We start from the raw sequence: 57,071 nt of genomic DNA on the forward strand, positions 1-57,071 counted from the left end.
TGCCCAGGGACATCGTGCTCGTCGACGAGCTGCCCCGCAACGCCACCGGGAAGATCCAGAAGCACGCGCTTCGCGCCAATGCCTGATCCCGGACAGATGCTAGAGCCAGCGGGGCGCCGTCGGGCTTTGCTGTTTGCTGGAGGTGATGCCATTGGTGGAGCGACCGGCGGCGAAGGCGGTGATGTCGGCAAGGGTGCCGGTGATGATTTCGGGATTGTCGGAGTCGAGGTCGCCGTGTTCGGTCACGGTCGAGGCGTCGGAGACTTTGAGGAGCAGGTCTTTGTCTTCGCCGCGGCTTTGCCAGGCTCCGGTGATCTCTTGGAGCAAACGCTTGAGGACGTCGTTGGGGATCTGGTCGAAGGTAGCACCGTTGTTCAAGTCCACGGCGTGGATCCAGATTTCGCGGGTGCGCATCCACACGGTTTCCGAAGCGGGGACCGATCGCCCCTGTGCGGTTTTGACCTGGTTTTTCCAGGCGTCCGGGGGAGTGGCGCGCCAGGCGGCGTCGAGCTGCGTGGCGGAGTCCTGATAGAGGTCCCGCAGTTCCTTGGGAGACAGGGCGCCGCCGTGCTCGATTTCCGCGTTGCGCGCGTCCCAGGATGAATACATGGGTGTTTCGATGCCGGTGTTGGCCCACTTCATCAGGCGGGTGATCGCGCGGGCGTTGTAACCGACGTGTGCGACGACGTGGGCACGGGTCCAGTCCGGCAGCAGCGAGGGCGCCTGGAGTGCGTCGTCGGGCAGTTCGCTGAGTTTGCGGTCGAAGAACTCCGTTCCGCGGCGCACGGTGAGCAGCGCTTCCTGCAGTGCGGGGTCCGTGGCCAAGTCATGACTCGCTGCCATTGGTGCTCCTTGCCGAGAGACGTTCCTCGGTTCCTTCGAAGTTGACGGCGAAGCCATTCGCACGTTGTTAGGGCGCCTCGCCATGGGGGTAGTCGTCGTCTTCGTCCGGGTTGATGGACAGGGCCTGCTCCTGCACGTCGGCTTCATTGGCTTCCCAGGACGCCGGGCGTTCCAGCGGGGTGTCGTCGGTATCCGAGTCGTCCTGCAGGGGCTCGTTTTGCCACTGCACGTCGGCTGCGTCCGCTTCCTTCGGGTCGTGCAAACCGCCATTGTCGGTAGTCATTTTGAACCTCCTGGTTGAGTTGCGTACGGTCCGGCTTCAGCTGATCGGGACGGGCTGTTTCCATGCTATCCGCCGGCGACTGACTGAATGATCAGCAGCTCCTGCCCGGGCGCGATGAGGGTAGCGGGGCCGTCCAGCCCGCGGATGTCTTCTCCGTCCACGTAGAGGTTTACGTACCGGCGGACGGCGCCCAGCTCGTTCCGCACCCGCCGCTCTAACACCGGATACTCTGCGGCGAGCCGGTCCAGCACCTGGGACACGGTGGCCCCGTCCTCCACCGGCACGCGCAGTTCGCGTTGGTCACCGGTCACCTTGGCCAGGAGACTGGGGACGACGACGGTGACCGCCAGGGTGGTCTCCTTCATTGGCTACCGGCCGCCGTCGTTGGTTGTGGCAGCGCGGACGCAGAGTACGTCCGGCAGATGCGAGGCCACTTCGACGAAGATCTCGCCCTCATCGGCGCTCGCGTAGACGGAGCCGCCGCGGGTACCGAAGTAGACGCCGGCCGGATCCGAGCCGTCCACCGCCGCGGCATCACGCAGCACCACGTTGAACTCGTTGTCCGGCAAACCGGTGTGCAGCCGGGTCCAGGAATTGCCGCCATCGCTGGTCCGATGGACGGCGAGCCGGCCGTCCGGCGGAATGCGTTCGCCGTCGGCCTTGATAGGAATGACCCAGGCGGTGCCGGACTTCCGCGGGTGCGTGAGCATGGCGAAGCCGAAGTCCGTGGGCAGGCCGTCCGCGATGGAAACCCAGGTGTCTGCGTTGTCGTCCGAGCGGTAGACGCCGTGGTGGTTCTGCGCGAACAGCGTGGTGGGGACCTCGGGATCCCGCGCGATTTTGTGCACGCACTGGCCGACTTCGGGATTAGGATCCGGCATGAAGTAGGCGCTGATGCCGTGGTTGCGCGCGGTCCAGCTGGTCCCTCCGTCCGTACTCCGGTAAACGCCGCCGGTGCTCATGGCGACATGGACCGTGTTTTCATCCGCCGGACTCGGTAGGACGGAGTGCGCAGCGGCCCCGCCGTAGCCGGCGCCCCACTGGTCCTTGTCAGGGTGCGCCCAGAGGCTGCGGTTGAGCTCGAAGTGCTCGCCGCCGTCGGTGGATTTCCACACCGAGATCGGTTCGCAGCCGGCCCAGACCACGCCGGGGCGGTCCTCGGCGTCCGGATAAAGCTGCCAGATCCGCTCCAGGGCGGCACCGTCCTCTTCGGCGAAGCGGATGGCGCCGTTTTCAGGCTCGGTCCAGGTCCCGCCCAGATCGTCCGAGTGGAAGACGGTGGGTCCCCAGTGCTCGGAGCGGGCACCGACGAGCAGCCGGGTGCGTCCGCCGCGCTGGTCGATCCCGATGCTCGGGATCTCATTCATCAAGAAGTGTGGTTCGGACAGCGACCAGTTGACCCGGTCTGTGCTGGTAGCCAGCCACAGGCCTTTTTTCGTACCGATCGCGAGAACTGTTGTACCGGCTGTAGCCATGGTCACTATTCGACCACCGCACGCGTAACGCCGCAATGGTTTTGCGGTGAACGGTTGGCCGGCAGGGCAGAATAGGGGCGGGCACTCGAGGGAACCAGGAGAAATGAGCGAACCAGCAGCAGAACAACACAGCTCGCGGCTGTGGTTGTGGGTCCTGATCGGCGCGGCCGTGCTGACGCAGACGGCGCTGAACCTGGCCCGGCCGGTGATCTCCTATAAGCTGCTGGCGCTCGGCGGGGACGCCGCGGTGATCGGTGTGATCACCGCCGTCTATGCCATCCTGCCCGTGGTCGCCGCACTCTGGCTGGGCAGGGTGAGCGACCGGGTGCAGTCGCTGCGCGGCATGGTGGTGCTCGGGGCCGTCGTGCTCTCCGTGGCAGCGCTGCTGCTGGCGGCGGCAGGAGACTTCCTCTGGATCGGCGTGGCCAGCGCGCTGCTGGGCATGGGCCACCTGGTCTTCACCATCGCGGGCCAATCGGCCATTGCGCGGTATGCCCCGCTGAGCCAGCTGGACAGTGGGTTCGGCTGGTTCACCGCGGCCTTTTCCCTGGGCCAGCTGATTGGGCCGCTGTTGGCGGGCCTGCTGTTGGGCAGCGGGCTGGAAACTACCGGGGATGCCCGGATGGCCTCAGTAAATACCGCACTGCTGCTGGCGGCCGGGATCGCGTTGGCAGGTGCGCCGGCCATGCTGGTCAGATCGCGCAGCAGTGGCCGGGCGGGACAACCAGCGCGGCCAACGGCGCTCCCGAAGGAAGGCGCACTGGTCATCCTGCGCACTCCCGGTGTCGCCTGGAACATGGCTGCTTCGCTGGCGCTGCTCTCCGCCATCGACATTCTGGTGGCCTTCCTGCCACTGGTGGCGGAGGAGCACGGCGTAGCGCCGGTATGGGTGGGCATCCTGCTGGCCGTGCGGGCCGGCGCCTCTATCATTTCCCGTGTCATTCTGGCCCAGCTCATCCAGAAGTGGACCCGCTACCAGTTGCTGATCGCCAGCCTGCTGGGCTCCGGCGCTGCCATCGCCGTCGCGCCGTTCTTCCTCGACGCCCTCTGGGTAGCGGGAACGGCCCTGTTTGTCGGTGGCTTCCTGCTGGGGCTCGGCCAGCCGCTGACCATGAGCCTGATTACCCAGGCGGTTTCCTCGCAGTCCCGCGGCGCTGCGCTCGCCATCAGGCTGCTCGGGAACCGTATCGGCCAAGTGGTCATCCCGCTGACGGGTGGCCTGGTCGCCGCCCCGCTGGGACCCGCAGCTGCCATCTGGCTGGTCTGCGGGCTGCTGGGGCTGGCGGCCGTCGCCAAATCGACGAGCAAGGGCTGAACCGGCTCTATTCCCGCCGGGCCGCCAGCTGCTCCCCGGCGTCGGCAATGTCCCCTACCCGGTGGACGCGCAGGGAGTTAGTGGACCCGGCCTGGCCCGGGGGCGAGCCGGCGGCAATCACTACCAGGTCATCGATGTCGGCCAGGTTCTGCTCGTAGAGCACCCGGTCCACCTGGGCCGTCATATGGTCGGTATGTTCGGCGAAGTCGACCAGCCGCGGCTGGATGCCCCACATCAGCGCCATCACGTTTAAGGTCGACTGCACCGGGGTGAAGGCAAACAGGGGTTTGTTCGGACGGAGCCGGGAGAGGCGGCGGGCCGAATCGCCGGACTGGGTGAAAACGCAGATGCATCTGGCGTCGAGCTGGTCCGCGATCTCCACGGCCGCACGGGTGATGGCGCCGCCGCGGGTTTTCGGTTTGCTGCCCAGCGGCGGAACGCGCTCCAGCCCGTGCTGTTCGGTAGATTCGATGATGCGCGCCATCGTCTCCACGGTCTCCACCGGGTACTTTCCCACGCTGGTCTCGCCGGAGAGCATTACCGCGTCCGCGCCGTCGAGCACGGCATTCGCGCAGTCGGACGCCTCGGCGCGGGTGGGCCGGGGATTTTCGATCATGGATTCCAGCACTTGCGTCGCCACAATCACCGGTTTCGCCGAACGGCGGGCCATCTCGATGGCGTTCTTCTGCACCACGGGCACGTCTTCGAGCGGCAACTCGACGCCCAGGTCCCCGCGGGCCACCATGATCGCGTCGAAGGCGGCGACGATTTCGGCCAGCGCCGCCACGGCCTGCGGCTTCTCGATCTTCGCGATCACGGGGGTGCGGCGACCCTCTTCGGCCATGATCTCGTGCACGCGCCGGATGTCCGCGGCATTGCGTACAAAGGACAGGGCAACCATGTCGACGCCGGTGCGCAGCGCCCAGCGCAGGTCGGCCTCGTCCTTGTCGCTGAGGGCCGGGACGTTCACCGCGACTCCCGGGAGGTTGATGCCCTTGTTGTTGGAGACGGCGCCGGGCACCGTGACCTCCGTGACCACGCGGGTGTCTTCCACCGCGACGGCGCGCAGGGCAACCTTGCCGTCGTCGATCAGCAACGTTTCGCCCACGGTGACATCCTGCGGCAGGCCCTTGTGCGTCGTCGAGCAGATCTCCGCGGTGCCGGCCACGTCCTCGGTGGTGATCGTGAACGTGTCTCCGACGCGGAGTTCGTGCGGGCCGGCGGCGAACCTGCCCAGCCGGATCTTCGGCCCCTGCAGGTCGGCGAAGATCGCGATCGGCTGATCCAGCTCCGCCGCGGCCTTGCGGATATTGTTGTACGTCTCCTCGTGCACTGCGTGTTCGCCGTGGCTCATATTCAAACGTGCGACGTCGACTCCCGCCCTCAGGAGCTGCACAGTACTTTCGTAGGTGGCAACGGCAGGGCCGAACGTGGCAATGATTTTTGCCTGTCTCATGATGTCTCCTCTAGCCCCGGCCGATGTACGGCATTCCGGAAGCGGTAATGGTGAGCTGGTTGATGTTCGCCTGGGCCGGCAGCGTGGCCATGAGCACCACCGCGCGGGCGGCTTCTTCGACGTCGAACGTCGGCTCGACGCGTCTGCTCCCGTCCGGTTGCAGGGCCCCGTCGCTGATGCCGGCGCCGTGCAGGAGGCCGGTGGAGGTGTTGCCGATATCGATCTGGCCGCAGCTGATGCCGTGCGGCCGGCCGTCTAGTTCGATGGACTTCGTCAACCCGGTCAAGGCGTGCTTGGTCGCCGCGTAAGCCACCGAACGTGGCCGCGGCGTGTGTGCGGAAATAGAACCATTGTTGATGATTCTGCCACCCTGGGGCCGCTGGGCCTTCATCTGTCGGAATGCCGCCGCGGCACACAGCATGGCACCGGTAAGGTTCACCGCTACCGTGTCGTTCCAGTCCGCCAGGCTGATCTCGTCTATACCGGCCGATGGGCCAAAGGTGCCCGCATTGTTGAAGAGCAGGTCGAGGCGGCCCCAGCGTTCACGCACGGTATTGAACAGCCGGCCGACCGCTTCCGGATCCGTGATGTCCGTCGGAACCACCAGCGCCGCCGGGTTGTCCTCGGCGGTCTCCGCGAGCAGTTCCGGACGCCGTCCGGCCAGTGCAACGGAAAAGCCGGCCGCGAGCAGTTGGCGCGCCACCGCGCGGCCAATGCCGGATCCGGCGCCGGTAACGACGGCGGTGCTCACCTGGGGCGCCGAAGCTTGGGATGTCATCTGCTCTCCTTACAGGGCGTGTTCGTCATAACGTTGACAGGGAACGCACCTACATCGTTCACTGTATCTTACATAACGGAATAAACATTCCGTCTTGTGGAAATAAAAATGAGACGGCAGGAGAACTCTGTCCTCAATGGAGAGGTAGCACATGACTGTTATTGATGAGACGCCGGCTATCCTGAGCGCGCTCGCCGACCAGTTCCCGGACCGCGATCCGGAAGAGACCGCGGAATGGTCCGAGTCGCTGGACCAGTTGATCAGCACCCAGGGCACCGAGCGCGCACAGTTCATCATGCGCTCGCTCCTGCAGCGGGCCGGGGCCCAGAGTGTCGGCGTGCCCATGGTGACCACCACGGACTACGTCAACACCATCCCCGCGGACCAGGAGCCGCACTACCCGGGCAATGAGGAAATCGAGCGGAAGTACCGGGCCTGGATGCGCTGGAATGCCGCCGTCATGGTCCACCGCGCACAGCGTCCGGAAATAGGCGTCGGCGGGCATATCTCCACCTATGCCGGCGCGGCCACGCTCTACGAGGTTGGCTTCAACCACTTCTTCCGCGGCAAGGACCACCCTGGCGGCGGCGACCAGGTCTTCTTCCAAGGACATGCCTCGCCCGGCATGTATGCGCGTGCCTTCATGGAAGGCCGCCTTACCGAGGAGGATCTGGACGGTTTCCGGCAGGAGAAGTCCAGGGCCGGCCATGCGCTCTCCTCTTATCCGCATCCGCGGCTGATGCCGCACTTCTGGGAATTCCCTACGGTGTCGATGGGCATCGGGCCGATGAACGCCATCTATCAGGCGCAGTCGAACCGCTACCTGCAGAACCGCGGCATCAAGGACACCTCGGACCAGCACGTCTGGGCCTTCCTGGGCGACGGCGAAATGGACGAACCGGAAAGCCGCGGCCTGCTGCAGCTCGCCGCCAACGAAAAGCTGGACAACCTCACGTTTGTGGTCAACTGCAACCTGCAGCGCCTGGACGGGCCGGTGCGTGGCAACGGCAAGATCATGCAGGAACTCGAGGCCTTCTTCCGCGGTGCGGGTTGGAACGTGGTCAAGGTGGTCTGGGGCCGCGAATGGGACGACCTGCTGGCCAAGGACACCGACGGCGCGCTCGTGGACATCATGAACGAGACACCCGACGGCGACTACCAGACGTACAAGGCCGAGTCCGGCGGTTTTGTCCGCGACCAGTTCTTCGGCAAGACCCCGCAGACCAAGGCCATGGTCGCGGACCTAAGCGACGCCGAGATCTGGAACCTCAAGCGCGGCGGCCACGATTACCATAAGGTCTACGCCGCCTATAAGGCTGCCACCGAGTTCAAGGGCAAACCCACGGTGGTCCTGGTCAAGACGGTCAAGGGCTACGGGCTCGGCTCGCACTTCGAGGGCCGCAATGCGACCCACCAGATGAAGAAGCTGACCTTGCAAAACCTGAAGGACTTCCGCGATTACCTGCGGATCCCGATCAGCGACGAGCAACTCGAGGCGGATCCCTACCGCCCGCCGTACTTCCACCCGGGCGCGGACGCACCGGAGATCCGGTACCTAATGGACCGCCGGGCTGCCTTGGGCGGTTCCGTGCCGGAGCGCCGCAGCAAGCACGCGGAGATCAAGCTCCCCGAGGCGAAGGCCTACGAGGTTGCCAAACGCGGCTCCGGCAAGCAGCAGGCAGCCACCACCATGGCGTTCGTCCGGCTGCTCAAGGACCTGATGCGGGACAAGGAATTCGGCAACCGCGTGGTTCCGGTTGTCCCGGATGAGTCGCGGACCTTCGGTATGGACGCATTCTTCCCGACGGCGAAGATCTACAACCCCGGCGGCCAGAACTACCTCTCCGTGGACCGCGATCTTGTCCTGGCCTACAAGGAGTCCCCGGCCGGGCAGCTGATCCACCCGGGCATCAACGAGGCCGGCGCAGTCGCGGCCTTCACCGCCGCCGGTACCGCCTATGCCACCCACGGCGAACCGCTGGTGCCGATCTACGTCTTCTACTCGATGTTCGGTTTCCAGCGCACGGGCGATGCCTTCTGGGCCGCCGCCGACCAGATGACGCGCGGCTTCATCATCGGCGCCACGGCAGGGCGGACGACGCTGACGGGGGAGGGGCTGCAGCACGCCGACGGCCATTCGCCGGTGCTCGCGGCGACCAATCCCGCCGTCGTTACCTATGACCCGGCCTTCGGCTACGAGATCGGCCACATCATGCGGGCCGGGCTGGAGCGCATGTACGGCGGCAACCACCCCGATCCGAACGTCATGTATTACCTCACGGTGTACAACGAGCCGATCGTCCAGCCGGCCGAGCCGGAAGGTCTGGACATCGACGGCGTCCTCGGCGGCATCTACAAGCTGAAGGCCGCGGAGGCCCAGGGGCCGAAGACCCAGCTGCTGGCATCCGGCGTCGCGGTTCCGTGGGCACTGGAAGCCCAGACCATCCTGGCTGAGGACTGGGGTGTCAGCGCCGATGTTTGGTCCGTAACCAGCTGGAACGAACTGCGCCGGGACGGACTGGCTGCCGAGAGGGAGATGTTCCTGAATCCGGGCTCGGTAGCGCGCAAGCCGTTTGTCGCGCAACAGCTCGAAGGTGCCGAAGGGCCGGTCGTTGCGGTCTCCGACTACATGTCGCAGGTGCCTGACCAGATCCGCCAGTACGTGCCGAACGACTTCGCCACCCTTGGTGCTGACGGCTTCGGGTTCTCGGATACGCGGGCCGCGGCACGCCGTTTCTTCAGCATCGACGCCCACTCCGTGGTGGTCCGCGCCCTGCAGCTGCTCGCTGCGCAGGGCAAGGTGCCCGCCGACGCTCCGGCTGAGGCCTTCCGCCGGTATCGGCTGGACGACGTCAACGCCGGGACTTCGGGCAGCGCCGGAGGCGACGCCTAAGAGTGTGAAGGGCGGTTAAAAGAGTGAGGGCGGATCCCGTGGGATCCGCCCTCACTCTTTGCTGTGCGAGCTCTTGCTGTACGCGTTGCTAGCCGCGTGTGGCGCGAGTCAACCGGCCCGGCAGGCTCCGAAGCGTATTGAGCAGACCGCCGTGTCCCTGCCGGGTGCGCGTCGGCGGGATGTAGAAATCCGGGTCCGAGCCGCCGGCTTCGTAGATATGGGCCGTGGCCGACTGTGCAGTCTGGGTTTCGGGGCTGGGTGTATTCATGCTGGTTCTCCAATTCCTTAGCTTTCTTAGCGCTGATTCCGAATAGCGGAAAAAGAATATTGCTATATGAAAATGCTAAGGGGGGCGTGAGGGGTGGTCAAGAGGTTGGGCGCATAAGTTTGAGGCAAGAGTCCGCATGCGGGCGCTTTGGTGCCCGTCAATGTCGTTGCCGCTGCGTCCAGGAAGGCTTCGGGGTCGCTCCGGCCGTTCCCGATTCTGACAAGGATGCCAGATCTGCCGTCAGAATCCTATGGTCAACGGTTTTCGCTGCGGCTTCTTGGGCAATCGGGATGAGGGCTGGGCTGCATGTCGTCGTCGTGGTTCTTGCTAGCCGGGAAAAATAAGTTTCCGGTACCCTTGACAGGTACCCTGTGACACCGCTTACACTCTTTATGAAAGAAAGATTCCACCATACAGAAACATCGAATCAAGTCGATTTCTATCGATGGTCAAGGGTGTTCAGCGTCTGAGGTGGATTAGATCTCTAGAAAGCTGACACCCGCCATGAATCTCGCCGTTTTTAATTCTGTCTCGGACAGCGCAGCCCTCGACGTGCTGCGCCCCTGCGTCGACATAACGCGCTGGGCCACCGAGATAATCCGTGCCCGTCCTTTCAACAGCCGCGCGGAGCTTCTGTCGTTCGCCAAGCAGGCGGCCCAGCCTTGGACGGAAGAAGAGATCGACGGCGCCCTGGCACACCACCCACGCATCGGCGAACGGGCCGCCGGCAGCAGCACCGAGGCGGATATGTCCCGCAAGGAACAATCCGGCGTCGCACAGTCCGCCGGAGTCCAGGACAGGCTCCGCTCAGGCAACCAGGCGTACGAGGAAAAGTTCGACAGGGTCTTCCTGATCCGTGCCGCCGGCCGCAGCGCCGAGGAAATTCTTAGCCAGCTTGAAAAGCGGCTGCGCAATTCGCCCGACGAGGAAATCGCCGTCGTCGCCGGCCAGCTGCGCGAAATCGCCATCCTCCGACTTGAAGGAGTCATCGAAGCATGAGCGTCAGCCACGTCACCACCCACATTCTCGACACCGGGACCGGGAGGCCTGCCTCCGGTGTCAAGGCCACACTGGAAGCCAAAACGGCAACCGGCTGGCAAGAAATCGCCACGGAGCATACGGACAATGACGGCCGTATCAAGAATCTTGGCCCCGAGGCGATCGAAGCAGGGATCTACCGGATCACGTTTGAAACCGGCCCCTACTTCGGGCAGAAGGGTACGGAAACCTTCTTCCCGTTCGTGGAGCTGACCTTCGAAGTGAAGGACACAGCAGAGCACTACCACGTACCACTTCTCATCAGCCCGTTTGCATACTCAACATACCGAGGGAGCTAATCATGACCGCCACCGTGGAATCCGCCACCGGCACCCGCATCGTCCTGGGCCAGAACCAGTACGGCAAGGCCGAAGTCCGACTGGTCAAAATCACCCGGGACACCGACCGCCACCAGATCCAGGACCTCAACGTCACCTCGCAGCTGCGCGGCGATTTCGAAGCGGCGCACACCGCCGGAGACAACGCCCACGTAGTCGCCACCGATACCCAGAAGAACACCGTGTACGCACTGGCCCGCGACGGCGTCGCCACCACGGAGGAGTTCCTGCTTCGTCTTGGCAAGCACTTCACGGAGAGCTTCGACTGGGTCACCGGCGGGCGCTGGTCCGCAGAGCAGTACTTCTGGGACCGCATCAACGACCACGACCACGCCTTCTCCCGGAACAAGAGCGAAGTCCGCACCGCCGTGCTCGAGATTTCCGGCAACAAGAAGACCGTCGTGGCCGGCATCGAGGAGCTGACCGTCCTGAAGTCCACGGGTTCGGAATTCCACGGTTTCCCGCGGGATCAGTACACCACGCTGCAGGAAACCAATGACCGGATCCTCGCCACCGATGTGACCGCGCGCTGGCGCTACAACACCCTCGACGTCGATTTCGACGCCGTCTACGCCAGCGTCCGCGCTCTGCTGCTCAAGGGGTTTGCGGAGACGCACTCACTGGCACTGCAGCAGAGCATGTACGAAATGGGCCGGCTCGTCCTCGAGGCGCACCCGGAGATCGACGAGATCAAGATGTCCCTGCCGAACAAGCACCACTTCCTGGTGGACCTGAGCCCGTTTGGCCAGGACAACCCCAACGAAGTGTTCTTCGCCGCGGACCGGCCGTACGGATTGATCGAAGCCACCATCCAGCGTGAGGGTTCCCCCGCCACGCATGAAGTCTGGGCCAATATCCCCGGATTCTGCTAGTCCACATGCCAGAGGCCGGGACGCACGCGCGCGTCCCGGCCTCTGCAGCCGACAAGGAGGTCAGCTGTGAATGCAGCAAAAACTACACGTAAGACTATAACCGGACAGCGGCCCGAGGACGAAAGGCTGCCCATCGGCAAGTCCTTTGCCTACGGTCTCCAGCACGTTTTGACCATGTATGGCGGTATCATCGCGGTGCCTCTGATTGTCGGCACTGCGGCCGGCATGAGCCAGGACGAAATCGCCCTGCTCATCGCCTCCTGCCTGTTTGTTGGCGGTGCGGCAACCATCCTGCAAAGCTACGGTGTCAAGTTCTTCGGATCGCAGTTACCGCTGGTGCAGGGTGTTTCCTTCGCCGGCGTTGCGACCATGACGGCCATTCTCAGCGGCGGCGGCGGCATCGAGATGGTGTTCGGATCCGTGCTGGTCGCGTCAGTGATTGGTCTGGTGATCGCTCCGTTCTTCGCCAAGGTCATCAAGTTCTTCCCGCCGGTAGTCACCGGCGTCATCATCACCACCATCGGCCTCACGCTCATGCCGGTGGCAGCGAACTGGGCCATGGGCGGCAACTCCCAGGCGGATGACTATGGCAGCCTGGCCAACATCGGGCTCGCCGCCGGAACGCTTGCCGCGGTGCTGCTGCTCAGCAAGCTCGGCAACGCGGCCATCTCCCGCCTGTCCATCCTCCTGGCGATTGTCGCCGGCACCGTCGTCGCGGCACTCCTGGGCATCGCCGACTTCTCCAACGTGGGCAACGGCGCCATCTTCGCCTTCCCGCAGCCCTTCGCTTTCGGCTGGCCGGTGTTCGACCTCGCAGCCATCATCTCGATGACCATCGTCATCCTCGTCACGATGACGGAAACGACGGCGGACATCCTCGCGGTCGGCGAAATCGCCAAGACCAAAGTCAACTCGCGGCGCATTGCGGACGGACTGCGGGCAGACATGCTCTCCAGTGCCCTGGCGCCGGTGTTCAACTCCTTCACGCAGACTGCTTTCGCCCAGAACGTCGGACTGGTGGCGATCACGGGAGTGAAGAGCCGTTTCGTGGTGACCGCGGGTGGCGTCATCATGCTGGTCCTGGGACTGTTGCCGATCCTCGGCCGCGTTGTCGCAGCCGTGCCGACGCCCGTCCTCGGAGGTGCCGGCATCGTCCTCTTCGGCACAGTGGCCGCCAGCGGCATTCGCACGCTGTCCAAGGTCGACTACAAAGACAACATGAACATGATCATCGTGGCCGTGTCGCTGGCCTTCGGCATGATCCCCGTGGTGTCCCCGACCTTCTACGACGAGTTCCCCACCTGGTTCGGCATCATCTTCCACTCCGGCATTAGCTCCGCCGCCATCATGGCCGTGCTGCTGAACCTGCTCTTCAACCACCTGAAGGCCGGAAACTCCGATCAGCAGTCCTCGCTGGTGGCCAGCCCGCCGCGCATGGTCCGCGAGGACGAGCTGCAGGCACTGCAGGACGGCGACTACTACCAGGGCGGCAAACTGATGGCCGCGGACGGCACCGAGATCCCAGTGGTCACCGCCCAGCAGTACCAGATCGTCAAGGAAAAGCTGGATAAAGGCGAGATCAACTGCCACGAGGACATCCGCAGGATCTGCGACGGCGAGGCCGCCAACGAACACTAGCAAACAGGCCTCTGGGCCGGTCCCGCTCCGCATCCCGCGGGCCGGGACCGGCCCGAAACGATCTCCTGGATCAGCAGACAGGACAACACTGAGCTGGCGGCATCGCCGTCGTTATTTGCGAACGCTCGGCGCCAGTACCTGTACCTGACAAGGAGCATCATGACTGCACGTACCTGGGTGAAGAACCCGCTGGCCATTTTTACCGCCAACAACGACGACGCAGCGGGCGGGCTGGTGGTCGAAGGCGGCGAAATCGTCGAACTCGTGGCCGCCGGCCAAACACCACGCGGACCCTGGACAACCGTGTGTGACGCCAGCAAACACGTGGTGCTTCCCGGCCTGGTCAACACCCACCACCACTTCTACCAAACGCTCACCCGGGCCTGGGCGCCGGTGGTCAACGCGCCGCTGTTCCCGTGGCTGATCAACCTGTATCCGGTCTGGGCCCGCCTGACTCCCCGCTACCTGGAGCTCGCCACCAAGGCGGCGCTGGCCGAACTGCTGCTGTCCGGCTGCACCACGGCGGCGGACCACCACTACCTCTTTCCGGCGGGTATGGAGGACTCGATCGACGTCCAGGTGCAGGTGGTGCGCGAGCTGGGGATGCGCGCCATGCTCACCCGTGGCTCTATGACCCTCGGCGAGGACGACGGCGGCCTGCCGCCCCAGCGCACCGTCCAGGCTCCCGAGGTGATCCTCGCCGACAGCGAAAGGCTGATCGGGCGCTACCACGAACGCGGGCCTGGCGCGCAGATCCAGATCGCGCTGGCACCTTGTTCACCGTTCTCCGTCACTCCGGAGATTATGAAAGACAGTGCCGCCCTCGCCGCACAGCATGACGTCCGGCTGCACACGCATCTGGCGGAAACCATCGACGAAGAGGACTTTTGCCTCGAACGGTTCGGCCTGCGGCCGCTGGACTACCTGGAAAGCGTGGACTGGCTGGCACCCCGAACGTGGCTGGGCCACGGCATCCACTTCAGCGATGCGGAAGTGGCGCAGCTCGGCGCCGCCGGGGTCGGCGTGGCGCATTGCCCCAGCTCCAACATGCGGCTGGCCTCCGGCATCTGCCGCGCCATCGAGCTGGAGGACGCCGGCGTCAATGTGGGGCTGGGGGTGGATGGATCGGCGTCGAACGATGGCTCCAACATGATTCTCGAGGCGAAGCAGGCCCTGTATCTGCAGCGGCTGCGCTACGGCGCCGAACTCGCGACGCCCGAGCGCGCGCTAGGCTGGGCCACCAAGGGCTCCGCGCAGGCGCTGGGCCGGACGGATATCGGCGAGATCGTCGTGGGGAAGCAGGCCGATCTGGCGTTCTTTAAACTGGATGAACTGCGGTTTTCGGGCAGCCACGACCCCCTCTCAGCATTGCTGCTGTGCGGCGCAGACAGGGCCGATCGGGTTATGGTCGGGGGCCAATGGCGCGTAGTGGATGGCCAAATCGAGGGGCTGGATCTTCAGGAACTGATCGCGGACCATTCCGCAGCCGCCCGGCAGCTGGTTGCCGGCTGAAGCTCCTGTCCGCGAGGACGAGTTCACGATTGTCACCGAGGACCTCCTCGGGTTCCAAACGAAGTTGACAGTCACGGGTCTTGCTTGGGACGCGCCGCTGGAAATTTCCAAGTTCGTACGGCAAGAATGGCAGGTATGAAATCTTCCCGTGTGCCTTCACGCCGTTCGCTCCTGACCGTTAGCGCCGCCGCAGGAACGGCTGGTGTCCTTGCCGGCTGCTCGCCCTTCCAGAATCTCGTTGGAGATACCAGCGGCGAACCGGCGGCCGTCAGCGTAGAAGGTACGCCGGTGCAGGTGGGCAAGCTCAGCGAGGTCCCGGTCGGCGGCTCCGCCAACCTGAACGTTGAAGGAAAGCCGATCCTGGTTCACCGCCCGGACGAGGAAACCGTCCTCGCCTACAGCGCCGAGTGCACCCACCAAGGCTGCAAGGTGGCGGCGACGGAAAGCGAGATCGCATGTCCATGCCACAACTCGACGTTCGCGCTGACGGATGGGGCAGTAACGGGAGGGCCCGCTCCCGCGCCGCTGCCTCGTTTTGCTGCCGCGATCGACGGCGAGTGGATCACCGTCGTCGTCTAGAGCGAACCCTTGGTCGTGGCCGAAGCTGGGGTGCCTCCGTCGCTTAGCCGATAAGCGAGACGCCGAGGCTGGCTAAGACGCCGAAGGCGACGCCCCAGAGGATGATCGAGACGATTTGCCACAAAATAACGGCATTCTTCGACGCTCCGAACGAGACCATCGCGGCCGAGGTGATCTGGCTTGGCAGAATGGTCTGGCCCAGCAGGCTCACGCCTGCGACGCCGTACTTGTCGAATTGTGCGCGCAGCTTCTGCCGGCGGGCAGAGGGCTCCTTGGGTGCCTTGCCGCTGACCACCTTCGAGCGCACGCTGTGGGCGCTGAGCACGAAGAGCAGCATGGAGATCACGTTGCCGACGATGGCGGCCGCGATCGCGACCACCGGGTTAATGCCGGCGAGCACGCCGATTACGGACCCGAAGTAGGATTCAATAAACGGAATCGCAGCCGCGAGTATCACACCCACCCACTGAAGCACGGTGGGAAGCGAGGCCGTGAAGTCTTGCAGTGCGTCGATCATGAAGGATTCCTCTCGTGGTGTTGCGAACGGGGGAGGGACGCATCTACGTCGCCCTCGTCGCGGGCGCTCAGGACTGATTACGAGCCTAGTGAAGACCGTCCGTAGCCGGATGCTTCCAGAGGATGATCTTCCGGCACCACTGGAGGAGACTGCAAGGCCCGGGACGCGCATGCACGCTTTACTGGTGCCGGTCGTGCGGCGGATCGAGTCATCGATCCGAGTTTTTCTTACATTGCAGAAGAATCCTCGAGGTCCTTGACCGATAAATGTCAGGCTTCAGCTTTGGATGGAGTGGCAACACGACAGGATGCGTCGGGCCGGCCGCAGGGATTGCGGCCGGCCCACCATACAGACACTCTTTTGGGAGTCAGTGTTTTGAGACCGCTACATCGTCGCGACGGGTGAGGTCCACATCCTTGGTTTCGGGCATGAGGAATGCTGTCAGGAGAGTTATTCCGGAAACGACCATGAGGTAGACCAGGAACAGGTTATGTTGTCCGCTTTGAGCCAGGAACGTATTGATATATGGTGCGGTACCGCCAAAAATAGCCGTCGCTAGGGACAGCGGACCGGCGACACCTGCTGCACGGACATTAGTGGGAAACACTTCAGCCCAGATCGCACCGTTGACGCCGAAGAGGCAGGCAAGTACGGCCAGCGCGATGATCATGGCTGCCAGCAAACGGCTGAAGCTTCCGTCGATCAGGCCGTCCAAGGGGAACGTCAAGAGGATGAACCCGACGCCGAACAGCACAACGAATAGGCGCCTGCCGAAGCGGTCCGACAGCCATCCGACGAAGGGAATGGCGATGAGGAAGATGACCTGGGCGATCAGGCTTGCCGTCAACGCGCTCGTGGGGTCCTGGCCGCGGTTTAGCTGGGCGAAGGTCGGTGTGAAGATCAACCAGGTGTAGAACATGATCGATCCGCCTGCGGACAGGCCGAAGACAACGGCCACTCCTCTCCAGTTCCGGACCAGGGCACGGAGCATCGGCTCCGTCCGCTTCTTGCCGCCGCTCGTCTTTTCGGAACGCAGTGGGCTCAGGTTGGCATCGGTGTCTGTGCCGGTTGCGGCGACGAACACGTCGGACTCCGCGATTTTGCGCCGCAGGTACAGGGCGTAGAGGCCCAGGATGCCGCCGATGCCGAAGGCTACGCGCCATCCCCATGCTGCGATCTGGGATTCATCGAGTACAGAGTTGATGATGAGTCCGGTGAAAGTGGCAAGGATCGTGCCCAGGACAACACTGACCCAGGAAGAACTGCCGTAAAGGGCACGCCGGTTCTTCGGTGCCCGTTCGACCAGATACGTGACCGATGTGCCCATCTCTCCGCCGTGCGCCAGGCCCTGGATCAGGCGAGCAGCCAGCAGGATCAATGAGGCGGCGATGCCGACAGTGTCGAAGGTGGGCGCGACGGCGATGACGAGGCTGCCCGCGGCGGTGATCATCATGGCCAGGGTCAGGCTTTTCTTCCGTCCGACCCGGTCCGCGTAAGCGCCGAAGAGGAACCCTCCCAGGGGCCGGGTGATGAAGCCGACGGCGAAGACCGCGAGAGTGGCCAGGAGCGCGGAGACCGGATCCTGTGACTGGAAGAACTGTGTGGAGAAGTACGAGGCAAAGATCGTGTAGATCGTCCAGTCGTACCATTCCAGGGTGTTGCCGAAGTTGACGGCGACCAAGTCGCGGAACCGCTTGGCAACGTCTGTGGCGGGAGGATTCACCGCTGGGATTTCTGCACGGGAGCTGTTCATTGTGGGGCCTTTCTGGGAGCTTCTTGTTGGGCTCGGCCTGTCCTGCCGCTATGCGCGGCCTTCAAGCCCGGACTGGGCGTATTCATCGGAACCGGGGACCCGCATCTCGAACGTGTCGGTGACTACGGTGTAATCGAAGTAGCCCATGCGGGCGATCGGCCGGATGGAGGGGATGTCGAGTTTGCCTTCGGAGGTGATCACGGAGTCCTGGATATGGATTTTCTCGACCTGGGCGAAGACGATGTCGACGGTTCCGACATCGGAATTACCGGTGAGGCGGTGGGTGCTCATGTACCGGCACTCGAATTTGACCGGGCTTTCTGCCACCATCGGGATCTTGTAGTTGTCGGCGTATTCGCGTGTGACGCCCATCAGGTCGAATTCGTTCTCCTCGGGAGGCAGTGCCATCGCGCTGATGTTGACGGCTTCGCGGAGATCGTATGTGGCCATGTTCCAGACGAACCACCCGGTCTGCTCCGCGTTGAGCACGGTGTCCTTGCGCCGGCCGTCCGGGTATTGGTTGGCCGAGAACATGACCATCGGCGGATCGAACGTGAGGTTCTGCCACTGGCTGTAGGGGGCAATGTTTTCCACGCCGTCCTTGCTGACGCTGGAGAGCCAGCCGATGGGCCGGGGCACCGTGCAGCTCTTAAAGGGCGAGTAGGGCAACGGGTTCGGGTCTGTTTGTGGCGAGTATTTCATTGCTGGTCGCTCCTTGTGTGAAGTGGCTCACGTACTCGCTATATTCAACCAATATATCGGTGGAATATCAATAGCTGACAGTATTCGTCTTATGATCGAGCAGTAGACAGGAAGGTGCGCGGGAGAATAATGGGCAAGTCAGAAGAGGTTTACGCGTCCCTGGTGCGCATGATCGAGAAGGGCGAACTCGAAGCGGGCGTCCTTGTATCAGAATCCGGGCTGATGGAACGGACAGGATTTGGAAGAACCCCTGTGCGGGAAGCAGTGCAGCGACTCGCACGGGACCACATGGTCCGCATCCATCCGAGCAAAGGGATTGAGATTCCGGCCATCTCCGTGGAGGATCAGCTAAAGCGCCTGGAGGTCCGGCGTGTCATGGAAGTTCTAGCCGTCACGCTGGCCTGCGAACGGAGCACCCGACAGGAAGCGGAAGTGATGTCCGCCCTGGCCATTACGTTGGATGGACACCACGACCTGGACGAATACTCGGAAACGGTGCGGCAGACACACGAGCTGATTACAGTTAGTGCCCGCAACGAGTATCTAGCCGAAGCCATGGCACCTCTGCAGGGGCTTTCCCGTCGGTTCTGGCTCACCCATGTCCTCGATGTACGGCACGAGATTGCTGTGGGCAGTGTTCACCATCGGCAGATACTTGAGGCAATCGCCGCAAGGGACATATCAAAGGCGAGAGAGTCCTCGATTGCCCTTAATGACTACCTTGTTGAGTTCGCCTTGTCTGTGATCAACAGCCGTGCACCTCGCCAAGCCGCGCGCACTGTCTAAAGGCCCTTCCTGCGGAAGTCCTGGCAGGAAGGCCATTGGCAGGATTGAGCCCGTCCACACTGACTGCACGTGCTCGGACCGCGTCCATACTCGGGAGTGGAGCAGGTCCTTGTGCGATGAGTTGGCAATGTTAGTCGTCAGGCTGGTGCTTTTAGACTGGAGGCGTTTTTCGATTGCGCCTGTAAAGGATCCTTGCTCGTCGTCGAACGCCAGAGGTCTGGCGCCCTGTCCAATGGGAGGGAAGGAGCTGCTGCGGCAGAGGCCTCGATGAGCCGCTGCCGCAGCAGGTGATTGCTGTTTGTATGGCTCGGATCAGGACGAACACGAACGAAGTCGGCAAGGGGTGGCACCCGCAGTTTATGTTCGGCTGGTCTTCAGCGATCTGGTGGCCGCGGGCTGCCGTTTCATCCAGCCGACGAGTAAGGCCAATCCTGCAAGCAGCAGTACGAGCATTACAGTGCCGAGGTTCAGGCCGAACCCATGGATAAAGACATACGCCAGGGGGCCGGCCGCAAAACAGTAGTAAGTAGTGATGATGATTGTTTTGCGTAGTAGATCTCCCTCCCGTCCGAGGAGGCCCACTGTGGCGGAGGCGGCGACGATATTGTGAATAGCGATCGGATTGCCGCCGGCACCTCCGACGGCTTGGGCTGCCACCACAGTCTCCGGGGGTACGCCGATGGTGCTGCCGGTGGAGAACTGGAACTGCGAGAAGGTCAGATTGGAAATGGTGTTGGAGCCGGCGATGAAGGCTCCCAGCGCACCGATCCACGGTGCTATTACGGGCCATGAGTTGCCGGTCAGTGCCGCTGCACCTTCTGCAAGGGTTACCGGCATGCTGGGCAGGCCCGAGTCGTTGAGGCCGGGGCCGGACTGAATCAGAATGCGTACCAGCGGCACGGCGAACAACAGGGCCACCGCTGTTCCTGCCAACTGTCCGCCGGATACCTTCCAGGTTTCGATGATCTGTCGTCCCTTGAATCGATGCAGCGCATAACCGGCGATCGAGGCAAGGATCAAGATGAACCCCGGCAGGTAAAAAGGCTGCACGGAAGTCGAAATCTCCGTTCCCAGGATGTTCTCGAATGGAATGGCCATGTTGGTCAGGAAGTTCTTCAACGGTTCAATAGTCCGGCTGCATACCAGCAGGACGGCCATCAGAACATAGGGAGCCCATGCGCGGACTACGCTCATCCGAGCGGAAGTATCTGTCGCCTCGGCCGGCTCAATGGTGCCCATCCACCGCTGAGACCAGCCGGATCGCGGGCCGAAGTCGAATGTTTCCTTCGGCATGAGAAATCCGCGGCTGGAGGTAAACATGACCAGCGTCAGTCCGATCACTCCACCGATGAGTGACGGAAACTCGGGGCCGAGGAAGCGGGCTACCAGCACGTAGGGGACGGTCATGGCCAGCGACGCGTACAGGGCAAACGGCCAGATCGCCAGACCATCGCGGAACCGTCGTTCCGGACCGAAGAAGCCGGTGAGCATGCACACGAGGAACAAGGGTATGAGCAGGCCGATGATGGCGTGGAGCAGTGCAACTTCGAATCCGATGGAAGCGACGAAATCAGGAAAGGTGACGCCGAGTACAGCCATGCGGTTCTCGACGGCGGGATCGCCTCCGAGTCCTCCACCGACGCCGATGATGATCGGCGTTCCGACGGCGCCAAAACTTACCGGCGTACTCTGGATGATCAGGCCCACCATCACAGCGGCCATAGCGGGGAAGCCAAGAGCCAGCAGCAGGGGCGCGACGACGGCGGCAGGGGTCCCGAAGCCGGAGGCGCCTTCAATGAAACTGCCGAAGAGCCAGCCAATAATGATCGCCTGAACACGCCTGTCCGCGGAGATGTTGTTGAACCCGGCGCGGATGGTGGCCATCGCCCCACCCACGGTCAGCGTGGCGAGCAGCAGCAATGCGCCGAACACGACGTACAGCAGCGTTGCCGCTGTGATCAGGCCTTCCAGCGAGGCTGCCAAGATTCCGGTGAAGTCCATTTTCCACACCAGCATTGCCACCAGCACAGCGGCGACATATCCCACCGGCATGGCGAACTTGGCGGGCCATCGAAAACCAGCCAGCAGGACGCCCACCACAAGGATGGGTGCCAGGGCCAGGAGGCTGAGAACTGCGAGATTATCCACAATTCGATCCTTTCTGGCCGATTCCGGCGGTGCGGGTCTGAAGGAGGCGGGGTTGCCGCCCGGCTGGAGTGTGCCTGATCATGCGGATCCTCTTCTGGGGGATATGTGGTTAGACCACAAACGTGATGCATGGCACAATACGGTATTGGTCGGACCACATCAAGTAGTGTTGGAATATGAGAGCACATGAGGTGGTCCTCGGCTGGGTGGAACACGAAATCGCGGAGGGGCGGATCCTGATCGGGCAGCGCCTGCCGGCGGAGCGGACCATCGCGGACCAGCTAAGGGTGTCCCGCACGTCCGTTCGGGAGGCCATCCGGGTGCTGGAGGCCATGGGGATGGTCCGCTCCGGAGTCGGGTCAGGGCCCGAGGCCGGAACGCTGCTCATCGCGGATCCATCGGCCCCGTTCACCGCGGCGATGCGGCTGCACTTCGCAACCTCGCATTTGCCTGTGGACGATATTGTCCAAACCCGGACGCTGCTGGAATCCTGGGCTGTCGAACACGCCGACTCGTCGTCGCCGTTCCTGAAATCGGCCGCCCTGCTGCTGGACGCCATGGACGAACCTGGCCTTGAAACCGAATGCTTTCTTCAGCTCGATGCGGAATTTCACGTCGCGCTGTCGCAGGCGGCGGGTAATGTGCTGATCAGCACCATGATGGGCGCCCTACGCGATTCCATCGAGCACTACACCTTGGACATGATCGGCAATCTGCCAGACTGGTCGGCGATGGCTATGCGGCTCCGCGCCGAACACCGTCAGATCTACGACGTAGTCCTGTCGGGCGACCCCGTAGAGGCGTCCGCGCTGGTTGCCGCACACATCGAGGGCTACTACCGGGAGGCGGGTTTCCCCTCCTATCAGAAGAGTGCTGCGGAGTTGGCCCGTCCTCGACCGTAATCAAACGGGCACCCAAGGCTTGTAGCCATGTGATCGCTGGCGGCCTTCGTGTCCCAGGGCCGGATAAAGTGCGCGGAGGGCCGGCCCTGCTGCATGGAAGCAAAGCAAGGCGTGACGGCCGCTCCGGGGAGGGTCTTCCTGGCGGTGGGATCGCGGCGTCTTCCTGCGCCCATGGCGGCCCCCCGGTATCTCGCTTGGCTGGCCAGTCGACCCGGCCCTCGTTGCTGGTGGCGCCCCTCCTCCGCCGATTTCTGAAACCTGTCAGCCCTGCCTGCCGCCGCCCGGCCTGTACAAGCGGGAGCTACCCAACAACGTCGGACGGCTTATCGCCTCACAACCGGCGACGGCACAGCGGGTGGGCGCAGGGAGTTGAGGTGGGGCCGATCACATGGTTTACTGTGGTTAGACCACACGATTGCCGGGGTGTCCCCCGACGAGAGGCTGCTATGAAAATTGCGTTATTCGCCACCTGCATCGTCGATGCGATGTACCCGGCCACGGCTAAGGCGACCGTTGCAATCCTGGAACGGCTGGGCCACGAGGTTGTTTTCCCTGGCGGGCAGGCCTGCTGCGGGCAGATGCACGTCAACAGCGGTTACTTCAAGGAAGCGGTCCCCGTGATCGCCAATCACGTGGCCGCTTTTGAATCCGACGATTACGACGTCGCCGTCGCGCCGTCAGGTTCCTGTGTCGCCTCGGTCAAGCACCAGCATCCGATGATTGCCCGCTCTTGCGGAGACCGGGCGCTGGAAAAGCGAGCGGCCGCGGTCGGGGCGAAGACCTATGAACTGTCAGAACTGCTTGTGGACGTCCTCGGGATCACCGACGCCGGCTCTCAGCTCGGCTCTTGGTTCCCGCACCGGGTCACCTACCACCCCAGCTGCCACGGCATGCGCCTACTTCGTCTGGGGGACCGGCAGCAGCGGCTGCTCAACACCGTACGCGGCATCGATCTGATCCCGTTGCCGGAGCCGGACCAGTGCTGCGGCTTCGGCGGCACCTTCTCGATGAAGAATGCCGACGTCTCCTCGGCGATGCTTGAGGACAAGGCAGCGAACATTACCGCCACCGGCGCATCACTGTGCTCAGGCGGGGACGCCTCCTGCCTGATGCACATCGGCGGAGGCCTGTCCCGGCAGGGCAGCAGCATCCGAACCCTGCATTTTGCCGAGATCCTCGCCAGCACCGAACAGCACCCGGCACAGATTGCCGGCGAGGTGCAGCTGCTAAGCGGAAAGGCCGCACAATGAGCCAAACCTTCCTCGGCATGCCCTTGCTGCCCGTCTTCGGCACGGGAAACCTGCATGCCTCCGAGTCCTTCCCGAAGGCGGCGCACCGCGAGCTTGGCAACGCCCAGCTACGCGCCAACCTCGGCCATGCCACACACACCATCCGCGACAAGCGGCTCCAGGTGGTCTCCGAACTGCCGGACTGGGAGCAGCTGCGCGACGCAGGATCCGCCATCAAGGAATCCGTGATGGCGCGGCTGCCCGAACTCCTCGAACAGTTCGAGAAAAACTTCACTGCTCGCGGCGGTGTCATCCACTGGGCCCGCGACGCAGACGAGGCAAACGAAATCGTCGCCGGGCTGATCCGGGAGACCGGCGAAACCGAAGCCGTCAAGGTCAAGTCCATGGCGACGCAGGAAATCGGGCTCAACGAGTACCTTGAAGAACAGGGAATAACGGCCCTCGAAACCGACCTTGCCGAGCTCATTGTCCAACTGGACCACGACAAGCCGAGCCACATCCTTGTCCCGGCGATCCACAAGAACCGCAGCCAGGTCCGCGACATCTTCCTGCGTGAAATGCCCGGGGCCGACCCCGCTTTGACCGATGACCCGGCCAAGCTGGCCGCGGCGGCCCGCACACATCTGCGGCGCAAGTTCCTCACCGCCAAGGTCGCCGTCTCAGGCGCCAACTTCGCGTTGGCCGACTCCGGCACCCTCGCCGTCGTCGAATCCGAAGGCAACGGGCGTATGTGTCTGACCTTGCCCGAATCTTTGATCACCGTCATGGGCATCGAAAAACTCCTGCCCACCTGGCAGGACCTGGAGGTGTTCATGCAGCTGTTGCCGCGCTCCTCCACCGGGGAACGGATGAACCCCTACACCTCGCTCTGGACCGGCGTCACCGAAGGCGACGGGCCGCAGAACATGCACCTGGTACTGCTGGACAACGGCCGCAGCGCAGCCCTGGCCGACGAAATGGGGCGGTCGGCGCTGCACTGCATCCGCTGCAGCGCGTGCATGAACGTCTGCCCGGTCTACGAGCGGACCGGTGGACATGCCTACGGCTCCACCTATCCCGGGCCGATCGGTGCGATCCTCTCACCGCTGATGACCGGCATCCAGGCCGAAGAGAACAACTCACTGCCCTACGCGTCGTCGTTGTGCGGGGCCTGTTATGACGCGTGCCCGGTCAAAATCAACATCCCGGACATCCTGGTGCACCTGCGCGGCGTGGACGTGGACAGCAAGCGCGGGAAGAAAAAAATACCCACTCAGATGGACGCGGGCATGAAGGCCGCCTCCTGGGCGCTGTCCTCGGGTAAACGGCTGGGCCTGCTCGAAAAGGGTTTGCCTCTGGGGCGCCTGGCCGCCGGCCCCGATAAGAAAATCACCAAGCTGCCTGGCATCGCCGCCGGCTGGACCCAAAGCCGGGACATCCCGGCGCCCCCGCCGCAGTCTTTCCGCACCTGGTGGGCGAAGGAACATCGGGGACCGGACGCCGATGGCGGCCCCATGCCATCACACAATAAGGGAGACCAGCCGTGAGCGCACGTGACGAAATCCTCGGCCGGGTCCGGGCCGCCCTGAAAGACAGCCCGCAGGTGCCGCAGGTTCCCCGCGGATACCGTGCAACTTCCGGGCTGGACGAAAAGGCACTGATCGAACTGCTGGTGGACCGCCTGGTCGACTACAAGGCACAGGTGGCCGTAGTGGACGCGGCCGAGGTGCCGACACGGATTGCAGCACTCCTTGTCGGTGCGCAGAGCTACGTGGTGCCCGCCGGGCTCGACTCAGGCTGGCTCGCCGGAGTCGAATACGAGCCCGCCGACGGCCGGCGCCACCTAGATTCTGCCGCCACGCCGCTGACCGTTGCGGAACTCGACGGCATTGACGCCGTCGTGACCGGCAGCGCGGTCGCCGTCGCCGAAACCGGGACCATCATCCTGGACGGTAGTCCCAGCCAGGGCCGCCGCGCCATCAGCCTCGTCCCGGATCATCACATCTGTGTTGTGAAAGCCACAGACATCGCCGGAATCCTGCCTGAGGCGCTGCGTCGGATCGACGGCACCCGGCCGCTGACCATGATCAGCGGCCCGAGCGCGACCAGCGACATCGAACTCGAACGCGTCGAGGGAGTACACGGCCCTCGGAAGCTCGACGTCATCATCGCACGTTAGACCCGGGCGGCGAATAGGCGCAGAGCGTGGTGCCGCGCACGTAAACGGTGCGGCCACCCCGTCTCCCACCCCTCGCCGCCGCTGAACGAAAGGAACGCTCATGACCGCCTACCGCCATAACGCCTGGCAGAACCTCATCGGCGTCCCTGTGCAGGTCCGGAATAACGGCAGGACCGTCCGCGAAGGACTCGTCGACGACGTCATGCCTGATTCGTCTGCACTCTGGATCGCCGCCGACGGGTTCTCGAGCCGGATACTCATCGAAGCTTCAGGAGAATACGAGGTGTGGGTGGAACCCAGGCAGTTGGAGGGCAAGCATGCTTACCGCCTGACATCGTCCGCTCTGCACCCCGGGGATGGACGCCCGCGGAGCCAGGACGATACCCGGCCGCCGCACCGATACCGGACCGGGACCGTTTCGGTGGAGAATGCGTCATGACCAATGACAATCTTCGGCCTGTGTACTTCCTCTCGGACAGCACCGGCATCACCGCGGAAACGCTTGGCAATACCTTGCTAACGCAGTTCCCTGCGAACAATTTTGATCGCATCACAATCCCCTTCATCACCACGGACGAACAGGCGCGGTCCGCTGTCAGGATCATCGACGGCCACGCTGCCACGGGCCTGCAGCCGATCGTCTTTTCCACCGCAGTCAGCAACGATATCCGCCAGATCCTGGCGACGTGCAAGGGAATCATCGTGGACCTCATCGGGGCCCATGTCGGACAACTGGAGCACGCCCTCGGCACCCGCGTCAGCGGGGAACCCGGCCGGGCGCACGGCCTCGGAAACGCCGCGCGCTACCAATCCCGCATGGCCGCAGTCGAATACGCCATGGAACACGACGACGGTCAGAGCCTGCGCGCCCTCGAAAAGGCCCAAGTTATCTTGGTGTCCCCGTCCCGCTGCGGCAAAACGCCTACCACCATGTATCTGGCACTCCAACACGGCATCTTCGCCGCGAACTTCCCGCTGGTGGACGAAGACTTTGAACGGGAAGGATTCCCCAAACCGCTGCTGCCTTTCGTGTCGAAGTGTTTCGGCCTCACCACCAATCCCCTGCGCCTCAGCCAGGTCCGCACTGAACGCCGCCGCGGCTCCCCCTACGCATCGCTGCGCCAATGCGGCTTCGAGCTGCGCAGCGCGGAGCGGCTGTACGAGTCGCACGGGATTCCGTACCTTAATTCGGCCAGCGTCTCGATCGAAGAAATGGCAGCCACCATCCTGCAAAAGATGAACCTCAAACACTAGAAAAAAAGCTTCACAAAAGCTATGTGATGCACATCATGTGGAAAGCGCTTCGAAGACCTGTCACTTTGGACAGAACTTGTCCACTAGCCGGCCACAGCCGCGGGCGGGCCGCGCCCCTGCCCGCCACCCTCGCAAAGGAATAGCAATTATGACGACAGACATCCTCTGGTTCTCGGAACTCGGACTCAAGGACCTGGACCGGGTGGGCGGCAAGAACGCCTCCCTGGGGGAGATGGTGCAGAACCTGACCTCGGCCGGTGTCAAGGTGCCCGACGGCTTCGCCACGACGGCGGACGCTTACCGCCGCTTCTTGGCCGATTCGGGCCTGGACCAGCAGATCACCGCCCGGCTGGCCGGCTTGGATACCGATGACGTCAAGGCCTTGGCCGCCGCCGGCCAGGAGATTCGGCACCTGATGCGTGAGACGCCGTTCCTACCGGGCTTCGAAGAGCAGATCCGCAACTCCTATCAACAGCTGGTCGAGAAGCAAGGAGGCTCCGAGGACCTGTCCTGGGCCGTGCGTTCCAGCGCGACCGCGGAAGATCTTCCCGATGCCTCGTTCGCCGGGCAGCAGGAGACCTTCCTGAACGTCCGCGGCATCGAGAACATCCTGCAGGCCGTCAAGGATGTCTTCGCATCCCTCTACAACGACCGAGCCATCGCCTACCGCGTGCACCACAAGTTTGAGCACGCCGAGGTGGCACTGTCGGCGGGTATCCAGCGCATGGTGCGCTCCGACGTCGGTGCCTCCGGCGTCATGTTTACCATGGACACCGAATCGGGCTTCCACGACGCCGTCTTCGTCACCTCCTCCTACGGACTGGGCGAAGCCGTCGTCCAGGGCGCCGTGAACCCGGACGAGTTCTACGTCTACAAGCCCGCACTGCAGGCCGGCCGTCCCGCCATCCTCAAACGCGGACTGGGCGAGAAGGCCCTGCAGATGACCTACACCGCCAGCCGTGAAGTCGGCCGCACCATCGACTTTGTTCCGGTGGAGGCGTCGCAGCGGAGCCGGTTCAGCCTCACTGACGACGACGTCGAGCAACTCGCCCGGCACGCCGTCGCCATCGAGAACCACTACGGCCGCCCCATGGACATCGAATGGGGCAAGGACGGGATCGACGGAGGCTTGTACATCCTGCAGGCCCGTCCGGAGACCGTGCAGTCCCGTCGGGCCCCCGGCAGCCAGAGCCGCTTCCGCCTCAATGGGACCGGCCCGATTCTGGTCGAAGGCCGCGCCATTGGCCAGCGGATCGGTTCCGGCAGTGTCCGCATCCTCACCGCGATCGACCAGATGGCATCGTTCCAGAGCGGTGACGTCCTCGTTGCCGACATGACCGACCCGGACTGGGAGCCGATCATGAAGCGCGCCTCCGCCATCGTCACCAACCGTGGTGGACGCACCTGCCACGCGGCCATCATCGCCCGCGAACTGGGTATTCCCGCTGTCGTCGGAACAGGGGCCGCTACAGAAGCTTTGTCCGACGGAATCGACGTCACCGTGTCCTGCGCCGATGGTGAGACCGGCGTGATTTACGGTGGCCTGCTGGACTTCAGCGTCGAAGAAACCGGGATCGCCCAGCTGCCCGAAGCCCCGGTGAAGGTCATGATGAATGTCGGCACCCCGGAGCAGGCGTTCACCTTCGCGCAGCTGCCGAACCACGGTGTGGGCCTTGCCCGGTTGGAGTTCATCATCAACCGCCAGATCGGCATCCACCCCAAGGCCCTGCTGAACCTGGATGACCAGCCGGAGGACGTGGCCGCGGAAATACGGAGGCGGATCGCCGCGTACGACAGCCCGCGCGACTACTACATCAAACGCCTCGCCGAAGGCGTGTCCACCATCGCCGCGGCCTTCGCACCGGAGCCGGTGATTGTGCGAATGTCCGACTTCAAGTCCAACGAGTACGCCAACCTGCTTGGCGGACCCGCCTACGAGCCGCACGAAGAGAACCCGATGACCGGCTTCCGCGGCGCTTCACGGTACCTCGAACCGACCTTCCGGGACTGCTTCGACCTCGAGTGCGAGGCCCTGTCCTTCGTCCGCAACGAGATGGGACTGACCAACGTCAAGCTCATGATCCCGTTCGTAAGGACCCTCGACGAGGCCCGCGGCGTCACCGACCTGCTGGCGGAGAACGGCCTCACCCGCGGCGAAAACGGCCTCGAGATCATCATGATGTGCGAGCTACCCTCAAACGCGCTGCTCGCCGACGAATTCCTCGACTACTTCGACGGATTCTCCATCGGCTCCAATGACATGACCCAGCTGACCCTCGGGCTGGACCGGGATTCGGCCATCGTCGCAGGCAGCTTCGACGAGCGCGACGCCGCCGTGAAGAAGCTCCTAACCATGGCCATCAACGCGTGCAAGGAGCGTGGTAAATATGTCGGCATCTGCGGCCAAGGTCCCAGCGACCACCCGGACTTCGCCGAGTGGCTGGTCAGGAAAGGCATCGATTCCGTCTCACTGAACCCCGACACCGTAGTGGACACCTGGCTCCAGCTTGCCGACGCCGTCGACGCCGAGATCAGTGCCGCCGCCGGCGAACTGTCCGCACCGCGCTGAGGGCAAAGGCGGAAAGGTCAGGGGTGCGGTGAGAGTTCGTATCGGCTAAATGAGACGAACAAGAATCAGATGTGCTGATCCACGATGATCGGGTTGCCGTCCGGATCCAGCACAATGAAGCTCGCCGGTCCGGTCGTCTCCTCATCGGCCTCCGAAACGAATTGCGTGCCCTGGGCTTTCAGCTGCCGTTGGAGATCGCGCACATCGGTGTATGAGTCGAGTGCCTGCGCGTCCTGATTCCAGCCCGGATTGAAGGTCAGTGCATTTTTCTCGAACATTCCCTGAAAGAGCCCGACGACGGCCTCGCCGTTCTTCAGAATCAGCCAGTTCTGCGTGATGTCGCCCCCGTGTTTGCTGAACCCGAGCTTTTCGTAGAACGCAGCCGAGGTCTCGATGTCCTTGACCGTGAGGCTTATCGAGAAGGCGCCAAGTTGCATGTGTTGCTCCGATCTGGGGAATGAGGAATTCTTCCGATGATAGTCACGGCCAGCGCATGTGCAGCGTCAACACGACTGAGAGGCGCCGGACTGCATGATCGTGATTCAGCCGGCCCGATCCCGGCCCTGTTTCCGGGCATAGGGCCGGGCTGCCCGCACGCGGTCGCCGCATCGGGTGGAGCACCAGTACCGGCGTGCGTGGGTGCGCAAGAGGAATCGATTGCAGGGCGTTGCTTCGCAGCGGGCGATCAGTCCCGCTTGATCTCCAGTCAGCAATGAGGCGGCATCCTCGGCGATTTGGGCCATCGCGTGTTCGACGAGTTGCGTCACTGGGTGCTGTTGAGCCCGGTGCAGTCCCGCCTGTGGGTCATGCCGTAGTAGCGGTGCGCTCGGCACCTTCGTGAGGGCTTGATTGACACCCTCCAGAGCCCGCAGTTCTGGCACGCTGCTGTCTGCGCGGGCTGCGAAGATTGCACGCAAGTTACCTCGCAAGGTGGTGAGCTGGTTCTGGCAGTGCGCTAGTAAAGCGGTTTCCTCTGGAACCAGATTATGGCTGATGAGCCATTGGGTGGCGTTCTCCGGGCTGTCTAGTTTCCGTGACGCCCCTGTCGCGTAGCACCACGCTGAATAACTATTGCTTTCGCGAGGACTTGGAGAAGACCCTGCGATCCAGGCGCCACCTTCCGGAACCGCCCTTTCGTCCCTTCGGTGCGGGTCAATGCCTGGACCGGTGTTGGGCAAACCGGACCTGGACCAGTGGCACGCCAATCGCGTCGCCGCCTCAGCCCCAAAAGCGGAATGCCCTGACGTACCGTTTCTGGCGTTCCCACCAGACTTCAGTGCGGGAAGCTCTTCTCAGGCCTTGCCTGTCACTGCTCCGGTATCGGAACCCGCGCTGCAGGAAGGCTGGGAACGAAGGTGCCTAGCCTTCGCAGTCGGTGCAATAAGCATGGCTGCCCTGCTGCCTGGCGACCTGGGAGCGGTGCCGGACCAGGAAGCATGAGTAGCACGTGAATTCGTCGTCGGCCTGCGGGATGACCTGAACGTTGAGCTCTTCGGCGATGAACTCGCCGCCGGGAACACCGGCTCCGTCCAGGCCGTCGGCCTCGTCCAGTTCCATGGTGACACTGCGGGCGCCCGGTGCATTTGCGGACTGCACTGCCTCCAAGGACTTCTCTTGGGACTCTTTGACGTCGGCACGGACCTCGTCGTAATCGGTTGCCACTTAACTGGTTCTCTTTTCTCGAAGGGATGAATGCGGTACAACGTACAGCACCCCGCGAGTATTCCACAGTCGACGGCCGGGCAAAGCACGGGCTAGGGGCAGCACGGTGAAGCGCTGAAGCCGACTACTTGACTCCAGCGCCGCTTCCATCGACGCGGCTGCTGTCATGACGTAGTGAGCACGAGGTGCGAATTGACCCAGACCGTCCCGAATTGGCTGTGCACGCATTCAGCGCTGGAACGCCGGAAAAACGGGGGAGTGGACAGTGAAACGCAAAACGTTACATACCGAATGTTGACCAGGTCACACTGGTGCCATAGCGTTCGGTGTTGCACTGATATATCACCGCGCCGCAGGAAGTAGATATGCCACAACCGTCCCCCACCCAAGCCCACTTGGCCACCGTCGAGAAGACAAGCGTTTTTCGCGTCCTCACATACGCCGGTGCCATTGTCGCGTTCCTCATCGGCTCCGGATTCGCTACCGGCCAGGAAATCCTCCAGTACTTCACCTCTTACGGATACTGGGGTATCTTCGGGACCGGCATCCTGGTCCTGGTCCTCATGACGTATGTGGCGATTGAGTTCTTCACCGTCGGCCAGGCAAAGAAGTTCGAGCGGCCCTCGTTGATCTTCCACTACTACTGCGGCAAGCATCTGGGAACGTTCTTTGACTTCTTCTCGATCCTCTTCGTGTTCCTGAGCTTCACGGTGATGGTCGCCGGCGCCGGCGCCGTCTTCGAAGAGCACTACGGCCTGTCCAAGTACATCGGAGGCATCGGGCTGGCCCTAGCGGTTGGCATCAGCGTGTGGTTCGGCCTGAAGAGCTTGGTCGACGTCATCGGCAAGATCGGCCCCCTGATTGTCGTCATCGCGATCGCGCTCGGCATCGTGGGAATCGTGCAGAATCCGGGCGGGATCGCTGAGGGCAATGCACTGTTGCCCGGACTGGAGCTGACCCAAGCCTCGACGAACTGGTTTATGTCCGGCTTGTCCTATGTCGGCTTCTGCATGCTGTGGCTGGCTGCCTTCCTCACCGCGCTGGGCAAGACGGCGCGCAGCCGCAGGGAAGCCGCGGCGGGCGGCCTGGTCGGGGCGGTCGCCTTCTCGGTTGCCTGCATCATTGTCGGGCTGGGGTTGCTCGCGAACATCACCCGGGTCGGCGGCACGGAAATTCCGATGCTCGTTCTGGCCAGCGATGTTGGCCCGCTGCTCGCCTCCGGGATTTCGGTCATGATTCTTGCCGGCATCTATACGACGGCGGTCCCGTTGTTGTGGACGGTTTCATCGCGCTTCTTCGCCGACAAGACGCTCCGCTTCAAGTACCTGACTATCGCTCTTGCAGCAGTCGGGACAGTGATCGGCCTGATCCTGCCGTTCTCCCAGATGGTCAATATCGTGTACGTGATCAACGGCTACGTCGGCATCCTGCTGCTGGTCCTGATGCTGGTCAAGACAGGTACGAGGCTGATCAGCCGCCGGTCGATCTAACCGTCGCTACCTTGAGAGTTATGGCAGGGTGATGATCCGCCCGATCGAGGCGTGGGCAGGTTCAGCCTTCGCAGTCTGCGCAGTAGGCCACGGTGCCCTGCTGCCGGGCGATTTGTGAGCGGTGGCGGACGAGGAAACATGAGTAGCAGGTGAATTCGTCGTCGGCCTGCGGGATGACCTGAACGTTGAGTTCCTCGGTGATAAACTCCCCGCCTGGAACACCGGCTCCGTCCAGGCCGTCGGCCTCGTCCAGTTCCATGGTGACACTGCGAGCGCCCGGTGCATTTGCGGATTGCAGCGCCCCGAGGGACTTTTCCTGGGACTCTTTGACGTCAGGACGGACCTCGTCGTAATCGGTTGCCACTTAACTGGTTCTCTTTTCTTTCAGAGTTGGATGACGGCCGTACAACGTACAGCACCCCGCTTCTATTCCACAGTCAAAGGCCGTGATTTTTAGGCGGGCCGACCACGCCGAACTCACCTAGGTATCCGACGGCGGTTTCGGTGCCCACCAGCGTGGTGGGCGCAATCGGCCAGCGACGGGACTCGCATGCGGGAGGGGCACCCAAACAGCAGAGCTTATCGTGACGGTTTGAGTACCAATGCGGAGCCGCCCCCGCGCCTTACTGGCTCAGCGGCGGCGACCATGCTTCCGTCGGGCATGAACTCGATTGCGGTGGCCGCGCCGATCTCTGCCGCGGAGGTGAACGCGTCCCCGGCCGGCGTGAGCTTATGGCCGTAGGGTTTCAGCTGGTTTCCATAGGCGTCGATGAACGCCGGTTCGGCGGTGACGCTTGCGGCGTTTCGTTGCGACGCCCGCGGTGCCGCGATCGCTTCCGGTATGTCCATGCCGAGATCCACACGGTTCATGATCGTCTGCAGGACAGTCGTGATGATGGTGGAGCCGCCCGGTGATCCGAGTGCGAGGAAAGGCTCACCGTCCTCGAGGATGATGGTCGGCGACATTGAGGAGCGGGGCCGTTTCCCGGGCTCGATGCGGTTTGGGTCGGCGGGGTCATACACGGTGGAAAAGTCGGTTAGCTCGTTGTTGAGCAGGAATCCGCGGTCGGGCACCACGATGCCGGATCCGCCGGTCTGCTCGATCGTGAGCGTGTACTCGACCACGTTTCCCCACTTGTCTGCGACCGTCAGGTTGGTTGTCGAGATGTTCTCGGTGTCCTTCTCGTCGGCCGGGGCCGCAGCGGCAGCCGGGCACACGCCGTCGTACTCGGATACATCCCCGGGTGCGACGGGTTTCTCGGCTGCCTGCAGCGGATCGATCCGGCAGGCGCGTTCCTTGCCGAACAGGGGGTCCGTGAGGGCGGCGGTAGGGACGTCGACAAAGGCCGGGTCGCCGAGGTACTTGCCGCGGTCGGCGAAGGCAAGTGCGCTTGCCTCGAGGTAGTGGTGCAGGGCGCCGGGAACGGTCATCTCGGAAAGGTTGACCGTGTCCAGGATGTTCAGCGCTTCGCCGACGGTGGTGCCGCCGCTGCTCGAGGGCGCCATGCCGTAAACGTCCAGGCCGCGGTATTCCACGTGCGCAGGATCCTGGTCCAGGGCCTCGTATGCGGCCAGGTCCGCCGTCGTCATGTGGCCAACCGGGACGGGCAGAGCAGTTTCCTCGGTCTTTGGCGGATCCTGAACCGTGGCCGCAATTTCCTCCGCAAGCGGCCCATCGTAAAAGGCGTCCGTGCCATGTTTGGCGAGGAGCAGGTATGTTTTGGCTAGGTCGTGGTTCTTGAAGGTACTGCCGACGGCGGGTGCGTCGCCGTCGGGGAGGAAGAGGCTGCTCGTCGAGGTGAACGCCTCGAAGCGGATCTTGTTGTCAAGGGTCTGCTGGCGGAATGTTTCATCGACCTCGAAGCCGCGGCTGGCGACCTTGATGGCTGGCTTGAGCGCTTCACGGAGGCTCACGGTTCCCCAGCGGTCGAGAGCACGCTCCCAGGTCGCCGGCGTGCCGGGTACGCCCACGGAAACGCCGCTGGTGACGAGCTCCGGCGTGAAGGGGTAGGGCTCGCCGGTCTCCGGGTCGATGAAGGCGTCGTGCGGCATCGCCTCGGGTGCAGTCTCGCGGCCGTCGATTGAGCTGACCTCGCCGGTTTCCGCGTCGTAGAACATGAAGTAACCGCCACCGCCGATCCCGGCGCTGTACGGTTCAGTCACGCCGAGGGTCGCCGCTGCGGCTACGGCGGCGTCCACGGCATTGCCGCCCTTGCGGAGGACTCTAATCGCTGCGGCGGAAGCCTCCGGGTCGACGGTGCTGACTGCGCCGCCGTAACCCCTGGCGGTCGCGGTCTTGACGGGCTCGGTCGGGTCGGCGAATGCGGGGCTGGCAACGGCGCCGCTGGTTACGCTCATAACCAGGGCCGCCGTCAAGGCAGCGAACCGACGTCTCAGATGTGCCATGGTCACTCCGAATCGAGGTGATAGGAGTTGTCGATGGACGCCACGCTACTCCCTGCGGTCCGGCCACTCAATACTGCAGTGCCTCCCGAGGGCGGAGACCGCGGACTTTTGCGCTGAGCTCCGTCGCACCTTAAGATCCATGCCATCAAACGTGACACAGCCTGCGAAGCCCGTAGCCGTAATTCCCTTAGAACAGCGGCCAGGGCACCGCCGACATCTCACCGCTGCGAGCCGGAAACCGCCCTGCCACGCGCAACCGGGCGCAGCGCGCGGCGAGCGATACGATTTCTTCGGCGCTGAGCAGGTCCGCCAGGGTTCGGCCCAGCCCACCGTGCAGTCCTTCGCTGACACGATCGATGCCGTCGCGTTCCTCGGCGGTCAGAGCGTCTCCCAGCCACCCCCACAGCACCGTGCGCAGCTTGTGGTCACGGTGAAAGGTGAGCCCATGGTCCACGCCGTGCCGGTGTCCGTCCGTCATGGCAAGAATGTGGTCGCCTTTGCGGTCGGCGTTGTTGACGACGATGTCGAACACCGCCATGCGTCTGAGCGCTGGCGAGTCTTCGTGAACGAGGGCGAGCATCCGTCCGTTCTCATCTCGTCCCTCGAGAACGTGTTTCCAGCCCGTCTCCGGCATGTGGTCCGTCGCGACCAGGTTCACGGCGCTTTGGGCGGGGTCCTGCTCCTGCCAGAGCTGCACCATTCCTTCGCCCATCGGACCATCGCGCAGCCAGGTGTGCGGCACGACGTCCCAGCCGAAGGCCTGCGAGATCAGGTAGGCGGCCACCTCCCGGTGAGCCAGAGTGCCGTGGGGAAAATCCCACAGCGGACTTTCGCCTGCTATCGGCTTATAGACGACCACCACGTCGCCGATATTGCCCAGAAATGTAGCGTTTGAAGCCGTCGTGATGCGGCCGGTGAGCGTCAGCTCGGCGGTCACCAGGTCCGGCGCTGGCATCAGACCTCGGGGAGGGTGCAGATGTGCCCGTCGGCGTCTATGGGGTAACCGCAGAGCGAGCACGTCGGACGCCCGGCGCCCACGATCTCACGGGTGCGCCTGGCGAATGCGCGGGCGGTGCCGACCGGCATTCGCACCAGCAGCATTTCGGGCTCGTTAGCGCCGTCCTCATCAAGCGGTTCGTCGTTGTCATCAACATCGACATCGGTGATGGGGTGGGCCTCTATTACGACCTGCGCCGTGGTTGGGTCCCAACCTAAGCTCATGGTGCCGGTGCGGAACTGCTCCTGAACGGCCTCGAGCTGGTCATTGTCGACAAGTTCAATGGGAGTACTCGTGGGAACGCTGAAGGGGTTGCCCTCGAGAGTGATGAGCTGATCGAGGATCTCGTCGATTTTCTCGGCGAGCTGCGCTGACTGCTGCTTCTCGAGGGCGATGCTGACGATCTGCTTGCCAGTGCGTACCTGCAGGTAGAACGTGCGCGCCCCGGGAAGGCCGATGGTGCCGACGACGACGCGGTCAGGCCAGGCAAACTCATGAACAGTTGTAGGCATGGGACTATTTTAGGCTCATCCGGTTCGTGGAGCCGTGTGCCCTGCGCCACCGCCCACCGGTGCGTCGTCGGAATTGACGCTGTTGGTCAGCCACGACAGATCCCCGGCGTCGGTATTGGTTGCGTAGACGGTCGGCCGACTGGCCCCGTAGCGCACGATCGATACGGAGGCCGGGCCCACATTGATGCGCTGGAACAGGTCAAGGTGCATGCCTAGCGCGTCGGCGAGGATTGACTTGATGATGTCACCGTGGCTCACCGCCACCCACACGGTCCCTGGCCCGTACTCGGCTTCGAAGGCTGCATCGTGGCGTCGAATCGCTGCCACCGACCGGGCCTGCATCGCGGCCATGGATTCACCGCCGGGAAAGATGACGGCGGACGGTTGCGACTGCACAACCGGCCACAAATCCTCGGTCGCGAGATCACTGAGCGTGCGGCCCTGCCACTGGCCGTAATCGCACTCGGTGAGATCGAGATCGACCGGCGCGTACGTCGTGCCAGCCTGACGATCGAGGATGAGCTGGGCGGTCTGCTGACAACGCTCAAGAGGGCTCGACACCACCCCGACTACGGGCACCGCGGCGAGCCGGTCTCCGGTCCGCGCCGCTTGGTCGCGCCCGATCTGGTCCAGGCTGACGCCGACGGCCCGACCGGCCAGCAGTCCAGTGGCATTGGCTGTGGTGCGGCCGTGCCGCACGAGAATAACTGTCGCCATCCACCCAGCCTAACCACCCGCTCGATGGCGGTGTGAACCGTACCGGGTCGCGCGTCGAACAGGCAGATAAAGCACTGGCGGAACCCCTCAAGCACGCCGACGCGCTCAAAGCCGCCCAGACGGACTCGGCACGCATTGACCAACTCATGTCCTGTACCTGCTCCGCGTCGGGACGAGGGCCTCGTGAGTTCGGATATCGCCAATGGGGGACTGGCTCCCGACGCCGAAGTTCGCAGCTCGTGCAGATGCGGCTACGTCCCAGGGGCGCGTGTCTAAAGACTTCAGGCGGCGGCCGCGCTTAGGGGCAAGCTATGGATAGGGACCAGACCTGCGGGCTGGAAGGGCAGGCTTCGATCAACGAGCTGCTCGGCGTTACCCATATTCAGATGACGCTGCGGGCCGGGGGAATTCCGACTTCTGTCCTGACGCTGCGCATATCTCGTGCCAGTTACTGCCGTCATATGCGCCGTTATCAGCGTTGCGTTATATGCAAGGCGGCCGTGCTTCGCGATGGCCGCGTCGTTCCGACCGTCCTATGCGGTCAGAAGGAAAAGCTGCAACCGAAGCTCCGAATGCCGGAGCCACCCCGAGCTGGTTGTCGGGCGTAGTGAGCTCCTCAAGGAGTTCGAGACGCTTCTCCGCCGGCTTGCTCGTTGGCCGAATCGACCAATCGATGATTGTCACCGGATTGCGGGGTGTTGGGAAAACTGTTTTGCTCGGTGAGTTCCGGCAGATCGCGGACGATTTCAAATGGAAAGTCCTTGAGCTGGAAGCCAGCAAGCGCGTTGATAACCACTTTCGTCAGACGCTGTACTCCAAACTCAAGGCCTCGCTGTTCCAGGTGTATCCACGGGCGCGGTGGGGCGAGCGGGCTATGAACGCTGCACAGGTCCTGCAAACATTCAGTCTCACAGTTGACCCGACGACCGGTGCCCACACCCTTTCCCTGGACGTCGAACCTGCCGAGGGACTGGCACCAGTAACGCGCTGGTAACGCGCATAGCGGTTTGCTATGCGGGGCGCCGTCTAACAGGCAAGTGGCGCGCGCCGCCCGGCCCGGGGTGATGACGGAGGAAGGAAAGCCATTATGCTGATTGGCTCGGATCGAACGCGGCCGCCGGGTAGAAACCCGGTGCCCGCACCTGGGCAGCCGGACAAGGCGGGCCAAGGGGGTTCCCGGCGGGTAATCGGTGTGGACGTCGCCAGGGGGCTGGCCTTGGTCGGAATAATCATCGTCAATGTTTTTCCTCCGTCGGCCGGCGGCACTGCCACCGCGGAGTGGGCTGTCCTCGCAGGCCGGCCCGCGGCTCTCTTCGCGTTGATCGCGGGGATCTCCATCGCGCTGCTTACCGGCGGCAGGCGGACACCGGCAGGCCGTGCGATGACTGCGAACCGGGCCGGCCTGGCGCTGCGGGCGCTGTTGATCACCTCGATCGGCCTGCTGCTCGGCCCCACGGATACCACCGTCGCGATCATCCTGCCCTACTACGGGATCCTCTTCCTGCTGGCTGTCCCACTTCTGGGCCTGGGCCGGCGGACACTGCTGGGCCTGTCCGTTGTCTTCGCGGTCCTAGGGCCCGTGGCGATGCAACTGGTGCGTGCGAGCTGGCCGGATATGCCGCAAATCCAGGACGAATACTCGTTCTCTCTTGCCGCCGCCCAGCCCGGCGTCTTCCTCACCGACATGCTGCTCACCGGGTTTTATCCCGCCCTGCCATGGGTGGCGTACATCTGTGTGGGCATCGCGGTCGGACGCATGGACCTCACCTCCCGGAAGGTCGCGGCCGTCCTCCTGGCGGCCGGATCTGCTCTGGCCGCGTTCATGTGGCTGCTGTCGATGGTGCTGTTGGGCCCGGGCGGGGGCCTTAACCGGATCGTTGCCGCCACACCCCTGCTCAGCAGGGAGGAGATCAACTCCATCCTGATCTTCGGAGGCAATGTAGATACCTCCGCTGAGACGCTGCCGGCCACGACCGGGTGGTGGCTGGCCATCCTCTCTCCTTACACCTCCACGCCCGTCACTATCCTGCACACGCTCGGAATCGCGCTGGCCGCCCTGGGCGCCGTGCTGCTGCTCGTGCCGCTGCTGGGTGGTACCGCTGGCCCCCTGGCTGCAATGGGCTCGATGACGCTGACCCTCTATTCGGCCCACGTGATCGTCCTGGCTACCGAGATCCTGGACGAGAGCCGTCCCGTAATGTCCATCACCATCCAATGCATCGTGTTCCTGCTCGCCGCAGTACTGTGGCGCAACGCCATCGGGAAGGGCCCGCTCGAAAGCGTCGTAGCCGTTTCCACCGCCTGGCTCCGGACCCTGGTCCTCAACCGGGGGCGCCCCACCCGCCAGCCGGCGGATTAAGGCGATGCTGCGGCATGAAGGCCCGGGAGCGGAGCTGCGTCGGGCGAACGAAGTCCTTAAGAGGGATCAGCCGGTGGTCACCTGTACGTCGATGAGGACCGGGCCGTTGGCCTTCAGCGCTTTTTGGTACGCCTCCTCGAACTCCTCGCGGGTGCTCGTCCGCTGTGCGGGCACACCGTAGCCCTCGGCGATGGAGACAAAGTCGATGCCGCCGAGTTCCAAGCCCGGTATGTCCGGCGTGCCCATCCGCTGGGCGAAGCCGGCGAGGGCGCCGTAGCTGGAGTTGTTAACGATGACGAACACGGTCCGCGTATTCTGCTTTGCCGCGGTGTAGAGCGCGGTGATGCCGTAATTCGCGGAGCCGTCGCCTACGGTCGCCACGATCGTCTTCTCCGGGTCGCCGAGGGACATGCCGACCGCCACCGGCAGGCCGAATCCCAGACCGCCCGAGGCGGGGAAATGGTACATGCCCGGCCGGTCGATGGCGATACGCTCAAGGTAATCCAGGTCCAGGGTGGTGGTCTCGTTGACGTAGGCGACGGTGTCGTTCACGTGGGCATTCAACACCTCGAGAACTTCCGTGCCGGTCATGCCTTCCGGGGAGGTCCTAGCCGCAGGAAGCTCACGCGAGCCGGGCTCGCCGCGGCGCGTGCCCCGGTCGATTACGCCGTCGGCCAACGCCTTCGTGGCGCCCGCCACATCCGCGACGAAGGACCGACCGAACGGCGCGCGGGTCGCCTCGCGGGGGTCCTGGGTGATCTGCACAACGCGGATCCCGGCCTCGAGGTAGTTGCTCGGCTCCCAGCGGTGGTACCGGAAGACGGCAGCGCCGAGGACGAGGACGACGTCATGTCCGGCCAGACGGTCACGCACGGATTTAATGCCCGGAACGATGACACCCTCGAAGTTCGGGTGGGTGGTCGGGAAGGGACCCCGCGAGGGGGATGGGGCGACGTATACGGAGGCATCGGTCTTTTCCGCTAGGGACACCACGGCATCAAAGAGCGTGTGATCCTCAACGGCGGCGGCGTCCACTTGGGGGCCCACGACGAGCGCCAGCTTCTTCGCGCCGTCGACGGTGGCGATGAGTTCCTGTGCCATGTCGTCGGTGAGGCTGCCGGCGATGACCACCGAGCGCTCGGTGAGCAGGGCATCGTCGTCGAGGGCGGGTTCGGCCCAGTCATCAAGCGGGACGGAGACATAGACGGGCCCGCACGGCTGGGTAGAGGCTTCAAACACGGCCTGGGCGAGGGTCCGCGGCACGTCGGCAGCCGCGAGCGGCTCATGCGAGTACTTGACCAGCGGGGTCGGCAGGACTGAAGCATCCACGCTGGCCAGCATCGACTCTTGGCCGACGGTCCGCCGGACCTGCTGTCCGGCGAGGATGACCATCGGAATGTGGCCGTAGCAGGCGTTGGTCAGGGCGCCCATGGCGTTGCCCGACCCGGAGGCGGCATGCAGGTTGACCAGGGCAGGCCTGCCGGTGGCGCGGGCGTAGCCCTCGGCCATGCCAACGACGACCTGCTCGTGCAGTCCAAGAATGAAGTTGAAGCTCTCATCGAGGCCGGCGAGGAATGGAATCTCGTTGGATCCGGGGTTGCCGAAGATAGTGGTCACCCCCTGCGCGCGAAATATGTCCAGACTCGTCTCTAGAACCGTCTTGGTAGTAGCCACTCGTCAGCCTTCCTCAGATTTTCGTTATTCCGATGGTAGCTTCGGGACTGGCTTGGGCACGGGCAGTGGCGCCGCATCGAGGGGAAGCCACTCCCATTTATCGCCCGCCGGGCTCGAGCTCAGGAATGCACCGAGCCCGGCAATAAGCCTTGCCTGTCCGCGGTGTGGACTTGATGACCCGTACAGTGCTACTCCACGAGCTTGCCGGCTACAGAGTCGTCAGCGTCGGCCTCGGCTAGCGAGCGAAAGGAGTCCGGTGCGGGGGCCAGAGCCTCGAAGCTGACTCCTTCAGCTGGCGACCAGACGAAGTTGCCCTGCAGCGCCGGATCCTGCTGCGGGAAGTCCGCACGGTTGTGGCAGCCGCGCGTCTCACGCCGTTCCAGTGCGCATTCGAGCGTTGCGCGGGCCGCGAGGAGCGAGCCCAGCAGATCGTAGGCGTGGGCCAGGTCGTCAAACCCGGCGATGTCAGGGTGCGCGGTGACGTGCTGCGCGCGCTCTTCGAGGGCGGCCAGTTCGCGTAGGCCCTCCTGCAGTCCCTGCTCGGTGCGCACGACGCCGGCGTGCTCGGTCATCACGTTGCGCACTTCGCGCTGCAGGCGCCGCGCCGACTCGGTTCCGCGTTCACTGAGCAGGGACTGCATCTCGGTGCGGGCCAGACCCACGGCAGAGGGATCCCGGCGGACAGTTGTCCGGGAGGTGACGTACTCGGCGGCGTGCTCTCCGGTGATTCGCCCGTAGACGAGCAGCTCTATCAGCGAGTTCCCGCCCAGACGGTTGGCGCCATGCAGGCCTGAGGAAGCTTCACCGATCGCGTACAGCCCGTCCACGCCCGTACCGTGATCCTCCGGGGCTACCCAAACCCCGCCCATGGAGTAGTGGGCGGTCGGAGCGATCTCCATTTTCGTTGTGGTGATATCGAGCATTTGCAGGTCGATCAGGGTGCGGTAGACGCGCGGCAGCTTCTGCAGGATGACTTCCCGGGGCAGGTGGGAGACGTCCAGGTAAACGCCTCCTTTCCCGGTTCCCCGGCCCGCGGTGATCTCGGTGTATCCGGCCAGGGCAACCCGGTCACGGGTGGAAAGTTCCATGCGCTCGGGGTCGTAGCGCTCCATGTATCGCTCACCCAGTGCATTGGTGAGGATGCCGCCTTCTCCGCGCGCTGCCTCGGAAACGAGGGTGCCGGCGGCGTCGTCGGGTTCCAGCAGTCCGGAGGGGTGGAACTGGACCAGCTCGGCGTCCCGGATCCGGGCACCGGCCAGAGCGGCCAGGCGGAAGGAGTCCCCGGTGTTCTCGTCACGTCGGGAGGAGGTATGGCGCCAGATGCGTGTGTGCCCGCCGGCTGCCAGGATCACCGCATCGGCATGGATCTGCACGGGTGTGCCGTCCACAATGTCGAATCCGTAGGCGCCGAAGACCGTGCCGTCGGTCACCAGGAGGCGGGTGATGTAGATGCTGTCGATGATCTGCACATCCAGCTCGGCCGCGCGGCGCATCAGGGTGCGTTGGATTTCCAAACCAGTGTAGTCACCGGCGTAAGCGGTGCGGCGGTACTTATGAGCGCCGAAGAAGCGCTGTGAAATCCGCCCGTCCTCTTCCCGGGCGAAGGGCATACCCCATTTCTCCAGATCCCCGATTCCGTCGGCGGCGTTGCGCGCCACGGTCTCGACGATGGCCGGGTCAGCCAGGAAATAGGACTCGCGCAAGGTGTCGGCGGCGTGCTGCTGCCAGCTGTCCTCGGGGTCCATCGTGCCCAGGGCGGCGTTGATGCCGCCAGCTGCCAAGGTGGTGTGAGCATCGTGCTTGCGCCGCTTGCCCACCGCCAATACCTGGACCCCGCGCTGGGCCAGTTCGATCGAAGCCCGTAGTCCGGCACCACCGGTACCGATGACGAGGACGGAGGTGGACATCAGTCGTTCAGTGGAATGCTGTGTGCTCATATCGACCATGCTAGGAAGCCGGGTATGATGAGTCCAATGCATTGTTTTACTCATTGTGATGCACAAAGGCTATAATGAAACTCGAGCAATTATCTTCCTTCGAGGCCGTGGCGCGGATGGGCCACTTCACTCGGGCTGCCGAGGAGCTCTTCCTCGCCCAACCCTCACTGAGCCGGCAAATCGCTGCTCTGGAGGCTGACCTAGGCACTAAGCTCTTCCGTCGTGGACCGGCGGGGGTGACGCTGACCGACGCAGGGGAGGTGCTGTTGCCCATCGCCCGGCGGATGCTCGCCGACGCGCGGTTTGCCCGCGAGCAGATGGACGAGCTGGCCGGCCTCCGCCGCGGTCATGTCCGGCTCGGTGCTCCGCCGACTCTCTGCGTTTCACTGGTCTCCGATGTACTCGCAGCTTTCCGGGCCGCACACCCTGGAGTGGACCTGCACATCACCGAGGCAGGCTCGCGCTCACTGGTGGACGCCCTGAACGAGAACGCACTGGACCTGGCCCTGATGGTCACCCGTGGCACGGAACCGTCCGTGCCGGGCACCGAACTGATCCCCCTGCTTTCCGAGGAACTGGTGGTGATCTCAGCCGCAGGCTCACCGCTGCCACAACAGGCGCGGGAGCAACAGGGCGGAAACCGGACCCCGACCGAGATCACACTGGCGGAACTGGCGCAGATCCCGCAGGTCGCGTTCAACCGCAGCTACGACCTGCGCCTGGCCACCGACGCCGCATTCTCCGCCAGCGGACTTACCCCGACGATCGCCGTCGAAGGCGCAGAAATGGACGCCGTACTCCGGTTCGCAGAGAGGGGGCTGGGAGTGGCCGTCGTCCCGGCTATGGTGGTCATCGACCGCCCCGGGCTGCACAGCACGCGACTGGTAAGCCCCCAACTGACCCGAACCGTCAACTTGGCCCGGCGCACCGACGTCGAACCCTCAGCTGCGGCCGCCGCCATGCAGCGGTTCGTCTTCGATACCGTGGACCGGCTCACCGCTCCCGGCACGGATCTCGCGCGCCTGGTGACGGCCGTACCGCGAAACCGGTAAGGGCCGCCGAGCCAGGAGATGCTTACCGGGCCAGCAGCAGATCCGCGCCGACGGCGGGCACGCGGCCTGCGTCCTTCAGCGCCAGGTAAATCCGGTCCCGCGTTAACGGCAGCGAGGTGAAGCGGATGCCGGTGGCCGCCCGGAGGGCATTGGCGAGGGCCGGCGCCACCGGGTTGAAGGGGCTTTCGCTCATGGACTTGGCGCCGAGCGGGCCGAGCTTGTCGGAGGTGCGGGCGAAGTACACTTCGCTACGGGGTACGTCCGCGAAGGCGGGGATATGGTACTGGCGCAGGATATCGGTGGTGACCGCGCCGCCGTCGTCAATCCGGACTTCTTCGTAGAGCGCGGCTCCGAGTGCCTGCGCGATTCCGCCTTCGATCTGACCACGGCACTGGCGGGGATTGACGACGACGCCGGCGTCCGCGGCCTGCACGCTCTGCAGGATGGCCAGCTCGCCGGTAGCGGAGTTCACGGCCACGCGGAAACCCTGCACGTTGAACGCGACCGACCGCGGAGTGCCGCCCCAGCGGCCCTCGGCCTGCAGCGACACGGAACGTTCCGCGGCGGCTTCGGCCAGCTGCGCGAAGGTCAGCAGCTGCCCGGCGCAGTCCACGCCGTCCGCGACAGGCACACAGTCCTCGGCCGGCACGCCGCTCAGCTCGGCGGCGAAGGAACGCACCAGTCCGGCGAGCTCCTGTGCCGCGGCCAGCGTCGCCTTGCCCGCCACCACCGTGCCCGTGGAACCGAAGGCACCCGAATCGTGCTCGGTCAGCCGCGTGTCCGACTGGCGGACCCGCACGGCAGCAGGGGAGGCGCCGAGGGCCTGCGCGGCGAGCTGGGCGTGCACCGTGGTGGTGCCGTTGCCGAATTCCGCCGTGCCCACGTCCAGCCGGTAGCCGTCCGCGGTCAGGGCGATGATGCTGTGCGCGTAGTGCCCGCGCGGTGGCACAGTGTCGATCATCGACAGTGCGGTACCTTCGCCGACCAGCCACTCAGGTCCCAGGTCTTCGCCGCCGGCGCCGCGCTCGCGGCCCCGGTCCAGCGCGCCGCGGACCAGGTCCACGCACTGGTCCAGACCGTAGCTGCCGAAGAGCACGTCCGCTTCCGGTTCGCTGTGCAGGGACAGCATGTCGTCGCCGTGGCGGATCATGTTGCGCCGCTTGAACTCCAGCGGGTCCACGCCCAGCTGGACGGCGAGCTCGTCCAGTGCGGACTCCACCGCGAAGATCATCTGGCTCAAGCCGTAGCCGCGGAACGCACCGGAGGGAACCGTGTTGGTGTAGACGGTGCGGGCGTCCACCTTCTTCGCCGTGCAGCGGTAGACCGCGATCGACTCGCCGCAGCCGTGGAACATTACGCCGGGGGCGTGGTTCCCGTAGGCCCCGGTGTTGACGGTGGCGTCCATTGCAAGCGCGGTGAGCGTGCCGTCCCTGCGGGCGCCGGCCCGGACCCGGATGGTGAACGGGTGCCGGGTAGTGGTGGCGGTGAACTGCTCGGTCCGGGTCAGCTCCAGCTGCACCGGCCGGCCCAGCTTCAGCGCCGCCAGCGCCACGATGTCCTCCGTGAGCATCTCCTGCTTGCCGCCGAAGCCGCCGCCCACCCTGCCGGCCACCACGCGGACCTTTTCCTGCGGCAGCGCGAAAACCCGGGCGAGCGTGCGCCTGACCAGGAACGGGACCTGCGTGGAGGAACGCACGGCCAGGCTGCCGTCGGCCTCGGTCCAGGCGATGGCGCTGTGCGTCTCCAGCGCCACATGCTGCACGCGCTGGGTCACGTACGTCTCTTCATGTACGACGTCGGCGTTGTCCAGCGCCGCGGCAACGTCACCGATTTCGGTGTGTACTTCGGCGACGATGTTCCGCTCCGGAACGGCAATGCGGGAATCTTCCGGCTTGTCGGCGTGCAGCAGCGGCGCGCCGGGTTCCATCGCGGCCTCGGGCTCGAAGACTGCGGGCAGCACCTCGTAATCGACCTCCAGTGCACGGACTCCGGCTTCGGCCGCGGCCACAGTTTCGGCCACGACGGCGGCCACCCGCTGGCCCTTGAAGCGAACGACGTCGTCGAGCACCCGGGTATCGTCCGGGTCATCCGTGTACAGCTCGTGCTGCGCGGTGGAGAACAGCTGGGCCGGCGCATCCTTATGCGTGAAGACAGCGACGACGCCGGGGACCGCCAGCGCCGCGCGGGTATCGATCGCCCGGATGCGGGCATGGGCATGCGGCGAACGGGCCAGCTTCAGGTGCAGCAGGCCGGGGAACTCGTCGGCGGGTACGTCCAAGGTGTAGCGGGCGGTGCCGGTGACAACGAGGGGAGCTGCCGGGGCGGGGGTGTCCGCGCCGACCGCTGCCGGTGCAGGTGTGGCCGCCGTGCCGTCGTTGCCCAGCACGGCGTCTTCGATGGCGCGGTAGCCGGTGCAACGGCAGAGGTTGCCCTTCAGATTCCGCGGCAGGTTCCGCTTCTGTTCGTCGCTGAACGTTGCCGCGGTCATGATCATGCCGGCGGTGCAGAAACCGCACTGGAAGCCCTGGGCCTTGAGGAACTGCTGCTGCATCGGGTGCAGGTCTTCCCCGGCCACGTCCGGCAGCCCCTCGATGGTGGTGATGGAGCGGCCCTCGGCGCGCACGGCGGGGTAAATGCAGCTGTGCACCGGGACGCCGTCGACATGTACGGTGCAGGCGCCGCAGTCGCCGCCGTCGCATCCCTTTTTCACGCCCTGCATGCCCTCTTCGCGCAGGAAGGTGCGCAGGCACTGGCCCGGCCGCGGGCTGTTGGCGTGCGTTTCCCCATTGATGTCCATTGCCATGTCAGGCACTCCTTCCCATGAGCAGCTCAGCGCGGATTTCCTCGGCCAGCCGGTAGGTCATATCCCGGCGCCATTGCGGCAGGCCGTGGATGTCGTCGTGGTACAGCTCCGGGGCGATGGCAGCATTCAGTGCGGCCTTCAATTCCCCGCGATCAGGGTGTTCGGCGGCGTCGAAGCGCAGTTGCACCGGCCGCTTGGTGGATGCGGTGACGGTCAGCACCAGGGTTTCGTCGGGATCCAGCCGGCCGATCAGCAGGACGCCGGAGCGGCCCAGATTGCTCAGTGACAGGCGGCGGAAGGCCGTTCTGGCTGCCAGCGCGCTCGCCGGCAGCCGGATGCTGCGCAGCAGTTCGCCCGGCAGCAGCGCGTTGGTCGCGTCGCCCGTGACCAGTTCGGCGACCGGCAGCTCGCGGTGGGAGCCGTGCGGCCCGAGGATGCTGGCGGTGCCGTCCAGCCCTGCGCACAATGAGGTCATCGGTCCGGCCGGCAGCGAGGTGCAGATGTTGCCGCCCACCGTGGACATGTTCCAGATCTTGAAGGAAGCCACGAAGGAATCACAGCAGGGACGCACCAGATCCAGCGCCGGCCACTTGTCCACCAGCCTGTCGGCGCCGTCGGTTCCGATTGTGCCGGCGTGGACCGGTGAGTCCGGCAGTTCGTAGAGGGTAGCTACGAGACAGGTGGCAGCCAGTTCGATTCCGTCGTCGTTGACAGTGATCGGTTCCCAACCTGCCGAGCCAAGGTCCAGCAGCCGGCGCAAGGTGGAGCTGCCGTAGGAAAACAGCACGGTTCCGCCGGCGAGCCAGGCATCTCCTTCGCGCCAGTCGCCTGGATCCGTGGTGGGAACCACGGCCTCGATAGTGTTCATGTCCATGGAGGGACTCCTAGATAAATACGTAACGTTAGGGTCTGCCGCTGAGCGCGAAAGAGGCGCTGTGCGCAGAACCGATGGTTTCCGGAACGCGTTCGTGCGCGGATCCGAGGGTGTGGATGAGGGCATCGCTGCTGACGGGCAGGTTGCTGTGGATCGGCCCGTTGCGCCGGGACAGGGGGAGTCCCGTGGCAGCCGGGTTGCGCGAGGCAATGATGTGGGCGGTGATCGACACTGCCACCTCGGCGGGGGTGACGGCCTGCAGGTCCAGGCCGATCGGCGAATGCAGCCGGGCCAGTGCCTGCGATGCCACGCCCTCCGCCAGCAGGGCCTGCACCCGCTGGGCATGGCTGCGCTGCGAACCCATGGCACCCAGGTAGGCCAGGTCCAGTTCCAGTGCCGTGCGCAGCAGCGGGATGTCGAACTTGGCATCGTGCGTGAGGACGCAGACCACAGTCCGGGCGTCGATCCGGCCGGCAGCGGCCTCGCCGGCCAGATACCGGTGCGGCCAGTCGCAGACCACTTCGTCTGCTGCCCGGAACCGCCGCTGCTGGGTAAAGGCCGGCCGGGCATCGCACAGCGTCACCCGGTAGCCGAGCAGCTTCGCGGCCGGCAGCAGGGCCTCGCTGAAATTGTTGGCGCCGAAGACCAGCAGCCGCGGTGGCGGCAGCCGGGTCTCCACGAGCAGCGCCGGCGGTTGGTCCCCGCACTCCGCTTCCGAGGGCGACAGCCGCAGTAGGCCGCTGACCCCCTGCCGGAGCAACCCCGCGAGCTGCACGCCCGCGGACCGGGCCGCGGAGGTAGATCCGGTCAGGGACTCCAGCTCGTCCGCATGGTCTCCGGGCAGGAAATGCTGCGGGTCGGGCACGAGAACCGCGCCGCTGCCGCCGGCATCGATGCACCGCACCACGGCCAGCGGCTCCTGGGGCCCGGACGCCGCCAGCCGGGTGAGCGCGGCACCCAGCCGCGCCCCGCCGTCGTCGTTAGTTGTTGCTTTTACCGGCTGGAGGCGGACGTCCAGCTCGCCGCCGCAGGTCAACCCGACGGCGAACGCGTCCTCGGGGCGGTAGCCGAAATGCTCCGTCCGCGGCCGCTGGTCCGCAATGGTGTCCAGCGCCGCAGCCACAATGGCGCCCTCTACGCATCCGCCGGAGAGCGAGCCGAGCACGCTGCCGCTGCAGGAGACCAGCATGGAGGTGCCTACCGGGCAGGGAACGGAACCGCTGGCGGCAATGACGGTGGCCACGGCGTAGTTGTCCCCGGCCGCATCCAGCCAGGCGCCGAGCTCTGCACCGAGATTCAGCATTGGTTTGTCCTTTCATTCCGCGGCCGGTGCCGGAGCCTGCCGGCACCGGCCGCAGCGGTTATCCGCCGAGCATCTCGCTGATCGGGCCGCGGGCGAAGTACACCAGGAACCCCGCCGCCACCAGCCACATCAGCGGATGGATTTTCTTCGCCCGCCCGCTGGCCGAGTTCACCAGGACCCAGACAATGAAGCCCACGCCGATGCCGTTTGCAATGGAGTAGGTCAGCGGCATGGTGATCATGGTCAGGAAGGCGGGCATGCCCACGGAGAACTTCTTGAAGTTGATCTCGCGGATCTGCGCGCTCATCAACGTACCGACGACGACGAGGGCAGAGGCTGCCACTTCGATCGGCACCACGCTGGTGAGCGGCGTGAGGAACATGGCGCCGAGGAACAGCACGCCGGTGACCACCGAGGCCAGCCCGGTGCGGGCGCCCTCGCCGATGCCGGCGGCGGAATCGACGTAGACGGTGTTGGAGGAACCGGAGGTAGCGCCGCCGGCTACCGCGCCGATGCCTTCAACGATGAACGCGGACTTCAGCCGCGGGAAAGTGCCGTCCTTGTGCGCCAGCCCGGCACTCTTGGCCAGTCCGGTCATGGTGCCCATCGCGTCGAAGAAGTTGGTAAAGACCAGCGTGAAGACCAGCATGGTGGCGGCCAGGCCCCCGATCCGGGCGAAGGAGCCGAAGATATCGAACTCTCCCACCAGGGTCAGGTCCGGTACCGCGAAGATCTGGCCGGCGAGCACCGGGGTGTTCAGATGCCAGCCGCCCGGATTGGTTTCGGAGGCCGGCCCCAGCTGCAGGGTGGCTTCGAGGATCGCGGCCAGGACCGTGGTGGCGACGATGCCGATCAGGATGCCGCCCTGGACCTTGCGGGCCACGAGGATGCCGATGATCAGCAGCCCGGCTACGAAGACCAGCGTCGGCACCGAGGTGATGGAACCGTTGTCGCCCAACTGGACGGGCGGACCGCCCTCGGTAGCGCGGACAAAGCCGGAGTCCACAAAGCCGATGAAGGTGATGAACAGGCCGATGCCCACCGTGATGGCGGCCTTCAGATCCTTAGGGATGGCGCGGAAGATCGCGGTCCGGGCGCCGGTCATGCCGAAGATGACGATCAGGACGCCGTTGATCACCACCAGGCCCATGGCTTCGGGCCAGGTCACGTCCTGGATGACGGCGACGGCGAGGAAGGAGTTGATGCCGAGCCCCGCGGCGAGGCCGAAGGGCAGGTTGGCGATCAGGCCGAAGAGGATGGTCATCACTCCGGCGGTCAGCCCGGTCACGGCGCCGACCTGTGCGGCCGGCAGCCAGTTTCCGGCGACGTCCACCGGAGCGGAATCGGGTCCGAAACCGCCAAGGATCAGGGGGTTGAGGATCACGATGTAGGCCATCGTGAAGAAGGTGACCAGACCGCCGCGGAATTCGCGTCCCAAGCTGGAGCCGCGTGCGGTGATCTGGAAGTAGCGGTCGATAAGTCCGCGGGGTTGCAGGCCGGCCGGGGGAGTGCCCGGTGTGCCGGGAGCGCCCTGCTGGACATTGTCTGTGCGGGGACGGGTTCTGGGCTGGATTATGGCCATGATGGCACTGCCTCAGTAATCGATCCGGGTCGCCAGACTGTTCCATATATTGAAGGGTTCGAGATGCCCCGTGTTCCCTGGTTCTCCGGTGTCGCGGACCACGGGCATCAGGCGGCGCTCCACCGGAGTGTCGAAGTAGTCGTAGAAGACTGCGTCATCAAACCCCGCGCGGGCGGCATCGTGACGGTCCGCGGCAAACACCACGCGGTCGATCCGTGCCCAGAGCGAGGAGGCCAGACACATCGGGCAGGGTTCGCAGCTGGAGTAGAGCACGGCCCCGCTCAGGTCGAACGTGCCCAGGCTCTGGCAGGCGGCGCGGATGGCCGTGACTTCGGCGTGCGCGGTGGGATCATTATTGGCGGTGACGCGGTTGGCGCCCTCGAAAATCCGCTCGTCCGCGGCAACCACGATGGCGCCGAAGGGCCCGCCGGCATTGCGGACATTGTTGGAGGCGATTTCGACGGCCTTGGCCAGATATTGGCTGGTGGAGATGGTGGTGGTATTCATGGTGGCGACTCCCTGTGATCGGGAAGCAGGCCACGGCATGGCACCAGACGGCGCGGGCGGCGACCTCAGCTTCGACGATTGCTGTTTAGGTTAGTAGCGCCCGGTAGATAGCTCCCGTAGATGGGAGCCCGCCTTTGGCAAGAAAAACTCTAACAGCTGGAAGTGACTGAGACCACACCTTTTGTGGAATTTCTTTTTTGGGATGTGAAAAAACGTTGGAAACCTAGCTCGTTGCGGCCGCGTTCAGTTGTGCCGAGATCTGCTCCGCGGCGCTCCGCAGGAGCGGGACGGCCCGCTTGGCAAAGGCGTCATCAACCCGCGAAACGGGTCCCGAAACCGAGATGGCCATGGGGGTCGGAGCATCCGGTACGGCCATCGCGAAGCAGCGCACGCCGATTTCCTGCTCCTGCTCATCAATGGAGTAGCCGCGCTCGCGGATGTTCTTCAGCTCCAGCATGAGGTCGGAGATGTTGCCAATGCTCATCTCCGTGGGAGTCGGCATGCCGGCGCGCGTCACGATGTCGCGGACGGCGTCATCTTCCAACTGGGCGAGAATCGCCTTGCCGACGCCGGTGTCATGGGTATGGGCGCGGCGGCCGACTTCAGTGAACATGCGCATGGAGTGCGGTGACGGAACCTGGGCGATGTAGACCACCATCTCGGAGTCCAATACCGCCATATTCGCTGATTCGCCCAGAGTCTCGACCAGGTTCTTCAGGTGCGGACGGGCCAAGGAGCCGAGTTGCTTGTTGGCCACTTCGCCGAGGCGGATCAGCCGCGGGCCCAGCGAGTACCGCCGGTTGGCGAGTTGCCGGACGTAGCCCAGCGAAACCAGGGTGCGCAGCAACCGGTGAATGGTGGGCAGGGGCAGCGAGGTGAACGACGACAGCTCACTCAGCGTGACCTCTCCGCCGGCGTTGGTGATGAGCTCGAGAAGCTCGAAAGCCCTCTCGACTGACTGGACGCCTCCGCTGGCTTTCTCTGCCATGGGAACTCACTCTCACATTGCTTGAAAATATCCACTTCGTGGAACTGCTCTCTCAAACATACCGCAAAATCACGGACAATTTCCGCCTGCTGAAAGAAAATGTGGTCGAGGTGGTTGTAATTCCGCTAGTTAGATAATAATATCCATAATACGGAAACTGACCGAGGCCGGTCCGGCCCCAGAACAGAGGAGAATCAATGGCGACTCCCAGCCCCGGGTACTCGATAACCCTGCGTGTGGAAACCCCTGCAAGCTTTACCGCTACCAGCGAGCTCGCAGCCGCTGTTGCTGCCGCCGGTGCAGCTATCACGGCACTTGACGTGACCGAAAGCCACCACGACAGCATGGTCGTGGACATCAGCTGCAACACCGTTGACGCCGCCCACGGCGAGCGGGTCAGTGCTGCGCTGGATGAGCTCGACGGCGTGCAGGTCCGCAAGGTCAGCGACCGCACCTTCCTCATGCATCTCGGCGGCAAGCTGGAAGTTGTCCCCAAGGTTCCCCTGCGCAACCGTGACGACCTGTCCCGCGCCTATACTCCCGGCGTCGCACGTGTTTGCATGGCCATCGCCGAGAATCCGGACGATGCGCGCCGCCTGACGGTCAAGCGCAATACGATCGCTGTGGTGACCGACGGCTCCGCTGTACTGGGCCTGGGCAACATCGGTCCCGCCGCCGCGCTGCCGGTGATGGAGGGCAAGGCCGCCTTGTTCAAGCAGTTCGCCGACGTCGACGCCTGGCCGGTCTGCCTGGACACCCAGGACACCGAGGAAATCATCATGATCGTGAAGGCCCTTGCGCCGGTCTACGGCGGCGTGAACCTGGAAGACATTGCCGCTCCGCGCTGCTTCGAGATCGAGCAGCGACTGCGCGATGAACTCGACATTCCGGTCTTTCACGATGACCAGCACGGTACCGCGATCGTCACGCTGGCCGCACTGCAGAACGCGCTGAAGGTAGTGAACAAGAAGATCGAGGACGTGAAGATTGTGGTGGCCGGCGTCGGCGCCGCGGGCAACGCGATCATCCAGCTGCTGAAGGCGCAGGGCGCACTGAACATCATTGCCTGCGGCCGCAACGGTGCCATCAGCGGTACCGAGACCTACACCGATGCACACCGTACCTGGCTGGCCGAGAACACGAACCCGGACAACTTCACCGGAACCTTGCACGATGCCGTGGCCGGCGCCGACGTCTTCATCGGCGTCAGCGGGCCGAACGTGCTGGGCGAGGAGCAGGTGGCCACGATGGCCAACGACGCCATTATTTTCGCGATGGCCAATCCCGATCCCGAGGTGGACCCGGTGATCGCCGCGAAGTATGCCGCCGTCGTGGCTACCGGACGCAGCGATTTCCCCAACCAGATCAACAACGTGCTGGCCTTCCCCGGGTTCTTCCGCGGTTTGCTCGATGCCGGTGTCGCGGACATTACGCCCGAGATGCTGGTGGCCGCGGCCCACGCCATCGCGGACCGGGTGTCCGCCGAAGAGCTCAACGCCAGCTTCATCATTCCCAGTGTTTTCGATCCCCACGTGGCATCCGACGTCGCCGCAGCTGTAGCGTCGGCCGCAATGGCCAAGTAAAGGAAGGCAACATCATGACTCTCACCGTGACAAACAATGCACCAGCAGCCGGAGCCGAAAGGATCCTGACGGCCGAAGCCCTGGGGTTCGTGGAAAAGCTGCACCAGAAGTTCGCCGTCACCCGCGACAGCCTGCTGGCGGACCGCGTGTCCAACCGGCAGAAGGCCGCGGCTTCCGGCGGGCTGGACTTCCTGCCCGAAACCAAGCACGTCCGCGAGGGCGACTGGAAGGTCGCCCCGGCGCCGGCGAAGCTGCAGGACCGCCGGGTGGAAATGACCGGACCGGCCTCGCCGGCGAAGATGGCCATCAACGCGCTGAACTCCGGCGCCAAGGTCTGGCTGGCCGACCTGGAGGATGCCTCCACGCCCACCTGGCCCAACGTCATCGACGCGCTGGCGAACCTGACCGCCGCAGCACACGGTGAGCTGGCGTTCACCTCGCCAGAAGGCAAGGAGTACCGGCTGCGCACCGACGCGCCGCTGGCCACCGTGGTCATGCGCCCGCGCGGCTGGCACCTGCCGGAAAAGAACATCCAGATCGACGGGCAGCCGGCTGTGGGTGCGCTGGTGGATTTCGGCCTGCACTTCTTCCACAACGCCGAGTACCTCTTTGAGCGCGGCGACGGACCGTTCTATTACCTGCCGAAGACCGAGAGCTACCTCGAGGCCCGGCTCTGGAACGATATCTTCTCCTTCGCCGAGGCCGAGCTGGGCCTGCCGCAGGGTTCCGTCCGCGCCACGGTGCTGATCGAAACCATCCCGGCCGCCTTCCAGATGGACGAGATCCTGTACGAACTGCGCGAGCACGCCTCCGGCCTGAACGCCGGTCGCTGGGACTACTTGTTCAGCATCATCAAGTACTTCCGCGAGGCCGGCGAAAGCTTTGTCATGCCGGACCGCGCCTCCGTGGCGATGACGGCGCCCTTCATGCGTGCCTACACCGAGCTGCTGGTCAAGACCTGCCACCGCCGCGGCGCCTTCGCCATGGGCGGGATGGCGGCAGTCATTCCGAACCGCAAGGAACCCGAAGTCACCGAACAGGCCTTCGCCAAGGTCCGGGCCGACAAGACCCGCGAAGCGAACGATGGTTTCGACGGCTCCTGGGTGGCCCACCCGGACCTGGTTCCGGTCTGCCGCGAGATCTTCGACTCGGTCTTGGGCGACAAGCCCAACCAGATTGACCGCCTCCGCGACGAGGTTGAGGTCACCGCGGCCCAGCTGCTGGATGTGTCTTCCGCCCAGGGCAAAGTCACCGAGGCCGGCCTGCGGCTGAACCTCTACGTGGCCGTTGCCTACACCGCCGTCTGGATCTCCGGCAACGGCGCCGTGGCCATCCACAACCTGATGGAGGATGCCGCCACCGCCGAGATTTCCCGCACCCAGGTCTGGCAGCAGCTGCACAACCAGGTCACGCTGGCCGACACCGGCAACACCGTCACGCGCGAGCTGGTGGAGCGCATCCTCACCGAGGAAACCGAGAAACTGCGCGGTGAAATCAACGACGCCGACAAGTTCGCCAAGTACTACGAGCCGGCCAGCAAGCTGATCGCGGATCTGACCATCGGCGGCGGGGACTTCGTGGAGTTCCTGACGCTCCCGGCGTACGAGCTGGTTTCCTGATGGCGGCCAAGCTCGCCCTCTCCGGCGCTGTCGCCGCCAGGATCGACGCGGACCTGCGCGCCACCGACGAGTTGCTGTCCTCGGCCTATCCGGGCGAGGGCGGCGGACGGCAGCCGGTCCATACGGTCTACGTCCCGGCCGACTCGTTCACCCTTGACCTGGCCGCGCGCTGGGGCGGGGACGCACTGGCCGCGGTGAAAGAACACGGCGGCCTGGAGCAGCTGGCCACCTCCCTCGGCCTGGGGGAGAGCGCCCAGCTGGCCGAGCTGGTCCGCCGCAAGCTCGAAAGCGAGCCGATCGAGGACCTGCGGCTGGACTTCGAGGACGGCTACGGCAACCGCCCGGATGAGGAAGAGGACGCCGACGCGCTGAAGGCCGGTGCCCTCGTGGCCCAGGCAGTGGCCGCCGGCACCGCCCCGCCGTTCATCGGCATCCGGTTCAAGTGCTTCGAAGGGCCCACCCGCGCCCGCGGCCTGCGCACGTTGGACCGGTTCATCGGTGCCCTCGTGGAGGAATGCGGAGAGCGCGGCCTGCCGCAGGGGCTGGTGCTGACGCTGCCCAAGGTCAGCACGGTAGCCCAGGTGCAGGCGATGGTCTTCGCCTGCGAGCAGCTGGAGCAGGCGCACAACCTGACCGCGGGACGGCTGCGCTTCGAGGTCCAGATGGAAACCCCGCAGCTGATCCTCGCCGCGGATGGCACGATGCCGGTGGCGCAGGTGATCCACGCCGGCGCCGGCCGGGTCAGCTCGCTGCACTACGGCACCTACGACTACAGCGCGTCCCTTGGTATCGCGGCCGCCTACCAGTCCATGGAGCACCCGGCCGCGGACTACGCCAAGGCCGTCATGCAAGTGGCCGTGGCCGGCACCGGCGTGCACCTCTCGGACGGATCCACCAACATCCTGCCGCTTGGCGACGCGGAGAATGTGGCGAAGGCCTGGGCGCTGCACGCACGCCTGGTCCGCCGGCACCTGGAACGCGGCATCTACCAGGGCTGGGACCTGCACTCGGCCCAGCTGCCCACCCGCTTCCTGGCCACCTACGCGTTCTACCGTGACGGCTTCGAGGCTGCCGCGGTGCGGCTGAAGAACTATGTCCACGGCATCGACAGCGCCATTATGGATGAACCGGCAACGGCCCGCGCCCTGGCCCGCTTCCTCCACCGAGGGCTGGTCTGCGGCGCCGTCGAAAGCAATGAGTTCGAGCGGCAGGCCGAGGTGTCCGTTGCCCAGCTCGAGGCCATCGCCCATCCCCAATCCGCTTCCACCAGCGAGGAAACCCATGACTAAGCAGACAAGCTACTTCGCCAACCCGGCCGGTCACCCGCCGCAGACGGACCTGCTGACCGACCGCGCCATCGTCACCGAGGCCTACACGGTGATCCCGCGTGGCGTCATGCGCGACATTGTCACCAGTGTGCTGCCCGACTGGGACGACACCCGCGTCTGGATCCTCAACCGCCCGGTCGCCGGCGGCGCCACCACCTTCGCGCAGTACCTGATGGAGGTTGCTCCGGGCGGCGGTTCGGCCAAGCCCGAGGCGCAGAGCACGGTGGAGGGCTTCATCTTCGTCGTCGACGGCGAACTCAGCGTCACCATCGAAGGCGAAAACCGCGTCCTGGCCCCGGGCGGCTTTGCCTACGCGCCGGCCGGTTCCCAGTGGCAGGTGAAGAACGACGG

52 protein-coding genes (2 of these 52 only partly in view) are annotated in these 57,071 nt (G+C 64.6%); 25 read left to right on the plus strand and 27 right to left on the minus strand.

Annotated features, from left to right (window positions below; translation table 11 throughout):
* Positions 1-86: the end of a long-chain-fatty-acid--CoA ligase gene (locus tag HGO92_RS13110; RefSeq protein ID WP_169995483.1), read on the plus strand. 1,420 nt of this gene lie to the left of the window's left edge; the window shows 86 of its 1,506 coding nt (coding positions 1,421-1,506); the start codon falls outside the window, past its left edge; the stop codon is at positions 84-86.
* A 13-nt stretch (positions 87-99) separates the two neighbouring features.
* Here HGO92_RS13110 and HGO92_RS13115 read toward each other — a convergent pair whose 3' ends face one another.
* The 4 genes from HGO92_RS13115 to HGO92_RS13130 all read right to left on the minus strand — a co-directional run bounded on the left by HGO92_RS13115 (position 100) and on the right by HGO92_RS13130 (position 2,610).
* On the minus strand, positions 100-843 hold the full coding sequence (locus HGO92_RS13115) for a maleylpyruvate isomerase family mycothiol-dependent enzyme (RefSeq protein WP_169995485.1): 744 nt from the start codon (positions 841-843) through the stop codon (positions 100-102).
* 67 nt (positions 844-910) lie between these two features.
* A complete protein-coding gene (locus HGO92_RS13120) occupies positions 911-1,126 on the minus strand; it encodes an Rv3202a family protein (protein WP_169995487.1) in 216 nt (71 codons plus the stop codon).
* 65 nt (positions 1,127-1,191) lie between these two features.
* The gene (locus HGO92_RS13125) at positions 1,192-1,491 is read right to left on the minus strand and encodes a MoaD/ThiS family protein (RefSeq protein WP_169995489.1); all 300 of its coding nucleotides are present in this window, start codon (positions 1,489-1,491) and stop codon (positions 1,192-1,194) included.
* Positions 1,492-1,494: 3 nt separating this feature from the next.
* Entirely contained in the window at positions 1,495-2,610 is a 1,116-nt protein-coding gene (locus tag HGO92_RS13130) for a WD40/YVTN/BNR-like repeat-containing protein (RefSeq protein WP_346768956.1), read from the minus strand.
* 94 nt (positions 2,611-2,704) lie between these two features.
* On the opposite strand from HGO92_RS13130, the gene HGO92_RS13135 reads away from it, so the two are divergent.
* Entirely contained in the window at positions 2,705-3,916 is a 1,212-nt protein-coding gene (locus HGO92_RS13135; RefSeq protein WP_169995493.1) for an MFS transporter, read from the plus strand.
* Positions 3,917-3,923: 7 nt separating this feature from the next.
* Here the strand turns inward: HGO92_RS13135 and pyk are convergent, their stop codons facing one another.
* Both pyk and HGO92_RS13145 read right to left on the minus strand, forming a co-directional pair.
* Positions 3,924-5,372: a pyruvate kinase gene (gene pyk, locus HGO92_RS13140; protein ID WP_169995495.1), complete on the minus strand. Its 1,449-nt coding sequence runs from the start codon at positions 5,370-5,372 to the stop codon at positions 3,924-3,926.
* A 10-nt stretch (positions 5,373-5,382) separates the two neighbouring features.
* Entirely contained in the window at positions 5,383-6,150 is a 768-nt protein-coding gene (locus HGO92_RS13145) for an SDR family oxidoreductase (protein WP_169995497.1), read from the minus strand.
* Between the two features lie 151 nt (positions 6,151-6,301).
* On the opposite strand from HGO92_RS13145, the gene aceE reads away from it, so the two are divergent.
* Positions 6,302-9,043: a pyruvate dehydrogenase (acetyl-transferring), homodimeric type gene (gene aceE / locus HGO92_RS13150; RefSeq protein WP_169995499.1), complete on the plus strand. Its 2,742-nt coding sequence runs from the start codon at positions 6,302-6,304 to the stop codon at positions 9,041-9,043.
* 88 nt (positions 9,044-9,131) lie between these two features.
* On the opposite strand, the gene HGO92_RS13155 is transcribed toward aceE, so the two are convergent.
* Complete coding sequence (locus HGO92_RS13155) at positions 9,132-9,311, minus strand: hypothetical protein (protein WP_169995501.1); 180 nt, start codon at positions 9,309-9,311, stop codon at positions 9,132-9,134.
* Between the two features lie 504 nt (positions 9,312-9,815).
* Here HGO92_RS13155 and uraD point away from each other — a divergent pair.
* From uraD to HGO92_RS13190, 6 genes are all read left to right on the plus strand, one after another.
* The gene (gene uraD / locus HGO92_RS13160; RefSeq protein WP_169995503.1) at positions 9,816-10,310 is read left to right on the plus strand and encodes a 2-oxo-4-hydroxy-4-carboxy-5-ureidoimidazoline decarboxylase; all 495 of its coding nucleotides are present in this window, start codon (positions 9,816-9,818) and stop codon (positions 10,308-10,310) included.
* Complete coding sequence (gene uraH / locus HGO92_RS13165) at positions 10,307-10,648, plus strand: hydroxyisourate hydrolase (RefSeq protein ID WP_074700515.1); 342 nt, start codon at positions 10,307-10,309, stop codon at positions 10,646-10,648. The genes uraD and uraH overlap by 4 nt, the downstream gene beginning before the upstream one ends.
* Positions 10,649-10,650: 2 nt before the next feature.
* Positions 10,651-11,559, plus strand: coding sequence for a factor-independent urate hydroxylase (gene pucL / locus HGO92_RS13170; protein WP_169995505.1), 909 nt, complete (start codon positions 10,651-10,653; stop codon positions 11,557-11,559).
* 66 nt (positions 11,560-11,625) lie between these two features.
* On the plus strand, positions 11,626-13,197 hold the full coding sequence (locus HGO92_RS13175) for a nucleobase:cation symporter-2 family protein (RefSeq protein WP_346768951.1): 1,572 nt from the start codon (positions 11,626-11,628) through the stop codon (positions 13,195-13,197).
* 159 nt (positions 13,198-13,356) lie between these two features.
* Positions 13,357-14,709: an 8-oxoguanine deaminase gene (locus HGO92_RS13180; RefSeq protein ID WP_169995507.1), complete on the plus strand. Its 1,353-nt coding sequence runs from the start codon at positions 13,357-13,359 to the stop codon at positions 14,707-14,709.
* Between the two features lie 135 nt (positions 14,710-14,844).
* Positions 14,845-15,288 (plus strand): QcrA and Rieske domain-containing protein, encoded by a 444-nt coding sequence (locus HGO92_RS13190; RefSeq protein ID WP_169995509.1) that lies wholly within the window; start codon positions 14,845-14,847, stop codon positions 15,286-15,288.
* A 43-nt stretch (positions 15,289-15,331) separates the two neighbouring features.
* On the opposite strand, the gene HGO92_RS13195 is transcribed toward HGO92_RS13190, so the two are convergent.
* From HGO92_RS13195 to HGO92_RS13205, 3 genes are all read right to left on the minus strand, one after another.
* Complete coding sequence (locus HGO92_RS13195) at positions 15,332-15,805, minus strand: hypothetical protein (protein ID WP_169995511.1); 474 nt, start codon at positions 15,803-15,805, stop codon at positions 15,332-15,334.
* A 367-nt stretch (positions 15,806-16,172) separates the two neighbouring features.
* Complete coding sequence (locus tag HGO92_RS13200) at positions 16,173-17,558, minus strand: MFS transporter (RefSeq protein ID WP_169995513.1); 1,386 nt, start codon at positions 17,556-17,558, stop codon at positions 16,173-16,175.
* 48 nt (positions 17,559-17,606) lie between these two features.
* Positions 17,607-18,260: a flavin reductase family protein gene (locus HGO92_RS13205; RefSeq protein ID WP_169995515.1), complete on the minus strand. Its 654-nt coding sequence runs from the start codon at positions 18,258-18,260 to the stop codon at positions 17,607-17,609.
* A 129-nt stretch (positions 18,261-18,389) separates the two neighbouring features.
* Here HGO92_RS13205 and HGO92_RS13210 point away from each other — a divergent pair, with 129 nt between their 5' ends.
* Positions 18,390-19,046, plus strand: coding sequence for a GntR family transcriptional regulator (locus HGO92_RS13210; RefSeq protein WP_169995517.1), 657 nt, complete (start codon positions 18,390-18,392; stop codon positions 19,044-19,046).
* Between the two features lie 357 nt (positions 19,047-19,403).
* On the opposite strand, the gene HGO92_RS13215 is transcribed toward HGO92_RS13210, so the two are convergent.
* Positions 19,404-21,194 (minus strand): lactate permease LctP family transporter, encoded by a 1,791-nt coding sequence (locus tag HGO92_RS13215; protein WP_169995519.1) that lies wholly within the window; start codon positions 21,192-21,194, stop codon positions 19,404-19,406.
* 176 nt (positions 21,195-21,370) lie between these two features.
* Between HGO92_RS13215 and HGO92_RS13220 the strand changes: the two genes are divergently transcribed.
* From HGO92_RS13220 to ppsA, 7 genes are all read left to right on the plus strand, one after another.
* The gene (locus HGO92_RS13220; RefSeq protein ID WP_169995521.1) at positions 21,371-22,096 is read left to right on the plus strand and encodes a FadR/GntR family transcriptional regulator; all 726 of its coding nucleotides are present in this window, start codon (positions 21,371-21,373) and stop codon (positions 22,094-22,096) included.
* A 446-nt stretch (positions 22,097-22,542) separates the two neighbouring features.
* Positions 22,543-23,346 (plus strand): (Fe-S)-binding protein, encoded by an 804-nt coding sequence (locus HGO92_RS13225; RefSeq protein ID WP_169995523.1) that lies wholly within the window; start codon positions 22,543-22,545, stop codon positions 23,344-23,346.
* The gene (locus tag HGO92_RS13230) at positions 23,343-24,872 is read left to right on the plus strand and encodes a LutB/LldF family L-lactate oxidation iron-sulfur protein (RefSeq protein WP_169995524.1); all 1,530 of its coding nucleotides are present in this window, start codon (positions 23,343-23,345) and stop codon (positions 24,870-24,872) included. The genes HGO92_RS13225 and HGO92_RS13230 overlap by 4 nt, the downstream gene beginning before the upstream one ends.
* Positions 24,869-25,504: an LUD domain-containing protein gene (locus tag HGO92_RS13235; RefSeq protein ID WP_169995526.1), complete on the plus strand. Its 636-nt coding sequence runs from the start codon at positions 24,869-24,871 to the stop codon at positions 25,502-25,504. Before HGO92_RS13230 ends, HGO92_RS13235 begins: the two co-directional genes overlap by 4 nt.
* Before the next feature lie 100 nt (positions 25,505-25,604).
* Positions 25,605-25,943, plus strand: coding sequence for a hypothetical protein (locus HGO92_RS13240; protein ID WP_169995307.1), 339 nt, complete (start codon positions 25,605-25,607; stop codon positions 25,941-25,943).
* Positions 25,940-26,758: a pyruvate, water dikinase regulatory protein gene (locus tag HGO92_RS13245; RefSeq protein ID WP_169995528.1), complete on the plus strand. Its 819-nt coding sequence runs from the start codon at positions 25,940-25,942 to the stop codon at positions 26,756-26,758. Before HGO92_RS13240 ends, HGO92_RS13245 begins: the two co-directional genes overlap by 4 nt.
* 148 nt (positions 26,759-26,906) lie before the next feature.
* Positions 26,907-29,327 (plus strand): phosphoenolpyruvate synthase, encoded by a 2,421-nt coding sequence (gene ppsA, locus HGO92_RS13250; RefSeq protein ID WP_169995530.1) that lies wholly within the window; start codon positions 26,907-26,909, stop codon positions 29,325-29,327.
* A gap of 65 nt (positions 29,328-29,392) precedes the next feature.
* Here the strand turns inward: ppsA and HGO92_RS13255 are convergent, their stop codons facing one another.
* The 3 genes from HGO92_RS13255 to HGO92_RS13265 all read right to left on the minus strand — a co-directional run bounded on the left by HGO92_RS13255 (position 29,393) and on the right by HGO92_RS13265 (position 30,989).
* Positions 29,393-29,764, minus strand: coding sequence for a VOC family protein (locus HGO92_RS13255; RefSeq protein WP_169995532.1), 372 nt, complete (start codon positions 29,762-29,764; stop codon positions 29,393-29,395).
* Between the two features lie 105 nt (positions 29,765-29,869).
* On the minus strand, positions 29,870-30,532 hold the full coding sequence (locus tag HGO92_RS13260; protein WP_346768952.1) for a CGNR zinc finger domain-containing protein: 663 nt from the start codon (positions 30,530-30,532) through the stop codon (positions 29,870-29,872).
* Positions 30,533-30,686: 154 nt separating this feature from the next.
* The gene (locus tag HGO92_RS13265) at positions 30,687-30,989 is read right to left on the minus strand and encodes a DUF4193 family protein (protein ID WP_169995534.1); all 303 of its coding nucleotides are present in this window, start codon (positions 30,987-30,989) and stop codon (positions 30,687-30,689) included.
* A 365-nt stretch (positions 30,990-31,354) separates the two neighbouring features.
* Between HGO92_RS13265 and HGO92_RS13270 the strand changes: the two genes are divergently transcribed.
* Positions 31,355-32,479 (plus strand): YkvI family membrane protein, encoded by a 1,125-nt coding sequence (locus tag HGO92_RS13270; RefSeq protein ID WP_169995536.1) that lies wholly within the window; start codon positions 31,355-31,357, stop codon positions 32,477-32,479.
* A gap of 61 nt (positions 32,480-32,540) precedes the next feature.
* Here HGO92_RS13270 and HGO92_RS13275 read toward each other — a convergent pair whose 3' ends face one another.
* The 5 genes from HGO92_RS13275 to HGO92_RS13295 form a co-directional block, all read right to left on the minus strand.
* A complete protein-coding gene (locus tag HGO92_RS13275; RefSeq protein ID WP_169995538.1) occupies positions 32,541-32,843 on the minus strand; it encodes a DUF4193 family protein in 303 nt (100 codons plus the stop codon).
* A 215-nt stretch (positions 32,844-33,058) separates the two neighbouring features.
* Positions 33,059-34,885, minus strand: coding sequence for a gamma-glutamyltransferase (ggt, locus tag HGO92_RS13280; RefSeq protein WP_169995540.1), 1,827 nt, complete (start codon positions 34,883-34,885; stop codon positions 33,059-33,061).
* Between the two features lie 187 nt (positions 34,886-35,072).
* Positions 35,073-35,840 (minus strand): SCO1664 family protein, encoded by a 768-nt coding sequence (locus tag HGO92_RS13285; protein WP_169995542.1) that lies wholly within the window; start codon positions 35,838-35,840, stop codon positions 35,073-35,075.
* Positions 35,840-36,394, minus strand: a complete 555-nt coding sequence (locus tag HGO92_RS13290; protein ID WP_169995544.1) for a DUF3090 domain-containing protein — start codon at positions 36,392-36,394, stop codon at positions 35,840-35,842. Before HGO92_RS13290 ends, HGO92_RS13285 begins: the two co-directional genes overlap by 1 nt.
* Before the next feature lie 15 nt (positions 36,395-36,409).
* Positions 36,410-37,111, minus strand: a complete 702-nt coding sequence (locus tag HGO92_RS13295) for an MSMEG_4193 family putative phosphomutase (RefSeq protein WP_169995546.1) — start codon at positions 37,109-37,111, stop codon at positions 36,410-36,412.
* A 673-nt stretch (positions 37,112-37,784) separates the two neighbouring features.
* Between HGO92_RS13295 and HGO92_RS13300 the strand changes: the two genes are divergently transcribed.
* Positions 37,785-38,105 carry a hypothetical protein gene (locus HGO92_RS13300; RefSeq protein WP_169995548.1) on the plus strand — a complete coding sequence of 107 codons (321 nt, stop codon included), beginning with the start codon at positions 37,785-37,787 and terminating at the stop codon, positions 38,103-38,105.
* A 93-nt stretch (positions 38,106-38,198) separates the two neighbouring features.
* Positions 38,199-39,470, plus strand: coding sequence for a heparan-alpha-glucosaminide N-acetyltransferase domain-containing protein (locus HGO92_RS13305; RefSeq protein ID WP_169995550.1), 1,272 nt, complete (start codon positions 38,199-38,201; stop codon positions 39,468-39,470).
* 66 nt (positions 39,471-39,536) lie between these two features.
* Here HGO92_RS13305 and mdlC read toward each other — a convergent pair whose 3' ends face one another.
* Together mdlC and HGO92_RS13315 are read right to left on the minus strand one after the other, a co-directional pair.
* Positions 39,537-41,144, minus strand: a complete 1,608-nt coding sequence (gene mdlC, locus HGO92_RS13310) for a benzoylformate decarboxylase (protein WP_169995552.1) — start codon at positions 41,142-41,144, stop codon at positions 39,537-39,539.
* A 188-nt stretch (positions 41,145-41,332) separates the two neighbouring features.
* A complete protein-coding gene (locus HGO92_RS13315) occupies positions 41,333-43,081 on the minus strand; it encodes an FAD-binding protein (RefSeq protein WP_169995554.1) in 1,749 nt (582 codons plus the stop codon).
* 74 nt (positions 43,082-43,155) lie between these two features.
* Between HGO92_RS13315 and HGO92_RS13320 the strand changes: the two genes are divergently transcribed.
* On the plus strand, positions 43,156-44,133 hold the full coding sequence (locus tag HGO92_RS13320; protein ID WP_169995556.1) for a LysR family transcriptional regulator: 978 nt from the start codon (positions 43,156-43,158) through the stop codon (positions 44,131-44,133).
* 22 nt (positions 44,134-44,155) lie between these two features.
* Here HGO92_RS13320 and HGO92_RS13325 read toward each other — a convergent pair whose 3' ends face one another.
* The 6 genes from HGO92_RS13325 to HGO92_RS13350 all read right to left on the minus strand — a co-directional run bounded on the left by HGO92_RS13325 (position 44,156) and on the right by HGO92_RS13350 (position 52,190).
* Positions 44,156-46,936, minus strand: a complete 2,781-nt coding sequence (locus tag HGO92_RS13325) for a molybdopterin-dependent oxidoreductase (RefSeq protein WP_169995558.1) — start codon at positions 46,934-46,936, stop codon at positions 44,156-44,158.
* Between the two features lies 1 nt (position 46,937).
* Positions 46,938-47,810, minus strand: coding sequence for an FAD binding domain-containing protein (locus HGO92_RS13330; RefSeq protein ID WP_169995560.1), 873 nt, complete (start codon positions 47,808-47,810; stop codon positions 46,938-46,940).
* 28 nt (positions 47,811-47,838) lie between these two features.
* Positions 47,839-49,113, minus strand: coding sequence for an XdhC family protein (locus HGO92_RS13335; RefSeq protein ID WP_169995562.1), 1,275 nt, complete (start codon positions 49,111-49,113; stop codon positions 47,839-47,841).
* 58 nt (positions 49,114-49,171) lie between these two features.
* Positions 49,172-50,695: an NCS2 family permease gene (locus HGO92_RS13340; protein WP_240974611.1), complete on the minus strand. Its 1,524-nt coding sequence runs from the start codon at positions 50,693-50,695 to the stop codon at positions 49,172-49,174.
* 12 nt (positions 50,696-50,707) lie between these two features.
* Positions 50,708-51,202, minus strand: coding sequence for a nucleoside deaminase (locus HGO92_RS13345; protein ID WP_169995564.1), 495 nt, complete (start codon positions 51,200-51,202; stop codon positions 50,708-50,710).
* Between the two features lie 223 nt (positions 51,203-51,425).
* Entirely contained in the window at positions 51,426-52,190 is a 765-nt protein-coding gene (locus HGO92_RS13350) for an IclR family transcriptional regulator (RefSeq protein WP_169995565.1), read from the minus strand.
* A 197-nt stretch (positions 52,191-52,387) separates the two neighbouring features.
* On the opposite strand from HGO92_RS13350, the gene HGO92_RS13355 reads away from it, so the two are divergent.
* The 4 genes in view from HGO92_RS13355 to HGO92_RS13370 are tightly spaced (at most 14 nt apart) and all read left to right on the plus strand, a layout consistent with a single transcriptional unit that may run on beyond the window.
* Positions 52,388-53,773, plus strand: coding sequence for an NAD-dependent malic enzyme (locus tag HGO92_RS13355; protein WP_169995568.1), 1,386 nt, complete (start codon positions 52,388-52,390; stop codon positions 53,771-53,773).
* A 14-nt stretch (positions 53,774-53,787) separates the two neighbouring features.
* Positions 53,788-55,392, plus strand: coding sequence for a malate synthase A (gene aceB / locus HGO92_RS13360; RefSeq protein ID WP_169995570.1), 1,605 nt, complete (start codon positions 53,788-53,790; stop codon positions 55,390-55,392).
* On the plus strand, positions 55,392-56,681 hold the full coding sequence (locus HGO92_RS13365) for a DUF6986 family protein (protein ID WP_169995572.1): 1,290 nt from the start codon (positions 55,392-55,394) through the stop codon (positions 56,679-56,681). The genes aceB and HGO92_RS13365 overlap by 1 nt, the downstream gene beginning before the upstream one ends.
* Positions 56,674-57,071, plus strand: partial view of a bifunctional allantoicase/(S)-ureidoglycine aminohydrolase gene (locus HGO92_RS13370; RefSeq protein ID WP_169995574.1) — the start only. 421 nt of this gene lie beyond the right edge of the window; 398 of the gene's 819 nt are visible here — the first part of the coding sequence; the start codon lies at positions 56,674-56,676; its stop codon lies beyond the right edge, outside the window. The genes HGO92_RS13365 and HGO92_RS13370 overlap by 8 nt, the downstream gene beginning before the upstream one ends.

This window comes from Crystallibacter degradans, from assembly GCF_012952295.1.
Lineage (GTDB): Bacteria > Actinomycetota > Actinomycetes > Actinomycetales > Micrococcaceae > Crystallibacter > Crystallibacter degradans.

Bases quoted from the DNA above. Each gene is read 5' to 3' on its own strand.
- HGO92_RS13115 (WP_169995485.1), bottom strand. From the start codon at position 843: ATGGCAGCGAGTCATGACTTGGCCACGGACCCCGCACTGCAGGAAGCG.
- HGO92_RS13120 (WP_169995487.1), bottom strand. From the start codon at position 1,126: ATGACTACCGACAATGGCGGTTTGCACGACCCGAAGGAAGCGGACGCA.
- HGO92_RS13125 (WP_169995489.1), bottom strand. From the start codon at position 1,491: ATGAAGGAGACCACCCTGGCGGTCACCGTCGTCGTCCCCAGTCTCCTG.
- HGO92_RS13135 (WP_169995493.1), top strand. From the start codon at position 2,705: ATGAGCGAACCAGCAGCAGAACAACACAGCTCGCGGCTGTGGTTGTGG.
- pyk (WP_169995495.1), bottom strand. From the start codon at position 5,372: ATGAGACAGGCAAAAATCATTGCCACGTTCGGCCCTGCCGTTGCCACC.
- HGO92_RS13145 (WP_169995497.1), bottom strand. From the start codon at position 6,150: ATGACATCCCAAGCTTCGGCGCCCCAGGTGAGCACCGCCGTCGTTACC.
- aceE (WP_169995499.1), top strand. From the start codon at position 6,302: ATGACTGTTATTGATGAGACGCCGGCTATCCTGAGCGCGCTCGCCGAC.
- HGO92_RS13155 (WP_169995501.1), bottom strand. From the start codon at position 9,311: ATGAATACACCCAGCCCCGAAACCCAGACTGCACAGTCGGCCACGGCC.
- uraD (WP_169995503.1), top strand. From the start codon at position 9,816: ATGAATCTCGCCGTTTTTAATTCTGTCTCGGACAGCGCAGCCCTCGAC.
- uraH (WP_074700515.1), top strand. From the start codon at position 10,307: ATGAGCGTCAGCCACGTCACCACCCACATTCTCGACACCGGGACCGGG.
- pucL (WP_169995505.1), top strand. From the start codon at position 10,651: ATGACCGCCACCGTGGAATCCGCCACCGGCACCCGCATCGTCCTGGGC.
- HGO92_RS13180 (WP_169995507.1), top strand. From the start codon at position 13,357: ATGACTGCACGTACCTGGGTGAAGAACCCGCTGGCCATTTTTACCGCC.
- HGO92_RS13190 (WP_169995509.1), top strand. From the start codon at position 14,845: ATGAAATCTTCCCGTGTGCCTTCACGCCGTTCGCTCCTGACCGTTAGC.
- HGO92_RS13195 (WP_169995511.1), bottom strand. From the start codon at position 15,805: ATGATCGACGCACTGCAAGACTTCACGGCCTCGCTTCCCACCGTGCTT.
- HGO92_RS13200 (WP_169995513.1), bottom strand. From the start codon at position 17,558: ATGAACAGCTCCCGTGCAGAAATCCCAGCGGTGAATCCTCCCGCCACA.
- HGO92_RS13205 (WP_169995515.1), bottom strand. From the start codon at position 18,260: ATGAAATACTCGCCACAAACAGACCCGAACCCGTTGCCCTACTCGCCC.
- HGO92_RS13210 (WP_169995517.1), top strand. From the start codon at position 18,390: ATGGGCAAGTCAGAAGAGGTTTACGCGTCCCTGGTGCGCATGATCGAG.
- HGO92_RS13220 (WP_169995521.1), top strand. From the start codon at position 21,371: ATGAGAGCACATGAGGTGGTCCTCGGCTGGGTGGAACACGAAATCGCG.
- HGO92_RS13225 (WP_169995523.1), top strand. From the start codon at position 22,543: ATGAAAATTGCGTTATTCGCCACCTGCATCGTCGATGCGATGTACCCG.
- HGO92_RS13230 (WP_169995524.1), top strand. From the start codon at position 23,343: ATGAGCCAAACCTTCCTCGGCATGCCCTTGCTGCCCGTCTTCGGCACG.
- HGO92_RS13240 (WP_169995307.1), top strand. From the start codon at position 25,605: ATGACCGCCTACCGCCATAACGCCTGGCAGAACCTCATCGGCGTCCCT.
- HGO92_RS13245 (WP_169995528.1), top strand. From the start codon at position 25,940: ATGACCAATGACAATCTTCGGCCTGTGTACTTCCTCTCGGACAGCACC.
- ppsA (WP_169995530.1), top strand. From the start codon at position 26,907: ATGACGACAGACATCCTCTGGTTCTCGGAACTCGGACTCAAGGACCTG.
- HGO92_RS13255 (WP_169995532.1), bottom strand. From the start codon at position 29,764: ATGCAACTTGGCGCCTTCTCGATAAGCCTCACGGTCAAGGACATCGAG.
- HGO92_RS13270 (WP_169995536.1), top strand. From the start codon at position 31,355: ATGCCACAACCGTCCCCCACCCAAGCCCACTTGGCCACCGTCGAGAAG.
- ggt (WP_169995540.1), bottom strand. From the start codon at position 34,885: ATGGCACATCTGAGACGTCGGTTCGCTGCCTTGACGGCGGCCCTGGTT.
- HGO92_RS13285 (WP_169995542.1), bottom strand. From the start codon at position 35,840: ATGCCAGCGCCGGACCTGGTGACCGCCGAGCTGACGCTCACCGGCCGC.
- HGO92_RS13290 (WP_169995544.1), bottom strand. From the start codon at position 36,394: ATGCCTACAACTGTTCATGAGTTTGCCTGGCCTGACCGCGTCGTCGTC.
- HGO92_RS13295 (WP_169995546.1), bottom strand. From the start codon at position 37,111: ATGGCGACAGTTATTCTCGTGCGGCACGGCCGCACCACAGCCAATGCC.
- HGO92_RS13300 (WP_169995548.1), top strand. From the start codon at position 37,785: ATGATTGTCACCGGATTGCGGGGTGTTGGGAAAACTGTTTTGCTCGGT.
- HGO92_RS13305 (WP_169995550.1), top strand. From the start codon at position 38,199: ATGCTGATTGGCTCGGATCGAACGCGGCCGCCGGGTAGAAACCCGGTG.
- HGO92_RS13315 (WP_169995554.1), bottom strand. From the start codon at position 43,081: ATGAGCACACAGCATTCCACTGAACGACTGATGTCCACCTCCGTCCTC.
- HGO92_RS13320 (WP_169995556.1), top strand. From the start codon at position 43,156: ATGAAACTCGAGCAATTATCTTCCTTCGAGGCCGTGGCGCGGATGGGC.
- HGO92_RS13325 (WP_169995558.1), bottom strand. From the start codon at position 46,936: ATGGCAATGGACATCAATGGGGAAACGCACGCCAACAGCCCGCGGCCG.
- HGO92_RS13330 (WP_169995560.1), bottom strand. From the start codon at position 47,810: ATGGACATGAACACTATCGAGGCCGTGGTTCCCACCACGGATCCAGGC.
- HGO92_RS13335 (WP_169995562.1), bottom strand. From the start codon at position 49,113: ATGCTGAATCTCGGTGCAGAGCTCGGCGCCTGGCTGGATGCGGCCGGG.
- HGO92_RS13340 (WP_240974611.1), bottom strand. From the start codon at position 50,695: ATGGCCATAATCCAGCCCAGAACCCGTCCCCGCACAGACAATGTCCAG.
- HGO92_RS13345 (WP_169995564.1), bottom strand. From the start codon at position 51,202: ATGAATACCACCACCATCTCCACCAGCCAATATCTGGCCAAGGCCGTC.
- HGO92_RS13350 (WP_169995565.1), bottom strand. From the start codon at position 52,190: ATGGCAGAGAAAGCCAGCGGAGGCGTCCAGTCAGTCGAGAGGGCTTTC.
- HGO92_RS13355 (WP_169995568.1), top strand. From the start codon at position 52,388: ATGGCGACTCCCAGCCCCGGGTACTCGATAACCCTGCGTGTGGAAACC.
- aceB (WP_169995570.1), top strand. From the start codon at position 53,788: ATGACTCTCACCGTGACAAACAATGCACCAGCAGCCGGAGCCGAAAGG.
- HGO92_RS13365 (WP_169995572.1), top strand. From the start codon at position 55,392: ATGGCGGCCAAGCTCGCCCTCTCCGGCGCTGTCGCCGCCAGGATCGAC.